General features: G+C 67.2%; 54 protein-coding genes, 2 tRNA genes and 2 pseudogenes. 30 read left to right on the top strand and 28 right to left on the bottom strand.

Annotated elements, in window-relative coordinates; genetic code table 11:
* The coding region (locus Q0326_RS05710) for a DEAD/DEAH box helicase (protein WP_298688041.1) at positions 1 to 1,658 on the bottom strand (1,658 nt) is incomplete at its 3' end.
* A gap of 114 nt (positions 1,659 to 1,772) precedes the next feature.
* Between Q0326_RS05710 and Q0326_RS05705 the strand changes: the two genes are divergently transcribed.
* The gene (locus tag Q0326_RS05705; RefSeq protein ID WP_298688039.1) at positions 1,773 to 2,420 is read left to right on the top strand and encodes a glutathione S-transferase N-terminal domain-containing protein; all 648 of its coding nucleotides are present in this window, start codon (positions 1,773 to 1,775) and stop codon (positions 2,418 to 2,420) included.
* A gap of 125 nt (positions 2,421 to 2,545) precedes the next feature.
* Here the strand turns inward: Q0326_RS05705 and Q0326_RS05700 are convergent, their stop codons facing one another.
* Positions 2,546 to 4,462 carry a potassium transporter Kup gene (locus Q0326_RS05700; protein WP_298688037.1) on the bottom strand — a complete coding sequence of 639 codons (1,917 nt, stop codon included), beginning with the start codon at positions 4,460 to 4,462 and terminating at the stop codon, positions 2,546 to 2,548.
* A 203-nt stretch (positions 4,463 to 4,665) separates the two neighbouring features.
* Here Q0326_RS05700 and Q0326_RS05695 point away from each other — a divergent pair, with 203 nt between their 5' ends.
* From Q0326_RS05695 to Q0326_RS05685, 3 genes are read left to right on the top strand one after another with little or no spacing between them, the layout of a single operon-like run.
* Positions 4,666 to 6,168 carry an ATP-binding protein gene (locus tag Q0326_RS05695; protein WP_298688036.1) on the top strand — a complete coding sequence of 501 codons (1,503 nt, stop codon included), beginning with the start codon at positions 4,666 to 4,668 and terminating at the stop codon, positions 6,166 to 6,168.
* Between the two features lie 4 nt (positions 6,169 to 6,172).
* Complete coding sequence (locus tag Q0326_RS05690) at positions 6,173 to 6,622, top strand: response regulator (RefSeq protein WP_298688034.1); 450 nt, start codon at positions 6,173 to 6,175, stop codon at positions 6,620 to 6,622.
* On the top strand, positions 6,622 to 7,653 hold the full coding sequence (locus tag Q0326_RS05685; protein ID WP_298688031.1) for a response regulator: 1,032 nt from the start codon (positions 6,622 to 6,624) through the stop codon (positions 7,651 to 7,653). Before Q0326_RS05690 ends, Q0326_RS05685 begins: the two co-directional genes overlap by 1 nt.
* 112 nt (positions 7,654 to 7,765) lie before the next feature.
* Here the strand turns inward: Q0326_RS05685 and Q0326_RS05680 are convergent.
* The 3 genes and pseudogenes from Q0326_RS05680 to Q0326_RS05670 form a co-directional block, all read right to left on the bottom strand.
* Positions 7,766 to 9,429 (bottom strand): annotated as a pseudogene (locus Q0326_RS05680) (peptidase S10).
* Between the two features lie 100 nt (positions 9,430 to 9,529).
* The gene (locus Q0326_RS05675; protein ID WP_298688029.1) at positions 9,530 to 9,940 is read right to left on the bottom strand and encodes a thioesterase family protein; all 411 of its coding nucleotides are present in this window, start codon (positions 9,938 to 9,940) and stop codon (positions 9,530 to 9,532) included.
* 73 nt (positions 9,941 to 10,013) lie between these two features.
* Positions 10,014 to 12,080 (bottom strand): S9 family peptidase, encoded by a 2,067-nt coding sequence (locus Q0326_RS05670; RefSeq protein ID WP_298688027.1) that lies wholly within the window; start codon positions 12,078 to 12,080, stop codon positions 10,014 to 10,016.
* 110 nt (positions 12,081 to 12,190) lie between these two features.
* On the opposite strand from Q0326_RS05670, the gene Q0326_RS05665 reads away from it, so the two are divergent.
* Positions 12,191 to 12,472, top strand: a complete 282-nt coding sequence (locus Q0326_RS05665) for a hypothetical protein (RefSeq protein WP_298688025.1) — start codon at positions 12,191 to 12,193, stop codon at positions 12,470 to 12,472.
* 38 nt (positions 12,473 to 12,510) lie between these two features.
* Entirely contained in the window at positions 12,511 to 14,307 is a 1,797-nt protein-coding gene (locus tag Q0326_RS05660; protein ID WP_298688024.1) for an aminopeptidase P family protein, read from the top strand.
* A 17-nt stretch (positions 14,308 to 14,324) separates the two neighbouring features.
* Here the strand turns inward: Q0326_RS05660 and Q0326_RS05655 are convergent, their stop codons facing one another.
* Positions 14,325 to 14,453: a hypothetical protein gene (locus tag Q0326_RS05655; protein WP_298688022.1), complete on the bottom strand. Its 129-nt coding sequence runs from the start codon at positions 14,451 to 14,453 to the stop codon at positions 14,325 to 14,327.
* Between the two features lie 110 nt (positions 14,454 to 14,563).
* On the opposite strand from Q0326_RS05655, the gene Q0326_RS05650 reads away from it, so the two are divergent.
* The 3 genes from Q0326_RS05650 (at position 14,564) to Q0326_RS05640 (ending at position 15,752) form a co-directional block, all read left to right on the top strand.
* Positions 14,564 to 14,638: transfer RNA gene (locus tag Q0326_RS05650), tRNA-Thr, on the top strand.
* A gap of 414 nt (positions 14,639 to 15,052) precedes the next feature.
* Positions 15,053 to 15,129, top strand: a tRNA-Arg gene (locus Q0326_RS05645).
* Between the two features lie 347 nt (positions 15,130 to 15,476).
* Complete coding sequence (locus Q0326_RS05640; protein ID WP_298688020.1) at positions 15,477 to 15,752, top strand: hypothetical protein; 276 nt, start codon at positions 15,477 to 15,479, stop codon at positions 15,750 to 15,752.
* 107 nt (positions 15,753 to 15,859) lie between these two features.
* On the opposite strand, the gene Q0326_RS05635 is transcribed toward Q0326_RS05640, so the two are convergent.
* On the bottom strand, positions 15,860 to 16,027 hold the full coding sequence (locus Q0326_RS05635) for a hypothetical protein (protein ID WP_298688018.1): 168 nt from the start codon (positions 16,025 to 16,027) through the stop codon (positions 15,860 to 15,862).
* 678 nt (positions 16,028 to 16,705) lie between these two features.
* Here Q0326_RS05635 and Q0326_RS05630 point away from each other — a divergent pair.
* The 3 genes from Q0326_RS05630 to Q0326_RS05620 all read left to right on the top strand — a co-directional run bounded on the left by Q0326_RS05630 (position 16,706) and on the right by Q0326_RS05620 (position 18,197).
* The gene (locus tag Q0326_RS05630; protein ID WP_298688016.1) at positions 16,706 to 17,047 is read left to right on the top strand and encodes a hypothetical protein; all 342 of its coding nucleotides are present in this window, start codon (positions 16,706 to 16,708) and stop codon (positions 17,045 to 17,047) included.
* 99 nt (positions 17,048 to 17,146) lie between these two features.
* Positions 17,147 to 17,722, top strand: a complete 576-nt coding sequence (locus Q0326_RS05625) for a DUF2076 domain-containing protein (protein ID WP_298688014.1) — start codon at positions 17,147 to 17,149, stop codon at positions 17,720 to 17,722.
* Between the two features lie 157 nt (positions 17,723 to 17,879).
* Positions 17,880 to 18,197 (top strand): hypothetical protein, encoded by a 318-nt coding sequence (locus Q0326_RS05620; RefSeq protein WP_298688012.1) that lies wholly within the window; start codon positions 17,880 to 17,882, stop codon positions 18,195 to 18,197.
* 292 nt (positions 18,198 to 18,489) lie between these two features.
* Here Q0326_RS05620 and Q0326_RS05615 read toward each other — a convergent pair whose 3' ends face one another.
* Both Q0326_RS05615 and Q0326_RS05610 read right to left on the bottom strand, forming a co-directional pair.
* A complete protein-coding gene (locus Q0326_RS05615; RefSeq protein WP_298688010.1) occupies positions 18,490 to 20,886 on the bottom strand; it encodes a TonB-dependent receptor in 2,397 nt (798 codons plus the stop codon).
* A gap of 192 nt (positions 20,887 to 21,078) precedes the next feature.
* Complete coding sequence (locus Q0326_RS05610; RefSeq protein ID WP_298688008.1) at positions 21,079 to 22,917, bottom strand: molybdopterin-dependent oxidoreductase; 1,839 nt, start codon at positions 22,915 to 22,917, stop codon at positions 21,079 to 21,081.
* An 80-nt stretch (positions 22,918 to 22,997) separates the two neighbouring features.
* On the opposite strand from Q0326_RS05610, the pseudogene Q0326_RS05605 reads away from it, so the two are divergent.
* Positions 22,998 to 23,111: pseudogene (locus Q0326_RS05605) on the top strand (helix-turn-helix domain-containing protein); the annotation flags it as partial.
* A 75-nt stretch (positions 23,112 to 23,186) separates the two neighbouring features.
* Entirely contained in the window at positions 23,187 to 23,501 is a 315-nt protein-coding gene (locus tag Q0326_RS05600) for a hypothetical protein (RefSeq protein ID WP_363303748.1), read from the top strand.
* Between the two features lie 16 nt (positions 23,502 to 23,517).
* Here Q0326_RS05600 and Q0326_RS05595 read toward each other — a convergent pair whose 3' ends face one another.
* Positions 23,518 to 24,810, bottom strand: coding sequence for an Hsp70 family protein (locus Q0326_RS05595; protein WP_298688006.1), 1,293 nt, complete (start codon positions 24,808 to 24,810; stop codon positions 23,518 to 23,520).
* 144 nt (positions 24,811 to 24,954) lie between these two features.
* The gene (locus Q0326_RS05590) at positions 24,955 to 25,839 is read right to left on the bottom strand and encodes a LysR substrate-binding domain-containing protein (RefSeq protein ID WP_298688004.1); all 885 of its coding nucleotides are present in this window, start codon (positions 25,837 to 25,839) and stop codon (positions 24,955 to 24,957) included.
* A gap of 168 nt (positions 25,840 to 26,007) precedes the next feature.
* Between Q0326_RS05590 and Q0326_RS05585 the strand changes: the two genes are divergently transcribed.
* The 3 genes from Q0326_RS05585 (at position 26,008) to Q0326_RS05575 (ending at position 28,330) form a co-directional block, all read left to right on the top strand.
* Positions 26,008 to 26,568 (top strand): hypothetical protein, encoded by a 561-nt coding sequence (locus Q0326_RS05585; RefSeq protein ID WP_298688002.1) that lies wholly within the window; start codon positions 26,008 to 26,010, stop codon positions 26,566 to 26,568.
* Positions 26,565 to 27,731, top strand: coding sequence for a hypothetical protein (locus Q0326_RS05580; protein ID WP_298688000.1), 1,167 nt, complete (start codon positions 26,565 to 26,567; stop codon positions 27,729 to 27,731). The genes Q0326_RS05585 and Q0326_RS05580 overlap by 4 nt, the downstream gene beginning before the upstream one ends.
* Positions 27,732 to 27,814: 83 nt before the next feature.
* A complete protein-coding gene (locus Q0326_RS05575; protein WP_298687998.1) occupies positions 27,815 to 28,330 on the top strand; it encodes a nitroreductase/quinone reductase family protein in 516 nt (171 codons plus the stop codon).
* A gap of 14 nt (positions 28,331 to 28,344) precedes the next feature.
* On the opposite strand, the gene Q0326_RS05570 is transcribed toward Q0326_RS05575, so the two are convergent.
* Positions 28,345 to 28,575, bottom strand: a complete 231-nt coding sequence (locus tag Q0326_RS05570) for a hypothetical protein (protein WP_298687996.1) — start codon at positions 28,573 to 28,575, stop codon at positions 28,345 to 28,347.
* A gap of 208 nt (positions 28,576 to 28,783) precedes the next feature.
* Here Q0326_RS05570 and Q0326_RS05565 point away from each other — a divergent pair, with 208 nt between their 5' ends.
* A complete protein-coding gene (locus tag Q0326_RS05565; protein ID WP_298687994.1) occupies positions 28,784 to 29,206 on the top strand; it encodes a DUF3597 domain-containing protein in 423 nt (140 codons plus the stop codon).
* Between the two features lie 85 nt (positions 29,207 to 29,291).
* Here the strand turns inward: Q0326_RS05565 and Q0326_RS05560 are convergent, their stop codons facing one another.
* Positions 29,292 to 30,416 (bottom strand): NADH oxidase, encoded by a 1,125-nt coding sequence (locus Q0326_RS05560; protein ID WP_298687992.1) that lies wholly within the window; start codon positions 30,414 to 30,416, stop codon positions 29,292 to 29,294.
* A gap of 107 nt (positions 30,417 to 30,523) precedes the next feature.
* Between Q0326_RS05560 and Q0326_RS05555 the strand changes: the two genes are divergently transcribed.
* Positions 30,524 to 31,288, top strand: a complete 765-nt coding sequence (locus Q0326_RS05555; protein ID WP_298687989.1) for a 3'-5' exonuclease — start codon at positions 30,524 to 30,526, stop codon at positions 31,286 to 31,288.
* Positions 31,289 to 31,340: 52 nt separating this feature from the next.
* Here Q0326_RS05555 and tcuC read toward each other — a convergent pair whose 3' ends face one another.
* Complete coding sequence (tcuC, locus tag Q0326_RS05550; protein ID WP_298687987.1) at positions 31,341 to 32,618, bottom strand: tricarballylate/proton symporter TcuC; 1,278 nt, start codon at positions 32,616 to 32,618, stop codon at positions 31,341 to 31,343.
* A 352-nt stretch (positions 32,619 to 32,970) separates the two neighbouring features.
* On the opposite strand from tcuC, the gene wrbA reads away from it, so the two are divergent.
* The 5 genes from wrbA (at position 32,971) to Q0326_RS05525 (ending at position 37,409) form a co-directional block, all read left to right on the top strand.
* On the top strand, positions 32,971 to 33,570 hold the full coding sequence (gene wrbA, locus Q0326_RS05545) for an NAD(P)H:quinone oxidoreductase (protein WP_298687984.1): 600 nt from the start codon (positions 32,971 to 32,973) through the stop codon (positions 33,568 to 33,570).
* 58 nt (positions 33,571 to 33,628) lie between these two features.
* Positions 33,629 to 34,240, top strand: a complete 612-nt coding sequence (gene folE / locus Q0326_RS05540; RefSeq protein ID WP_298687982.1) for a GTP cyclohydrolase I FolE — start codon at positions 33,629 to 33,631, stop codon at positions 34,238 to 34,240.
* Between the two features lie 91 nt (positions 34,241 to 34,331).
* Entirely contained in the window at positions 34,332 to 35,549 is a 1,218-nt protein-coding gene (locus Q0326_RS05535; RefSeq protein WP_298687980.1) for an NAD(P)-binding domain-containing protein, read from the top strand.
* Between the two features lie 560 nt (positions 35,550 to 36,109).
* Positions 36,110 to 36,358: a hypothetical protein gene (locus tag Q0326_RS05530; RefSeq protein ID WP_298687978.1), complete on the top strand. Its 249-nt coding sequence runs from the start codon at positions 36,110 to 36,112 to the stop codon at positions 36,356 to 36,358.
* A gap of 25 nt (positions 36,359 to 36,383) precedes the next feature.
* Entirely contained in the window at positions 36,384 to 37,409 is a 1,026-nt protein-coding gene (locus Q0326_RS05525; RefSeq protein ID WP_298687976.1) for a radical SAM protein, read from the top strand.
* Between the two features lie 154 nt (positions 37,410 to 37,563).
* On the opposite strand, the gene rplI is transcribed toward Q0326_RS05525, so the two are convergent.
* The 4 genes from rplI to Q0326_RS05505 all read right to left on the bottom strand — a co-directional run bounded on the left by rplI (position 37,564) and on the right by Q0326_RS05505 (position 39,864).
* A complete protein-coding gene (gene rplI / locus Q0326_RS05520) occupies positions 37,564 to 38,166 on the bottom strand; it encodes a 50S ribosomal protein L9 (protein WP_298687974.1) in 603 nt (200 codons plus the stop codon).
* Positions 38,167 to 38,178: 12 nt separating this feature from the next.
* Positions 38,179 to 38,403 carry a 30S ribosomal protein S18 gene (gene rpsR / locus Q0326_RS05515; RefSeq protein ID WP_019833151.1) on the bottom strand — a complete coding sequence of 75 codons (225 nt, stop codon included), beginning with the start codon at positions 38,401 to 38,403 and terminating at the stop codon, positions 38,179 to 38,181.
* Between the two features lie 28 nt (positions 38,404 to 38,431).
* Complete coding sequence (rpsF, locus tag Q0326_RS05510) at positions 38,432 to 38,872, bottom strand: 30S ribosomal protein S6 (protein ID WP_298687967.1); 441 nt, start codon at positions 38,870 to 38,872, stop codon at positions 38,432 to 38,434.
* 182 nt (positions 38,873 to 39,054) lie between these two features.
* On the bottom strand, positions 39,055 to 39,864 hold the full coding sequence (locus Q0326_RS05505) for a phosphatase PAP2 family protein (RefSeq protein WP_298687965.1): 810 nt from the start codon (positions 39,862 to 39,864) through the stop codon (positions 39,055 to 39,057).
* A gap of 55 nt (positions 39,865 to 39,919) precedes the next feature.
* Here Q0326_RS05505 and fabD point away from each other — a divergent pair, with 55 nt between their 5' ends.
* The 5 genes from fabD (at position 39,920) to mltG (ending at position 44,515) form a co-directional block, all read left to right on the top strand.
* Positions 39,920 to 40,849, top strand: coding sequence for an ACP S-malonyltransferase (gene fabD / locus Q0326_RS05500; RefSeq protein ID WP_298687963.1), 930 nt, complete (start codon positions 39,920 to 39,922; stop codon positions 40,847 to 40,849).
* Positions 40,850 to 40,991: 142 nt separating this feature from the next.
* A complete protein-coding gene (gene fabG / locus Q0326_RS05495; protein ID WP_298687961.1) occupies positions 40,992 to 41,732 on the top strand; it encodes a 3-oxoacyl-[acyl-carrier-protein] reductase in 741 nt (246 codons plus the stop codon).
* A gap of 104 nt (positions 41,733 to 41,836) precedes the next feature.
* A complete protein-coding gene (locus Q0326_RS05490; RefSeq protein WP_298687959.1) occupies positions 41,837 to 42,073 on the top strand; it encodes an acyl carrier protein in 237 nt (78 codons plus the stop codon).
* A gap of 126 nt (positions 42,074 to 42,199) precedes the next feature.
* The gene (gene fabF / locus Q0326_RS05485) at positions 42,200 to 43,459 is read left to right on the top strand and encodes a beta-ketoacyl-ACP synthase II (protein WP_298687957.1); all 1,260 of its coding nucleotides are present in this window, start codon (positions 42,200 to 42,202) and stop codon (positions 43,457 to 43,459) included.
* 96 nt (positions 43,460 to 43,555) lie between these two features.
* Positions 43,556 to 44,515: an endolytic transglycosylase MltG gene (gene mltG / locus Q0326_RS05480; protein WP_298687956.1), complete on the top strand. Its 960-nt coding sequence runs from the start codon at positions 43,556 to 43,558 to the stop codon at positions 44,513 to 44,515.
* A gap of 132 nt (positions 44,516 to 44,647) precedes the next feature.
* On the opposite strand, the gene Q0326_RS05475 is transcribed toward mltG, so the two are convergent.
* The 10 genes from Q0326_RS05475 to serS form a co-directional block, all read right to left on the bottom strand.
* Complete coding sequence (locus Q0326_RS05475; protein ID WP_298687954.1) at positions 44,648 to 45,253, bottom strand: TIGR02466 family protein; 606 nt, start codon at positions 45,251 to 45,253, stop codon at positions 44,648 to 44,650.
* Positions 45,250 to 46,191, bottom strand: a complete 942-nt coding sequence (gene argC / locus Q0326_RS05470) for an N-acetyl-gamma-glutamyl-phosphate reductase (protein WP_298687952.1) — start codon at positions 46,189 to 46,191, stop codon at positions 45,250 to 45,252. The genes Q0326_RS05475 and argC overlap by 4 nt, the downstream gene beginning before the upstream one ends.
* The gene (locus Q0326_RS05465) at positions 46,188 to 46,988 is read right to left on the bottom strand and encodes an NlpC/P60 family protein (protein WP_298688043.1); all 801 of its coding nucleotides are present in this window, start codon (positions 46,986 to 46,988) and stop codon (positions 46,188 to 46,190) included. The genes argC and Q0326_RS05465 overlap by 4 nt, the downstream gene beginning before the upstream one ends.
* Positions 46,989 to 47,040: 52 nt before the next feature.
* Positions 47,041 to 47,373: a MarR family winged helix-turn-helix transcriptional regulator gene (locus tag Q0326_RS05460; protein ID WP_298687949.1), complete on the bottom strand. Its 333-nt coding sequence runs from the start codon at positions 47,371 to 47,373 to the stop codon at positions 47,041 to 47,043.
* Positions 47,374 to 47,511: 138 nt separating this feature from the next.
* Complete coding sequence (locus Q0326_RS05455) at positions 47,512 to 48,909, bottom strand: leucyl aminopeptidase family protein (RefSeq protein WP_298687947.1); 1,398 nt, start codon at positions 48,907 to 48,909, stop codon at positions 47,512 to 47,514.
* 189 nt (positions 48,910 to 49,098) lie between these two features.
* A complete protein-coding gene (rimO, locus tag Q0326_RS05450) occupies positions 49,099 to 50,427 on the bottom strand; it encodes a 30S ribosomal protein S12 methylthiotransferase RimO (protein WP_298687945.1) in 1,329 nt (442 codons plus the stop codon).
* Between the two features lie 58 nt (positions 50,428 to 50,485).
* A complete protein-coding gene (locus Q0326_RS05445) occupies positions 50,486 to 51,655 on the bottom strand; it encodes a GGDEF domain-containing protein (RefSeq protein WP_298687943.1) in 1,170 nt (389 codons plus the stop codon).
* 11 nt (positions 51,656 to 51,666) lie between these two features.
* A complete protein-coding gene (locus Q0326_RS05440) occupies positions 51,667 to 52,767 on the bottom strand; it encodes a LysM peptidoglycan-binding domain-containing M23 family metallopeptidase (protein WP_298687940.1) in 1,101 nt (366 codons plus the stop codon).
* 91 nt (positions 52,768 to 52,858) lie between these two features.
* Positions 52,859 to 53,617, bottom strand: coding sequence for a 5'/3'-nucleotidase SurE (surE, locus tag Q0326_RS05435; protein ID WP_298687938.1), 759 nt, complete (start codon positions 53,615 to 53,617; stop codon positions 52,859 to 52,861).
* A gap of 103 nt (positions 53,618 to 53,720) precedes the next feature.
* On the bottom strand, positions 53,721 to 55,016 hold the full coding sequence (serS, locus tag Q0326_RS05430; protein ID WP_298687936.1) for a serine--tRNA ligase: 1,296 nt from the start codon (positions 55,014 to 55,016) through the stop codon (positions 53,721 to 53,723).
* A gap of 90 nt (positions 55,017 to 55,106) precedes the next feature.
* On the opposite strand from serS, the gene Q0326_RS05425 reads away from it, so the two are divergent.
* A complete protein-coding gene (locus Q0326_RS05425) occupies positions 55,107 to 55,547 on the top strand; it encodes a host attachment family protein (protein ID WP_298687934.1) in 441 nt (146 codons plus the stop codon).
* Positions 55,548 to 55,769 lie beyond the last annotated feature (222 nt).

Here is a 55,769-nt window from a genome sequence, read left to right as displayed (position 1 = left end):
GCGCCCGCCTGCGGCGGACCACGGCGCTGGGGAGCCGGTCCGCGCGCGGGCGGGCCGCCGGCCGGTACGATGCTCACGTCGCCATTCTCGTCCTGGCCCGCAGACTTCCGGATCGCGACGGAGAAGCGCTGCGCGGCATTGGGATCGATCTCGAACAGGGTCTCGTCCTGCGCGATGCGGATCGCGCCAATCTCCTGCTTGGTGATATGGCCGCGGCGGCAGATCAGCGGTAGCAGCCAGCGCGGATCGGCATTCTGTGCGCGACCGATGTCCATGCGGAACCAGACGCCGCCGTCGCCCTCGCGCGCGCCGCCCTGGCGGTCGTCGCGCCGCGGCGGGCCGTCATTGCTCTGCTCGACCATCGATTCGGGCGCGGGCAGGCGGGCGCGGTGCGCGTGGACGAGTGCCGCCGCGATATCCTCGGGGGTGCGCTCGGCGATCAGCCGCGCCGCGAGCACGCGATCCTCGTCCTCGACCTCGATCGGCATCAGCAGCGTCTCGAGCAGGCGCTCGCGATCCGCCTTCATCACGTCGTCGACGGTCGGCGCGTTCATCCACTTGGCATCGATCTTGGCGCCTTTGAGCATCATGTCGACGCGGCGGCGGCGCTGATAGGGGACGATCAGCGCGGCGATGCCCTTGCGACCCGCGCGGCCGGTGCGGCCGGAGCGGTGCTGGAGGGCCTCGGCGTCGCGGGGCAACTCGACATGCACGACGAGGCTGAGCGAGGGGAGGTCGAGGCCGCGCGCGGCGACGTCGGTCGCGACGCAGACCCGCGCACGCTTGTCGCGCAGCGCCTGCAGCGCGTTGTTGCGTTCGGACTGGCTGTGCTCGCCCGACAGCGCCACCGCGGAGAAGCCGCGATCGACGAGGTTGGCGTGCAGGTGCCGCACCGCGTCGCGGGTCGCACAGAACAGGATCGCCGTGTCGGGCTCGTGCAGGCGGAGCAGATTGACCACCGCATTCTCGATGTCGGAGGGGGCAACGGTCACCGCCTGATAGCTGATGTCGCCATGGCCGCGATCCTCGCCCACGGTCGAGATGCGCAACGCGTCCTTCTGGTAGCGCTTGGCGAGCGCCACGATCGGGCGCGGCATCGTCGCGGAGAACAGCATCGTGCGGCGGGCAGCCGGCGAGGCGTCGAGGATCTGCTCGAGATCGTCGCGGAAGCCCATGTCGAGCATCTCGTCGGCCTCGTCGAGCACCGCGACTTTGAGACCCGACAGGTCGAGCGCGCCACGCTCGAGATGATCGCGCAGGCGGCCGGGCGTGCCGACGACGATATGCGCACCATGCGACAGCGCGCGCCGCTCCTTCGAGGCGTCCATGCCGCCGACGCAGGTCGCGACCCAGGCGCGCGCATCCTTGTAGAGCCAGATCAATTCGCGGCTGACCTGAAGCGCGAGCTCGCGCGTCGGCGCGATGATCAGCGCACCCGGCTTTCCGGACGGGCCGGCGTGGCCGTCGGCGTCGAGCAGCTGCTCGGCCATGGCGATACCGAAGGCGACCGTCTTGCCGGAACCGGTCTGTGCGGAGACGATCAGATCGCGTCCCTGCGCGTCGGGCTCGATCACGGCGGCCTGCACGGCGGTGGGTGCGGCGTATCCGCGCGCGACTAGAGCCTCGGCGAGCGAGGCGGGGAGTGTGGAAAAGGGCATCGCGGGCAGATGGCGATTTCTAGGGCAAGTGCAAGCGAAATCGTGATCGCTCCGGCGCTGGAGATCGCTGCGCAGCGGGTCTAGGATAGCGGGAAACCGGTCGAGGACAACGACATGCTGGTGCTGCACACCTGGACGACGCCCAACGGAAAGAAAGTGCCGATCCTGATGGAGGAGCTCGGCCTCGCCTACGAACTCCACTTCGTCGACATCGCCAAGGGCGAGCAGTTCGACCCGAGCTTCCTCGCAATCTCGCCGAACAACAAGATCCCCGCGCTGGTCGATCATGGCGCCGAGGGCGGCCCGCTGTCGATCTTCGAGAGTGGCGCGATCCTCGAATATCTCGCCGACAAGCATGGCGGAGCGTTTTTGGCACCGTCAGGCCATGCACGTTGGAAGACGCTGGAATGGCTATATTGGCAGGTCGGGTCGCTTGGGCCGATGCTGGGCCAACTCGGCTTTTTTGCGGTGCGCTCGACCGACAAGGCGCCGCTCGCGATCGAACGCTTCACCGAGGAGGCGGGCCGGCTGCTCGGCGTGCTCGATCGGCGGCTATGCGAGACACGCTATCTGGCGGGCGACGATTATACGATCGCCGATATCGCCTGCTATCCGTGGATGGTGGGCGCGACGACCCTGATGAAGGACGTGCTTGCCGAGGCGCTGGCTGGCAAAGACGGGATCGTGCGCTGGATGGCCGACCTCGCTGCGCGGCCGGCGGTGCAGCGCGGGATGGCGATCAAGCCGCCCGCGATCGGCTGAACGAAGAACCCGGATCCGTCTTCGCAGGCGAAGCCCAGGGCATCTAGCTAAGGCGCTTCCGAGTCTCGATCGTTCCGTGTCCATGAGGCTCTTGCCGACGCGGACCGGGACGACGGAGATTCGCGTCAAATCTCGAGCTGGCTGCCAAGCTCGACCACGCGGTTGGGCGGGAGCTTGAAGAATTCCATCGCGCTTTCCGCGTTGCGCATCATCCAGGCGAACACCTTTTCCCGCCATAGCGCCATGCCGGGCCGCTCGGAGGCGATCAGCGTCTGGCGGCCGAGGAAGAAGCTCGTCTCCATCAGCTTGAACGGCGGCCCGCATTTATGTGCGGTCGCGAGCGCTGCCGGGATATCGATCTCCTGCATGAATCCATAGCGCAGCACGATGCGGAAGAAGTCGTGGGCGAGCTCGGTGACCTCGACGCAATCCGACTGATCGACGATCGGGCGGCCCATGATCTTGACGGTCAGGATCACGATCCGCTCGTGCAGCACCTTGTTGTGCTTGAGGTTGTGGAGCAGCGCGGGCGGTGCGCCTTCCGGCGAGGCGGATAGGAACACCGCGGTGCCCGACACGCGCTTGACCGACTTCATTGCGGACTGGATGAACAGCTCGAGCGGCATCGCATTCTCGAACAGCCGCTCGCGCATCAGCCGGCGCCCGGTCGACCAGGTCGTCAGCATCGTGAACGCGCAGGCGCCGACCAGCAGCGGGAACCAGCCGCCATCGGGGATTTTGGTGATGTTGGAGGCGAAATAGGCGCCATCGACGATCAGGAACGACCCGATCATCAGGCCCGCCGCCCAGCGGTTCCAGTTCCAGATCGTGAACAACAGCACCGCGAGCATGCACGAGGTGATGAACATCGTGCCGGTGACCGCAATGCCATAGGCCGATGCCAAATTGCCCGAGGAGCGGAAGCCCAGCACCAGCAGCAGCACGAAGCCCAGCAGCAGCCAGTTGACGAGCGGCACATAAATCTGTCCCGCCGCCTTGGCGCTCGTGTGCGTGATCCGGAGACGCGGCAGGAAGCCGAGCTGGATCGCCTGTTGCGTCACCGAGAAGGCGCCCGAAATCACCGCCTGCGAGGCGATCACCGTCGCCATTGTCGCAAGCGCCACGAGCGGAAGCCGCGCCCAGTCTGGCGCCATGCGGAAGAAGGGATTGTCGATCGCCGACGGGTCGTCGAGCAGCAGCGCCGACTGGCCGAGATAGTTGAGCAGCAGGCAGGGAAAGGCGACGTACAGCCAGGCGATGCTGATCGACTTGCGCCCGAAATGGCCCATATCGGCATAAAGCGCTTCGGCGCCGGTCACCGCCAATACCACCGAGCCCAGTGCGAGGAAGGCGAGCATCGGGTCGAGCAGGAAGAAGTTCAGCGCCCAATAGGGATTGACCGCGCCGAGGATCCGCGGATCGCGGATGATACCGAACACGCCCATCACGCCGATCACGACGAAATAGAACAGCATGATCGGCCCGAATACGAGCCCAACCTTGGCAGTACCGCGCGACTGGATCAGGAACAGGCCGATCAGGATCAGCAAGGAGGCGGGGACGATATACGGCGCGAAGCTGGGGCTCACCGTCTCGATGCCCTCGACTGCGGACAACACCGAAATTGCGGGCGTGATGATCGCGTCGCCGTAGAACAAGGCGGTGGCTAGCACGCCGAGCAGCACGATGCCGCGCGTCCACTTCACCTTGTCGCGGTGGCGCACGATCAACGCGAGCAGCGCGAGGCTGCCGCCTTCGCCGTCATTGTCGGCGCGCATGGTGACGAACACATATTTGATCGTGACGACCAGCGTCATCGTCCAGAAGATCAGGCTGAGCACGCCGAAGATGTGCGGCCGGTCGATCAGCAGCGGGTGAGGACCCGCGAAACTCTCTTTCAGCGAATAGAGCGGCGAGGTGCCGATGTCGCCGAATACGACGCCAATCGCGCCGACCGCGAGCGGCAGCAGCTTGCCATGCGTTTCATGCCCGTCCGCATCTGCGGCCGCGGTTCCGGATATCGTCTGGCTCGGGTCCGACATACGATCGTGCATTCTCATGCGCTGGCCGCGAGGCGCGGGCAAGGCGGCGCGCTATGGCGTGTCGCAGCCTTGAAATCCAGCACCAAAACAGCGCCGACCGATGCGGCGTGCCGCAGCGCGTCAACGGCGTCGGCGTCGCATGGACGAAGGATTACCGACGCGCGCCGTTGCTTTTGGCGCGGCGCCTGATAACGCCTGCCGCGGTGCGCACGCATTGGACCATCCCTCTGCTCCGATCGGAGCGCCAGTTCAGCCGCTTCGTGCTGGCCTGCGTGTCGCTTGGATTCCTCGCGCTGATCGGCTCGGCGGCGGCTGCGGGCTGGACCGTCGTGCGGGCACAGGATCATGCACGCTGGGTCGAGCACACCTATGAGGTCGAGCAGCGTGTGTCGACGCTGCGCGTGCTGGTCGAGCGGCTGGAGGCGACGCGGCGCGGCTATCTGCTGTCGCATAGGGCTCTGGCCAAACGGACGTTTCTCGATACAGTAAGGGCGGAGCCGCTGCTGATCGAAAAGATCCGCAGGCTCACCACCGACAATCCGGTGCAGCAGGCGAACCTCACACTGGTCGAGCGACTGGTTGCAGAGCAGTTCCGTCTTCAGTCCGCGTCGATCGTCCTCGCCGATCACGACCCTGCTGCAGCGATCGCCGCCTTCAACCATGATTCGGCACTTGGCCTTACCCGCCAGCTGCGTTGGACGACCGACGCGATGCGAGCCGAGGAGAATCGTCTGCTCGTGCTGCGGATCGCCGCGCAGCGTCAGACGGTGCGTGTGCTATTCGCGATCCTGACGGCGTTCGGTGTGCTTGCGATCGTGGTCGCGCTGCTGTCGATCGCCATCCTGCGACGCTACACGCGCAGCCTCGTCGAGGCCCGTGACGCCGAGCGGGCGCTGGCGGAGGAGTTGGAGGATCGGGTCCGGGCGCGAACCTACGAACTGACCCGCGCCAACGACGAGATCCAGCGTTTCGCCTATATCGTCAGCCATGATCTGCGCTCGCCGCTGGTCAATGTGATGGGCTTCACCGGCGAGCTCGAGGCGGCGACGCGGCCGTTGGCGGCGCTGGTCGATCGCGTCGCGCTCGAAGCGCCGCATCTGAGCGATCCCGATGCGACGACCGCGGCGCGCGAGGATCTGCCGGAGTCGATCCGCTTCATCCGGACCTCGACGCAGAAGATGGACCGGCTGATCAACGCCATCTTGCGGCTCTCGCGTGAGGGGCGCCGGACCTTGCTGCCCGAGGCCGTCGATCTCGCGATGCTGTCCGAGACGATCGTCGCCACGCTGCAGCACCGCCTCGACGCGCTTGGCACGATGGTGACGATCGAGCGGCCGATGCCGGCGCTGGTCGCCGATCGGCTTGCGGTCGAACAGATCCTGTCCAATCTGATCGAAAACGCGGTCAAATACCTTCAGCCGGGGCGGCCGGGCCGGATCATCGTCTCGGCCCGGACCGACCGCGACCGCGTCGTCATCGATATCGCCGACAATGGCCGTGGTATCGATCCGCGCGATCACGATCGTATCTTCGACCTGTTCCGTCGATCGGGCCAGCAGGACCAACCTGGCGAAGGGATCGGTCTCGCGCACGTCCGCGCACTGGCCTATCGGCTGGGCGGCCTGATTGACTGCCGCTCTGCTTTGGGCGAGGGGGCCACCTTCACCCTGTCGATTCCTGCGCAACCCGTTGTTAACCAAGGATGACCCTGTGAACACGCATCAGCCCGTCAACATCGTCATGATCGAGGACGACGAGGGCCATGCCCGCCTGATCGAGAAGAACATCCGGCGCGCCGGCATCTCGAACGACATCCGGCATTTCACCGACGGCACATCGGCGCTCGACTATCTCTACAATTCGCCCGAAGGCCCGGCGCTGAACGGTCCGGCACTGATCCTGCTCGATCTCAACCTTCCCGATATGAGCGGCACCGACATCCTCATCCGGATCAAGGCCGAGGCCAGTCCGTTGCGGCGTACGCCGGTGATCGTGCTGACCACGACCGACGACAAGATCGAGATCCAGCGCTGCTACGATCTCGGCGCGAACGTCTACATCACCAAGCCGGTGGACTATGAGAATTTCGCCACCGCGATCCGTCAGCTTGGGCTGTTCCTGTCGGTGATCCAGGTCCCGGTGATCGAGCCCGACGCCTGATGGCGACCGCGCGCGTCCTATACATCGACGACGATGCCGGTCTGTGCCGGCTGGCGACGCGTGCGCTTCAAAGATTGGGCTATATCGTCGAGACCGCGATGAGTGGGCCGGAAGGTGTCGACAAGGCGACCGCCGCGACGTTCGACCTGATCGCGGTCGATCATTTCATGCCGGGACAGGACGGGCTCGCGACGCTTGCCGAGCTGCGTGCTCTGCCGAACGCGCCACCGGTGGTCTATGTGACGGGTTCGGAGGAGAGCCGGATCGCGGTCGCCGCGCTCAAGGCGGGTGCGGTCGACTATGTCGTGAAATCGATCGGCGAGGATTTCTTCTCGCTGCTCGACAGCGCCTTCACCCAGGCGCTCGCGACGCGCAAACTTGCCGAGGACAAGGCCGCGCTCGACGAGGATCTGCGCCAATCCAATGCGCGGCTCGAGACGCTGCTCAAGGAGGTCAACCACCGCGTCGCCAACTCGCTGCAGCTGGTTTCCGCGTTCGTCCACATGCAGTCGGCGGCCTTGCCCGATCCGATCGCCAAGGCGGCCCTCCAGGACACGCAACGGCGGATCCAGGCAGTGGCGCAGGTTCACCGGCGGCTCTACACCGGTGACGGCGTCGATGCGGTCGCGATGGACGACTATCTGTCGGCGCTGATCGATGAACTGCAGGAAACCTGGTCGACCCCGACCGCGCCGCGCCGGCTGACGCTCGCGAGCGAGCCGATCCGGATGAAGACCGACCGTGCGGTGTCGCTCGGCGTCATCGTCAACGAGCTCGTCTCGAATGCGTGCAAATATGCCTATGCGCCAACCGCTGCGGGCGAGGTCCGCATCGCGTTGGTCCGCGACGGCGAGGATCGCTTCGTCCTGCATGTCGAGGACGATGGCTGCGGGATTGAGGCGGGGGCCCGGCCCAAGGGCACCGGGCTCGGCACCAAGGTCATCCGCGCGATGGCGCAGAGCCTTCAGGCGGAGCTTGTCTACGACCCCGCACACAGCGGCGTGCGAGCGGTGCTCAGCGCAGCGTGCTGAAGGGAAACGCCCTCTTCCCGTTGGCCAAAGGGTCGGGGTAGGGGGAGCGACGCTTCAGCGTCGCATCCCGCCCCGAGGTTGTAGACTCTCCTGAGGGAGAGGGTTTGGCCTATCAGCTCGGCCCACCCGCGCCGCCGCCGCTGAGCATTGGCTTGCCGTGCGGCCGTCCCGTCTCCGCGCTGCGCACCGTCTCGTCGTAGAAAGCGGCAAGGTCGCGGTGGAGCATGTGGAGCGCGTCGGGGTTGAGATAGGCCATGTGGCCAGACGGATAATAGCGGAACTCGACATTCTTCGACTGCGCCGGATCAAGCCCCATATGCTTGAGGTCATATTCGGTGCCGAAGAAGGGCGTCGCCATGTCATAATAGCCGTTGAGCGACAGCAGATGCAGATAGGGGTTGGTGCGCATCGCCGCCGAGATGTCGATCGCGACGTCAGGCGTGGTCTGCGATCCGCGCCCGCCGCTGTTGCCCGGCGCCTTGTGCTGGAAATCCCATTTGAAGCGTCGAGCCCATAGGCCGAGACGCGGTAGGGCATGTCGGTCTTGTAGTGGAGATCGCGCTGCATGTAGTCCTGGAAGCTGGCGATGAACGCGCCGCTGATCGCGGTGTCGGACGCGTCATATTCGGGGCGCTCGCCTGCCGCGTCGGCGTCGATGCCGGTGTAGCGGCTGTCGTAGCGGCCGGTGGTCAGCCGCTGGTCGCGCAGCAACTCCTTCTCGAAGCGGCCGAGATCGACGCGCAGGTTGGCGGCGAGCAGATAGCTGACCGACAATCCGGTGAAGCCGGAAAGCTGCTGCGCGATCCGGTCGCGCGTCGCCGGATCCAGGGCGGAGCCCTGCGCGAGCGCGGCGGAATAGGGGCCCGCGGCGAATTCGCGCGCCTGTTGCACGAAGGTGGCGACGTCGGCGGGCGGGTTGGGCACCTTGTGGTGATACCAGGCGGTCGCCGCATAGCTCGGCAGATAGCTCACATAGACATTGTCGAAGCCCGGCTGGCGGACGCCGTAGTTGAGGATCGACGACAGGATGATCACGCCGTTCAAGGCCATGCCGCGCTCCTGCAGCATGTTGGAGAGCACCCCCGAGCGCGTCGTGCCGTAGCTCTCGCCGAAGATGAACTTGGGGGACTGCCAGCGGGCGTTGCGCGTGACGTAGCGCATGATCGCACGGGCAAAACCGTCGGCATCCTGGTCGACGCCCCAGAAATCCTTGTCCTTCTTGTCGCCGAGCGCGCGCGAATAGCCGGTGCCGATCGCGTCGACGAAGACGAGGTCGGACTTGTCGAGCAGCGTGTCGTGGTTGGCGCCGAACGCATAGGGGGCGGGGCGGATATATTCGGGGTTGGCGGTCTGCACGCGGTCGGGCGCGAAGCTGCCCATGTGGAGCCACAAGGTCGAGGAGCCGGGGCCGCCATTGTAGAAGAAGGTGACCGGGCGGTGGGCATAGTCCTTCACGCCGTCGGCGGTGTAGGCGACGTAGAAGACCGAGGCGATCGGCTTGGCGTCGTCGTCGCGGATCGTGAGCGTGCCGGCGGTCGCGGTATATTTGATCGCACCCGCCTGGGTCTGCGCGACATGGTGCGTCGCGACCGCCTGCTCGTCGACGGGCGGCTTGATCCAGCCGGCCTCGGCTGCGTCCTCCTTTTCCTGCTGGTGCGCCTTGGCGATGTCGGGCTTGTCGCCCTTGGCATCGGTGGGCTTTGGCGAGGCGGCAAGCGCCGGGAAGCTCAGCGTGGCGGCGAGCGCGAGGAGGGGCAAGCGGAAGCGATAGCGCATCGAGGATCCTGTCTGTCGGAGCATGCGTGGACCGCGCCCCCCGGCGCCCGCTCCACCCCGGCAATACAGCGACCAGAGATCGGGAAGGCAAGCGCTTTGTTCAGGCCGCCGACAGGAACGGCGCGGCCACCTCGCTCGGGATACGTACCGGTCGGCCGGTCGCGCGATCCAGGATTGCCCAGGTCGTGCGCGCGCGGACATAGGGCTTGGCGGCGTCGTCGCCGACGAACTCGACGATCCGGTCGAATCGCGCGCCGACCGGGCTGCCCTCGACCCAGGTGCGTGCGGTGACCCTGCCGCCCGGGCCCAGCCCGCGGCGATAGTCGATCTCGTGGCGCATCACGACCCACACATAGGTGGCGACATGCGCGGGGTGTGCGCCGGCATACCAATGCGCGACCGCCGCCTCCTGGATCCACCGCACCCAGACGGCATTGTTGACATGGCCAAGTTCGTCGATGTCGCCAGGCGTCGCCTCGAAGCTGGTTTCGAAGACGGGGCGGGAGATCATGCTCTGAACCTATCGGCATCCCAAAACCCGTTCGCACTCAGGACGAACGGGGTTGGAAGTATGGGCGGGTGGCTCACGTCCCGAGCGCCTCGATCATGAACGCATAGGCCTCGGCTTTCTCGGTGATCGCCTCGTAGCGACCCGACTTGCCGCCGTGCCCGGCCCCCATATTGATCTTGAGCAGCAACGGGTTGGCGTCGGTCTTGACGCTGCGCAGCCGCGCCGCCCATTTCGCAGGCTCCCAATAGGTGACGCGCGGATCGTTGAGGCCGCCCGTGATCAGCATCGGCGGATAATTTTGCGCCGCGACATTATCATAGGGCGAATAGCTGGCGATGAGGTCGAAGGCGGCCGGGTCGGTGATCGGATTGCCCCATTCGGGCCATTCGCCGGGGGTGAGCGGCAGGCTCTCGTCCTGCATCGTGTTGAGCACGTCGACGAACGGCACGTCGGCGACGATCGCGCCCCACAGCTCGGGATCGGTATTGGCGACGACGCCCATCAGCTCGCCGCCCGCCGAGCCGCCCTGGATCGCGATCCGTCCGGGAGAGGCGAAGCCCGCCTCGACGAGCCCCTTCGCGGCATCCGAAAAGTCGTGGAAGGTGTTCCAGCGCGCCTCGGCCTTGCCGTCGAGATACCAGCCGTAACCGAGATCGTCGCCGCCGCGGATATGCGCGATCGCGCACGCCCAGCCGCGATCGAGCAGGCTGAGGCGATCGGCGGAAAAGCCCGGCGGGAAGGCGAAGCCATAGGCGCCATAGGCATAGAGATAGAGTGGGGCGCGAGCGGTCTTCTCGAACCCTTTGCGATACACGATCGAGACCGGCACGTTCTTGCCGTCGCGCGTGGGGATCATCAGCCGTTCGGTCGCGTAGAGCGCGGCGTCGTAGCCCGAGGGCACCTCGCGCACCTTGCGGACGGCCAGCGTCTTTGCGTCGGGATCATAATCGTAGACGGTGCCCGGGGTGACCATCGAAGCATAGCCGATGCGATAGTCGGGCGTGTCGAATTCCGGATTGGTGCCGAGCCCCGCTGTATAGCTCGCCTCGGGGAAGGCGACGCGATGCCCGTCGCCATCATAGGTCCGCAGCCGGACCTGATCGAGCCCGTCGACGCGCTCCTCGACGACGAGATGCCGCGCGAAGCTGGTGACGCCGCGCAGATAGACGCTGTCGGATCCCGCGATCACCGTCGTCCAGTCCCCGGGCGCCGCCGGATCTGCCGAGGCAAGGCGGAAATTGACGTGGTCGTCGTTGGTCAGGATCCACAATTTTTCGTGCGCGGAATCGATGCTGTATTGGCGCTTCGCCTGGCGGGGCGAGACCAGCAGCGGCTCGGCGGTGAGATCGTCGGCGGGCAGCAGGCGCAGCTCGCTGGTCTCATGATCGTTGGTGCCGACGATGATCCACCGGCGGTCGTGGGTGCGGCCGAGATGGACGTTGAAGCCGATGTCGGCGGTCTCTTCGTACAGCGTCGGATCGCCCGCCGCATCGCTGCCGAGCGTGTGTGCCCGCGCGCGGAACGTCCGCCAATTGTCGTTGACTTCGGTATAGGCGACGATGTCCGAACCCGTGCCCCACACCACGCCGCCGTTGACGATTTCGCTCACCGTCTCGATGTCGCCGGCCGTCGCCAGGTCGCGGATGCGTAGCGTGAAACGCTCGGCGCCGCTGGCGTCCGCGGTCCACGCCAGCAGCCGGCCGTCAGGGCTGACCGACAGCGCCCCGAGCCGGAAATAGTCGTGGCCTTCGGCCTCGCTGACCTCGTCCAGCAGCACTTCGTCTCCGCCCGATCCGTCGGCGCGGCGGCGCCACCAGCAGCGGTATTGCGCCCCGGTCTGGAACGCCCACCAATAGAGCCATTCGCCGTCCTTGCGCGGCACGGAGGAATCGTCCTCCTTCATCCGCCCCTTCATCTCGGCGAACAGCGTGTCAACCAAGGGCCGGACCGGCGCCATCGCCGCCTCGAAATAGGCGTTCTCCTCCTTGAGGTAGGAGAGCACGGCCTCGTCGGTGACCTGAGGGTAGCCGGCGTCCTTGAGCCACGCATAGTCGTCGGTGACGGTGCGGCCGTGGCGCTCGTAGCTGTGGGAGATTTGGTTCGCCCGCGGCGGCGCGGGAAGTCGGGCAGGATCGATCATGCGGCGTCTTGTGGGGTCGCCCCGCCGCATGTGCAAGCGGCCATCCGACGACCTGAGGGACCCTGCGCGACCTATGATCGTTCGGCGGCGACAGACTGGAGAATAAGCAGATGGCGGATGACGAGCAGAAGCAGCCGGATCTCGAGACGCGCATCCTGCCGATCGAGGAGGCGGTGACCGAGGGGCGGCTCGCAGTGAACCTGATCCTCAAGCTCATCGCCCAGCTCCATGCCATCGGCAAGCTCGACGACGACGAGTTTCTCAAGACCGCCACGACGATCGTCGTCGAGCTGCAGTCGGACCAGGACCGCTTCCGCGCCTGGACCTTCCTCGAACAGGTCGTGCCGAACTTCGAGCGGCCGGACGGCGAGGGCAAGCGTCAAGCCGAGTGAGGCTTTGCCGTTAAGCGGAAGGCGCGTATCGTAGCCGCATGTCGACCTATCAAGACCGCCTCGCCGCGCTTCGCGACGAACTCGCCCGCCGCCGTCTCGACGGCTTCGTCGTCCCGCTCACCGACGAGCATATGAGCGAATATGTCGGTGCCTATGCGCAGCGGCTCGCTTGGCTGACCGGATTCGAGGGCTCGGCCGGTGCCGCCGTGGTCCTGTCCGAGGCGGCCGCGATTTTCGTCGATGGCCGCTATACGCTGCAGGTCCGCGAACAGGTGTCGGCTGACGCGTGGAGCTACCAGTCGGTCCCCGACACGTCGATCGCGGACTGGCTCAAGGCACATGCGCCGCGCGGCGGTCGGATCGGCTACGACCCCTGGCTGCATACCAAGCGCTGGGTGACCGCCGCGGCCAAGGCGCTGGCGACGCGCGGAGCTGAATTGGTCGCGGTCGAGACCAACCCGATCGATGCGGTCTGGCCCGATCAACCCGCGCCGTCCGACGCGCGGCTGATCGTCCAGCCGGACACGCTCGCCGGGGTCTCGGCGGCGACCAAACGCCAGGAAATCGCCGATATGCTGACCCGCGACGGCGTCGACGTCGTGGTCCTGTCGGCGCTCGATTCGATCGCATGGGCCTTCAACGTCCGCGGGCAGGACGTCAGCCGCACGCCCGTCGCGCTCGCTTATGCGCTGGTTCGCGCCGACGCGACCGCCGATCTGTTCGTCGATCCGGGCAAGATCGACGAGGCCGTGGCCGCGCATCTCGGCAATGCGGTGCGGGTCCAGCCGCGCGAGGCCTTTGCCGGCGCGCTCGCCGGGCTCGGCGGCCAGACGGTGACGGTCGATCCCGATCGTGCGGTGGCGGCGATCTTCGAGCAGCTCGCCGAAGGGGGGGCCCATATCGTCGAGGCGCGCGACCCGGTCGTGCTGCCCAAGGCGATCAAGAATCACGCCGAGATCGCAGGCACGACAGCCGCGCACGTCCGGGACGGCGCCGCGGCCACACGCTTCCTACATTGGGTCGACACCGTCGCCGCTAGCGGCGGGCAGGATGAACTCACCGCGGCCGCGCGGCTCGAGGCGTTCCGCGCCGAAACGGGTGCGCTCAGGGATCTGTCGTTCGACACGATCTCCGGGGCGGGGCCCAACGGTGCGGTCGTTCATTACCGCGTTTCGGAGGCGACCGTGCGGCCGATCGAGCCCGGCACGCTCTATCTCGTCGATTCGGGCGGCCAATATGCCGACGGTACGACCGATATCACGCGGACCCTCCCGATCGGAGAACCGACCGCCGAGATGAAGGACCGCTTCACGCGCGTGCTCAAGGGCCATATCGCCCTGGCCCGCGCGGTGTTCCCGGTGGGTACGCGCGGTGGCCAGCTGGACACGCTGGCGCGGCAATATCTTTGGGCGGTCGGGCTCGATTACGCACATGGCACCGGCCACGGCGTCGGCTCCTATCTCGGCGTGCATGAGGGGCCGCAGCGCATCGCCTCGCCGTCGGGTGGGCAATCGGGCGGCGACGAGCCGTTGGCCGCGGGCATGATCTTGTCCAACGAACCTGGCTACTACAAGACCGGCGCCTATGGCATCCGGATCGAGAATCTGGTGCTGGTCGTGCCGCGCGAGGTCCAGGGTGCCGAGAAGCCGCTGCTGGGCTTCCACACGCTGACCTTGGCGCCGATCGATCGCCGGCTCGTCGACCTGTCGCTGATCAGCGCTGACGAACGCGATTGGCTCGACGCCTACCACGCGCGTGTCGCCGCGGAGATCGGGCCGCTGGTCCCCGCCGACGTCCGTGACTGGTTGGCCTCGGCGACGGCACCACTCGGCTGACGCGGCGCAGTCCGGCGCTAGGCGGGCTCGTCCGTTGCCGCGGCCGCGGCCGGCGCGACGGGGTCTCGCGCCTGCGCCTTGCGGCGGCGCAGGTTCTCACGAAGGGCTTCGACAAGCCGTTTTGCGCGATCGGTTTTGGCATCCATCCGCGAAGCCTAGGCAAATGCAGCATGGCTCCGCAAGCTGCCTTGACGGCACCGCCTGCATTCTCCATAGGCGCCACTCGCTTCCGCCAGCCGGACGCGACGCGGGCCGTGCTGCCGTAGCTCAGTGGTAGAGCGCATCCTTGGTAAGGCTGAGGTCGGGAGTTCAATCCTCCCCGGCAGCACCACCGGCCCGCAGAAGAAACGGTGTCCATGCCGGCGGTCATTGGCCGGCAGGGTCCCGAACAGACAGCGACCGCTGCGATTCACTTGACCCATCCGACGTCGGCGATCCTCGATGCGAGACTTCGCCTGTGTGCCGGACGTCGATACCTCCCGCGATCCGGCGGAGGGCGGTTGCGCTTCCGCGACGGGCGAAAGATTTACCGGCGCGCGCTGGGGTGCAGGGAGCATATCAAGGCGCGCCGGGAGCTTTCGCTCGCGGGGTTGACGGCAAAGTCGGCCAAGACTTTACCAACATAAGCGTTGTGCAGGCCGCTGCTGAGCCGGCGCGCGAGTCATAGCCCTTGCGCGGCTGCCGATCGGGTCGGATGCGATCCGCGTTGACGGGCAAGCCGCGGAAAACTAGGCCATCGCCGATTGGCTCCATAGCTCAGCTGGACAGAGCAGCGGTTTCCTAAACCGAAGGTCGCAGGTTCGAGTCCTGCTGGGGCCACCATCCACGCACGTCGAGGTCCTGTTCAAGCGTCGACGCCATAGCCTCGTCCTCGCTCGCTTCTGCCTCGATCGGCGCTCGCCGCTTCCCGGATCACCCATGCATGACGGTCCCGCCATGGCATGCGGTACCGGCGCGACATGTGCGTCCAAGCGGCGATCGGATCGCGGTCGCGGCGCGTGCCGCCGCGTGTCGTCGCGCGAGGGATGCCTCATGCCCCTCAGCCTAGGTTCATTGATGAACGGGCAACGCGTCGTGCGAACAGCATAGGAGAATGAGGATGCGTAAGGTGCTTTTGGCAATCGCTCTCACCGCCACCGGGCTGAGCCTTAGCGGATGCTGGCACGGCCATGACCGAAGCTGGGGCGACCACAATCCTGGTCGCGGTGGCGATCATGGTCACGGCAACGATCACAATCAAAGCGGCGCGCATTGCCAAGGCAGCAGCCCGCGATCGCAGGTTTGGGCTGCTGCACTTTGCGGAATACTGCGTGTTCGGGCGCCGCACCTGTGCCGATTGCAGCCGCCTGCGTATCCGCGGCGGTCCATCGCTACATTTCGATCGTCGGCAGACCAAGGCGCAAGGTGGCGCGCTGCTCGGCAGCGCCTATCACCGACGGCGCTAGGAGTGGAAAGGGCGGGCACTCCGGGCCGTTGGCCGCGCGTTGCACCGTTGGTGGGACCGCGCCAACTTCGTGGCTAGCCGGCGGCGCCCGGCGAACCCGCCATCAGCTCAAACGTGCGCAAGCGCTAGCTCGGCCAGCCCGGCTACGGCAACCCACAGTCCTAGATTAGCCGTGGCGATCGCCGCGATCGACGTGCGGTAGCTCAGCTTTTTCATATCGTGCAAAGCAGCCTCTCCATTTTCCAGCATAGTGGTCGGATAGTTAATGTCACGCAAGCGTAATCAAACGCCCCATTCGGTCGTGCGAATGTTGCATTGCAACATGCAGGATGCGGTTTAGCTGCTGTTTGAGCTAGATACCGGGGCCGACATCGAAGTTTAGCGCGCGAAACCTGCTGGGTTGACGGCGCTGTCATCCCAGCACGCCGGAACTGGCGCATTCACCTTCGTCGTTCGCGCTGCGTTGCAAAAACGGATGGCGATTTAATTACTAATGATCGAGTGGCGTGATCGGCCCAACCGGCGTCGGGAGGACCTTGAGACGATGAAAAAGGTCGTGGCGCGCCGAAACCGGCTAGAAGTGCCGCATAGCTGTTTGGCAACGCCGCAGTCGCCAAAGTGACCATTTGGCCTGCCGAGCGGACATGTGAGTGTCGGGCCAACGCTGAGCTGATAGCGGAACAGGCCCGCTTTTCGTGCAATCCGTTCGACCGCGTTCACCCGCATGATCTGCAATGTTGGCACTACGGCGGGTGCGAGTTGGCGCACCCGATCTCGGCGCAGCTTGGCCATGGCCGGCGCGGCGGCTAGTAGCTTGGGGATGAACCGCCCCCATCGACGCTGCATATGTCGGCCGATCTTTCTCTCTGACCGCGAATCGTCCGATTGGCGCGCCGGCGGGCGATCGCCGCGCCGTCCGGCGATTGCGAATGCGGGCGCCGGGATCGTGATGTCGTGATCATGCTGCTGATCGCGCAACTTGCCGCGGCGAATGCCTCGACCTCGTCCGCGCAGAGCGATCAGGATCGGGTAACGGCGAGCGAAGTGTTCGACTACGCCGAATGGCGGACATGCACACTCAAGGAGACGCACAGGAAGGCGCATGCATCGGCGGACCATGAGAAGGTCGCGGATCTGGCGATGGCAGCCTGCGAAGCGCGCGAGTCCGCCTATCGCGGCTCGCTGACCACGCTAGCCCAGCTCTACAAGGTGGCCGATCCCGCCGATTTCACACGGCGTAACGGCGACCAGGCACGCGCCGCGCTCCGGGCGATGATGCTCAAGGAACTCAAATAGGATACCGGCATCCGTCGGTTAAATTATCGCCATCTGTCGGAACGTGCTTGATCGTCGGCGTATCGTCCGCATCTTTCGCCGCTTTGGATGGAGGTACGCATGACGCCGGACGAACGTGACCTGCTTTCCCGCTTCCTCAGCGATCTCAATGCCGCGCGGGGTATCGCCAAAGACGCCGAGGCCGACGAACGGATCCGGCAGACGATCGCTGCGAATCCCGATGCGGCCTATGCTCTGGTCCAGCACGCGATCGTTGCCGACCAATCGCTTCATGCCGCCCAGGCGCGCATCGCCGAACTCGAGGCGCAGCTACGGCCATCCGCGCCGCAAGCGCCGAGTTTCCTGCCGGCATCGCGCGATCCGAGTCCGTGGGGCCAGCGTCAGGCGCCTGCCTATTCGCCAATCCCCGAAAATTACGAGCCGATGCCCGCGCAGCAACGGCCGGGACTGTTCTCGGCGGATAGCGGGCTCGGCAGCTTCCTGCGCAACGCCGGCACGACCGCCGCGGGTGTCGCCGGTGGCGAGATGCTGTTCAACGGGCTGTCCGACATGTTCGGCCATCATGGCGGGATGTTCGGCGGCGGCCAGGGCTTTGCGAGCCAGCCGGACGAGGTGATCGTCAACAATTATGGCGACGGCGAAGGCTTCGACGATGCGGGTCGCGACAGCTGGTAAGTCTCGACGGGCGCGGGCGCTGCGTCGCCGGCGCCTGTAACCAAATGTCCAACCGCCGGTAATCCCGGAGCGGGTAGAGCGGGCAGCGACTATGCGCAGCCGGGCCAATCTGGCCACGTTGCACGCGCATGGAAGAGGCCGACTCCAGGAGAAGCGAATGATACGCGCAGCCGTGCTGGCCATCGTCCTCGTTGCACCGGCCTATGCGTCGCCGGGGAGCCGGGACGTCCGATTGCTGAGCGCGGATCAGATCGGCTCGTGCACCGCGGTCGGTACGATCACGGAGAGCCGCGCAAGCGGCCGAAACCCCGACGACGCGGCGCAGAAGGCGCTGTCGACCGCGATGGACAAGGCGGCGAAGTCCGGTGCCAACGTCGCCGTGATCGCCGACGGCAACAGTCCGCCCAAGCAGCAGATTGTGGTGCTCAAGACCTATCACTGCGCGGACGGAGTCGGGTTCAATCCCGTCAACTAGACGACCAACTCCGTGCGGCTGGCGAGCGTGGGTCTAGACGATGGTCGCACTATGCGGCGACGCGGGGCGGCCAGGAAGATTTGATTAACCGGCAGCCGCCATCGTCGTCAGTGCCAGATGTCGTTGTCCCTCTGGCACTCCTCCCTTGACTGGGCCGGCCGCGTCACAGACCGGCCGGCCGCTTCTTTGGGCGAGGACATTCTCCAACACTTCAGCGCGCGACCGCTGCCTGTCCGCGAAGCCCGGTACGCGTCTGTCTCCGCGCGCCACGTCGACGCGCGGAGACACTGTCTTAGCGGAACGACCCGCTGAGCATGACGCCGACCACGCGCGGATCATTATAGATGCCCGCGCGATAGTTGTTGGTGTCGATCACGTCGATCAGGTTCTTGGTGTTGGTGATGTTGCGGGCGAACACCGCGATCTCATATTTGCGGAAGGCGTAGCCGGCCTTGGCGCCCAATTCGTAATTGCCGTTCGAGCGATATTCGACGGACTTGTAGAGCGTGTAATAGGTCTCGCCCTGCATGTTGAAGTCGCCCGACACGAACAGCTTGCTGTCGCCGCCGCCGATCGGGAGATCGTAGCGGGCGTCGATGTTGACGTTGTATTTCGGCGCGTTCGGGAACGGGTTGCCGTTGACGTTCGCGAAGCGGAGGTTGGCGTTGCCGCCGGTGCCGGCCGTGACCGGATTGAGCACCGTCTCCGCCAGCACGACATTGGGGGCCGCGGCCGTCCCGAGGTTGACCGCACCGACCTGCGCGAAGACGTTGCCGTCGATCTTGGTGTGCAGCCAGCTGAAGCCCACGTTGAAGCGGAAATTCTGGACCGGCCGCGCCTCCATCTCGGCCTCGAGGCCGTAGCCCGTTCCTTTGTTGGCATTGAACAGCACACCATTGCCGTTGCTGTCGTTGCCGTTGAGCTGGATGTGGTCGACGTTATAGTAGAAGCCGGCCGCGTTGAAATGCACCGTGCCGTTCAGCGCCGAGGTCTTGATACCGGCCTCGTAGCTGGTGTTGGTTTCCGAATTGGCGGTGGTGTAGGCGGTGCCGAACACCGCCGAGCGACCCTGGATCGTCGGGCCGCGGAAGCCGCGGGCAACGCGCGCATAGACGCTGACGCTCGGATCGATCTTGTAGAGCAGGCTCGCATCGAAGCTCGGCTTGGTGTCGGCGAGATGGCAATAGGTCGAGGTGCCGCAGCTGAACGACGAAGCGGGCGCCGTCCCGGGAACGCTCAGCGCCGCGATATTGGGGTGGAGGACCAGATCGGTGCTCTTGCTGTCGCGGGTCACGCGCACGCCGCCGGTCAGCGTCAGCCGGCTGGTGAGATCGTAGCTCGCCTGGCCGAAGCCAGCATAGCTGGTGTTGATGTCGTGAAGCAGCACGAAATTCTTCGGATTGGGCGCGTTCGCGGCGCCGCCGAAGACGTTGCTGGTCAGGAAGAAGGTGCGCTGGTCGAACTCGGTATTGTCGCGCTGGTCGAAATAGATGCCGCCGATCTGCCATTTGAACGGACCCGTGCCCGAGCTGGCGAGGCGAACCTCCTGAGTCCATTGATTGAGCCCGCGGACGCGGCCCTGCGACTCGCCGAAGCCGAACGGTGCGCCCCCGGCGGTAAGCGGGAAATTGACGCCGACGCCGCCGTCGGTGTCGCCGCGGCTGTAGCCCGACAGATGCTCCCACGCGGTGATCGAGGTCAGCGTCGCAGCGTCGAAATCATAGTCCGCCTTCAGCGACACGCCGTGGGTCTTATAGGCCTGCGGGTTATTCTGCGCCTCGTCATAGGCGACGACCTTGCGATCGAACGAGTCCGGCACCTGATCCGTGCCCTTCACGATCGAGCCGCGATAGAAGATCGACGCCGAGCCGTCATAGTCGCGGTAATGGCCGGACAGGCGGATGCTCAGCCGGTCGGACGGCTTGGCGAGAATCTGCAGGCGGACGTCGCGCTCGTCGAAGCCGTCGAGCACATTGTGGCCGGGCTTGGTGCCGTCGTCGGATGGGCCGGCATAGGTGTTGCTGATCCAATTGTCGCGATGCTGGTACAGGCCCGACAGACGGAAGCTCAGCGTGCCGTCCTTGTTGAGCGGGCCGCCGATGCCGAGATCGGCGTTGACGCTGTTGAAGGTCCCGTAGCTCACCGAGCCTTGGCCCTGCCAGGTGGCGGTCGGCTGCGCGGTGTCGAACTTGATGATGCCGGCGGTCGTGTTGCGACCGAACAGCGAGCCCTGCGGCCCCGTGAGCACTTCGACCTGCGCGATATCGAACGCCGGGTTCGATTTCATCACGACATGCTCTTCGACGACATCGTCCATGACGATCTCGACCGGCTGCGAGGCGCCGAGATAGAAATCGATATTGCCGAGCCCGCGGATGTAGAAGCGCGGGAAGATGCGGCCCGTCGAAGTTTCGGCATAAAGGCTGGGCACCTTGCCCGACAGCGACAACAGCGTGTCGCCACCGGCCGCGGCATAGTCATTGAGCTTGTCGGCGTTTAGCACCGAGACCGAGATCGGCACGCTCATCGTATTCTCGGAGCGGCGCTGCGCGGTGACAATGATCGCGCCGCCGTCCTTGGCGGCATCCGGCGTCGGCGGCGTGTCGACCGCTTGCGCCTGCGCAGCAGACACCGTGACGAACGTGGCGATACCGGCGAGCAGCAGCGTCGCCGTCTTCGAGATAGTCATGTGTAACCCCCAAAAGAACCGTCCGCGCCCTCATGTGTCCGGGGCGGCGTGATGCGGGGCTCCTAATGGCGAGCGGTCGTGACAGCTACGTTGCATCGCAACCTGAATCGCAAATTGCGTAACATTGTTGCTGCAACGCAACATTATCGGTGGCGAGGCTGGTCCGTCGGTGCTCGACCGGCGGCCGGCTAGTTACGCCGCGACCGGCGCGATCCGGATCGGAACGCCGGTATAGCGCACCATACCGGTCATGCGATCGACATGGTCAACGCTGGTCAGCAGATTGACGTTGGCGGTTTCATGCCCATGCGGGATCGACGCGACACCGCGCCGGATCGTGTCGCTGACATTGGCGGTGAGGACGATCTCGCCACTGGACGTCCACACGCGGACACGCTGGCCATCCTCGACACCATAAGTGCGTGCATCGTCCGGGTGGAGGATGACGTCCGCGGGGCTGCCGAGAAAGCTGAGCGACGCGTTGAGCTTGCGGCGTTGGCGGCGCGAGATGAAACGCAGCGGAACCGGATCGAGCATCGCCGCCTCGTCGGCGGCGCGGATCTCGTGCCAGAATGCGACCAGCGGGGCAGGGGCCAGCCGCCAGCCGCCGATCCTTTCGATATAGGCATCGACCCAAGCGCCCGGAAATTCGAGTGGCAGCGTCACCTGGCCCTTGTCGCGCAGATCGTCGAAGCCGCAACGCGCATAGGTCATCAGCCGCGCGAGCATGGCGTCGTCGGCGCCCGGGATGCGATCGTCGTGCGGGACGTCGTCAGGGACGGGAAGCCCCATTCGCCGCATCAGCTGCGAGAGGATCCACCATGCCGATCGTCGCTCGCCCATCGGCTCGACCACGGGCGGCGAGTAGAGCATCGACAGGCTGCCCGAGAGCGTATCCCAGACCGAGATGTCGGGGCGCTCGACCTGGTCCTTGGTCGGCAGGACGTGGGTCGACAGCGCGGTGGTCTCATTGTGGACGACCTCGAGCGACACCAGCACGTCGAGCGTGCCGAGCGCGGGCACCAGCCTGTTGGCGTCGGGGAAGGAGCGGACCATGCTGCCGCCGAGATTGACGAAGGCGCGGATGTTCCCCGCCGTGATCTCGCCGGGCAGCGCGGCGCACGGCCAGTCGCCGATAATGCCCGATACGTCCGGCATCGTCGGCGGGCCGGGCGAGAACGGATCGTCCATCACCGGCAGTTCGAAACTGTCGTAGCAGGTGAGAAAGCCGGGGTGGTACCAGATCCCGCCCTTGCGGTTCATCTTGCCGGTCAAGATCGTCAGGACGGTCGCGAACCATTGGGTGACATTGGCGGTCGACGCCATCGTCAGCCCGGTACCGGTTTCGACGACGACCCCGCCCTTGCGACGGATCGCGGCGAGCAGATCGTCGAGCTCCTGCTCCTCGACTCCGGCAATCCGCGCGGCGGTCGCGCGGTCGAAGCCGTCGAGCGCGGCGCGCAGATCGTCCAGTCCTTGGACGGGCTGAGCGAGCGTGACCGGGCCGCCGTCGATCACCTCGCGCACCAGCCAGGCGAGGATCGCATAATCCTTGCCCGGATAGGGTGCGATATGGCGGCTGGAGAATTTCGCGGTCTCGGTGCGCAGCGGATCGATCGTCCAGATTTCGCCGCCGCGCTTGACCATCGCGCGGATCGGGCCGGCGGGATTGAACATGCCGGTATTGTGGCCGTGGCTGACCATCGGGTTGACGCCGACATAGAGCAGCATCGTCGCATCGTCATAGTCGGTCTTGCCGCTCAGCCCCGGAAAGCCGCCGACCATCGTGGTGACGAGCAGCTTGGCGGTGCCGTCGATCGTCAGCGGCGAAAATTTGGGCGGTGCACCGAGCGCGGTGTAGAAGGCCTCGCCCATCTTGAAGCCCGCCGCATCCATGCCGAGCCCGCTGCCAAAATAGACGCCGATCGCATTGGGACCGTGCGTGTCGATCACCGTCTTCAGCCGGCCGGCGAGATCGTCGAGGCATTCGTCCCAGCTGACCGGGACAAGCTTGCCGCCGCGGCGCATCATCGGCTGCGTGATCGCGCTCGGATGGTGATGCAGCTTCCCGATCGCGCGACCCTTCGGGCAGGTATAGCCTTGACTCAGCGCAGCGCAGTTTCTCGCGGTCCGGCTATGGGCGCACCGGGCTTCGCGAGATCGCCGCCGACGCCGGCGTGACCTCGGCCTTGCTGGTGCGCTATTTCGGCAGCAAGGCCGGGCTGTTCGAGGCGGCGCTGATCCGTACCATCGCCGAGCACAGCGTCTTCACGCGCGACAAGGATCGGTTCGGCGAGGTGATGAGCCGGCTGTCGACCGAGCGGGGCTCGATGGACATCACCGTGATGCTGGTCCTCGCGCTCGCCGATCCCGAGGCGCGGACGGTCGCGACGCGGGTCGCGCAGCAACACATGATCGCCCCGCTCGCGCAGTGGCTCGGCCCGCCGCATGCCGAGGAACGCGCGGAGACGATGTTCGCGCTGCTGACCGGATGGGCGATCCAGAGCCAGGGCATCGGCGGCGTCGCGGCGCCGCAGTCGATCGCCTGGCTGGCGGCGACGCTGCAGGCGATCGTCGACGAAGGCGAGGACCGCGGCGATGTGCCACCCGAGTGATGCGCCAAGTTGGCGATCAAGCGGTCCACGCCTCGAGGTCATCCTCTGCGCCGATCAGCGCAAGACCGTGCGCGATCGAGGTCAGCTCGCCGCCGCCGTCGATCACCGCGTCCCCGAACCGGTCGGCGAAGATCCGGCGGATGCGCGGGATCAGCGAGGTGCCCCCGGTCAGGAACACGCGATCGATCTCGGCCGGCGTCACCGCGGCGATGTCGAGCGCGCGGTCGACCGTCGCCTCCAGTTTGGCGACGTCCGCGGCGATCCACGCCTCGAAAGCGCGGCGGTCGAGCGCTGCCGTGATGTCGAGCCCGCCGCCGGTGAAGGCGAAGATCGTCTCGTCCGCGGTGGACAGCGCACGCTTAGCCCGGCCCACCGCCTCATAGAGGGGATAGCCCTGCTCGCGTTCGATCACCGCGATCATCCGGCCGATCGCCTCGCCGTCGATCGCGCTGCGGCGCAGGCGATCGAGTTCTGCGAGGATCTTGGGCGTCCGCATCAGGGCGAGCCGCGACCAGTCGGCGAAGTCGTGATACCAGCTGCGCGGGATCTCCAGGATCTTGTCGAACGAGCGATACTGGCTGCCCTTGCCGAGCAGCGGCAGCACCAGCCGGTCGAGAATGTGGAAATCGAATCGGTCGCCTGCAATGCCGATGCCGGCATGGCCAAGCGGGATGCAGCGCTTGGACGATCCCGCGGCGGCGACGCGCACCACCGAGAAGTCGCTGGTGCCGCCGCCGAAGTCGGCGACGAGGATCGTCGCGGGCTCGGTCAGTCGCGACGCATAGCTGTAGGCGGCGCCGAGCGGCTCGTAGACATAGTGGACCTCGCCGCCGAAGCCCGTGAACATCGCGTCGTAGCGGGTGCGCGCGAGCGCCGGATCGGGCCGGCCGCCGGCATATTCGACCGGTCGCCCGACGATGACGCGCGCTGGCGACGTGTCGAGCGTGCGACCGGCGTGCGCCTTGAGCCGGTCAAGGAAGATGTGGCCAAGCTCATCGAAACGGTAGCGTCTGTGGAAGATCGAGGCGGTCTCGAAGCTGGCGCTTGCGGCGACGGTCTTGAACGACTGGATGAACCGGCTTTCTTCCGGATATTCGAGATATTCCGAGATCGCCCAGGGGCCGGCATCCGACGCGAGACCGCCGCGCACCGCATCGTCCTGCCAGAAACACAGCGCTGAGCGGAACGCGGTGTCGCGCATATGCGGCCCTTCGAAGGCGACCATCTCGGCGCCGCCGTCCCGCGCGAGCGCGACGACGGTGTTGGTCGTGCCGAAGTCGAGCCCCACGACCGGGCCGGCGCCCGTCATCGCCGCCGCTCCGCGTCGGCGCGTGGCGCAGGATGGGGGGCGGGCAGGCGGCGCATCTCGGCGATCCTCATCAGCTGGCAGCGCCAAGCGGGCGGACCCTTTGCCGGGGCACGCCGCGATCCGCAAGCATCGCTCTGATACGGGTCAGGCGGGCGGGTGGGCGCGTATCGCAATATGCTGGCGGAGCGCCTTCTTGAACGCGCGGGCCAGCGGCGACAGGGATCGCCGCGCGAGCGTATACATCACCACCCGGACCTCGTGCCGATGCGGCTGCGGCAGTTCGCACAGCCGGCCGTCGGCCAATTCCTGCGCGGCGGCGTAGGCGGACGAGAACCAGATCGCATCGGTCGCGGCGGTGAGTTCGGCGAGCGTGCCGAAATCCTCGACGACATTGGGCGCACCCTGGACATGATCGCGGATCGCCGGGGGCAGCGGCAGGCCCGCCCAGCTCGAGCGCAGGATCGGGAAGCGGCGATCGCTGTCCGGCGCGTCGAGCAGCGGATGCCCGGCGCGCACGATCAGGCTGAGCGGGAAGTGGCCGAGCAGATCGACGCGCGCCTGCGAGACGTCGTGGAGCAAGCCGTCCTGGCTGACGAAGAACTCGATCTCGCCGGCGAGCAGCAGCTGCCACAGCGCCTCGACATCGCGGACAATGACCTCGTTGGCGACCTCGGGCGCCGCCGCGATCCGTTGCGACAAAACCGCAGAGAGCAACGCGCGCGCCGGCATCGGCGCCATGCCGAAGCGGATGCGGCCGGCGTCGCCCGCGGCGCTCAGCTGCGACTGGCGTTCGAGATCATCGGCGTCGGCGAGCAGGAAGCTTGCGCGCTCCGCGAACAGCCGGCCCTGCGGCGTCAGGCTGACGCCGCCGCGGTCACGATCGAACAATTGCAGACCGAGCTGTCGTTCGAGCGCTTGGATCGAGCGGCTGAGCGTCGGCTGGGTCAGCCCCAATTCTTCGGCGGCGCGGGCATAGTTGAGCCGCCGCGCCAGCACGGTCAAGTTTCGCAGGTGACGGAGTTCGAGCATGATGCGCCAGACGTATCATTTGACCTCGTCAAATGCATTGGACGCGCCGCCATGCCTCTGCAAGCCTGCACTGCATAAGACGGCGGCGATCAGCCGCTACGGAGTGGATGACCGGCGACCATCGCTCCCGGACCGACAAGGTCGCCACGGCAGACCAGGAGACGAACGATGGCCTCGATAAAGATCCTCGACCCCACCGCCAAGCGTATGGACGACAATGCCAGCCCCGGACCCGATGCGGGCGAACTCGCGGGCAAGCGGGTCGGCTTCCGCCTCGACCAGATCTGGCGCTGCTGGGATCTGATCAGCGAGAATTGGGCGCAGAAGTTCGAGACGGCCGGCGCGACCGTGACCTATTGGCGCTCGACCAACCGCTCCGGCGAGGAGGGCGAGGACCAGGCGCGGTCGCTCGAAGCCTGGCTCAAGACCGTCGACATCGTCGTCTCGGGTCTGGCCAATTGCGGCTCGTGCACGGGCTGGACGATCCGCGACGCGATCGCGGCCGCGAATAGCGGCGTTCCGACGGTGGCGGTGGCGACCAAGAATTTCGAGGAGTTCGCGCATGAGCTGGCGGCACGGGGCGGGCGATCGGGGCTGCGTGTCCACGTCCTGCCCTATCCGCTCAACGAACTGTCGCGCGAGGAAGTCGAGCCCGTTGCCGAAGCCTATTTCGACGGCCTGCTCGGCGTCATGGGCGCGAGCCTGACTGCGCGGGAGCAGGCGGCGTGACGATCCATAGGATCACGCCGTCGCATCGCGGCGTCTCGACTCCCAAGCTGCTCGTCAGCCGCGATTGCGGTCCGGCGGGCTGCGAGGTCGACTGGCTGACCAGCCGGCGGTTCGATGCGGAGGACGATATCGAGGCGTTCACGACATTCTCGCTCGAGCAGGGCTGGGGCGACGGGCTGCCGCTGATCCCGCCGACCGACGCGCGCGTTCGCACGTTCCTGTCGGCGAACGATCGCTATCCCGACGAGCTGATCGCGCGGATGCCCGACAGCTCGGAATGCACCGTCGAGAAGATCGTGATCAACGCGGTGATGGCAGGCGCGCCCGCCGCCTCGCTCGAGCTGATCATCGCGGCGATCGCGGCGATCAGCGAGCCCGATTTCGAATTGTACGGCGTCAATGCGACGACCGCATCGGTCTATCCCGGCTTCATCGTCAACGGCCCGGTGCGCGACGCGCTCGACATCCCCTATGGCTATGGCTGCGCCGGCGGCGTCGCGACCCGGGCCAATGCGATCGGACGCGCGATCCGGCTGATCTTGCGCAACGTCGCCGGCCAGGTCGCCGGCGTCAGCTCGCAGACAACCTTTGGCTCGCCCGGACGCACCGCCGGGCTGCTGATGGGCGAGTGGGAGGAGAAGTCGCCCTGGGCGCCGCTCGCCGAACGCCGTGCCGGGATCGCGGGCAACGCGGTCACCGCGTTCAGCACGATGGGGACGATGAACATCCTCGACACGACCTCGACGGGTGCGATGGCGTTCCTCGAGATGATCGGAAAGTCGGTCTCCTATGCAGGTGCCAACTGCTATTCGCCGGCGATGGAGTTTTCGGAGATGACGATCGGGATCAATCCGATCTGCGCCGACCTCGTCGCGCGCGAAGTGCCCAGGCTCGAGGACGTGCAGGAGATCATCTGGAAGCACGCACGCGTGTCGGCGGACTGGCTTCAGGGGTTGCACCGCGGCCAGCTCGAGGATCAGGGCCGGGTCCGCGGCGACGGCTACGTCTATGCGACTCCCGAGCCCAAGGATCTGGTGCTGTTCGTCTGCGGCGGGCTCGGCGGATTGCACGCGCTCGGCCTGCACAGCTTCGGCAGCGCACTGGCGCAGACCAAGAGTATCGCGACGGCGGTGCCTGCAGCCGGGGCGGTAGCGGCGGCATAGCGAATCTGGCAGACCCGGCGGGCCAGGCTGACGAAGAGCAGCCGGCCCGTTTGCGTGGGAAGCAGGTCAGGAAGGCACATGCCATGAGCGACGAATCCGCCGCCGCGATCACCGCAGTCCGCCGCGACTGGGTCACCGAGCATCGCGAACTGTATCTTCGCTCTGGCGGCACCCAAGGCCATATCATGGACATCACGCCCGTCGGCGGGCGGGCGTTCGCGACTCACTGCCTGATCAAATATGTCGGGCGCAAGAGCGGCAAAGTGTTCATCACCCCGCTTTGCTATGCCGACATTGGCGGCGAGGTCGTGATCTGCGCGTCGAAGGGCGGTGCCGACGCGCATCCCGCCTGGTACCTCAATCTCGAAAGCGCCGACGAGATCGCCTTCCAGATCGCCAGCCAGGCGTTTCGCGCGACGTGGCGCGAGCCGGCGGGTGACGAGCGCGACAAGATCTGGGCATTCCTCATCGACTGCCACCCTTTCTATGCCAATTATCAGGCCTCGACGGCGCGGATCCTGCCGCTGGTGATGATGACACCGATCGCGCCGATCGCGACGTTTACGGAGGCCGATGCGACCGGCATCCGGCAGAGCTGACGCGCTTCCGGTGCCTATTCGGCGGCTACCTTCGCGCGGCGCCGCCAGCCTAGCGCGACACCGCCCAGCGCGGTCAGGGCGACGATCGCCGGCGCCGACACGGCCTTGGCCTTGCCGACGCGGCGGGCATGCCGTTCGGCGCGTGCATCGCGCGCGACCGCCTCTTTGGCAGCCTCGTCTCGCGCGTGCGACCTGATCCGCGCAACGTCCGACTTGAACTGCGCTTCCGCCAATCTGTGTGCCATCGACACCTCCTCTACGCTCCGCCCCAACGATCGACGCGGCGTTTGGTGTCGATGGATCTGGCGAGCATGTCGGCGGGATTCGGGCGCTTCAGCCGATCGCCGCCATCACTCGTCGCCAATCGCGCGCTTCCGCAAGGACGTGCCGCGGCGGGGCGGAACAACGCGATGCCGCGATCGCTCCGGGAGCTTCCCAGCACAAGGACGCGAGATGAGCATCTTCGGCACGATCATGACCAAGATCTTTCACCACGGCCAGCCGGCGGCGCCTGTTGCCGCTCCGGCGCCGGCTGCCGCACCGGCTCCGGCAGCTCAGCCCACCGCACCCACCGCCGCGCCGACTGCACCCGCGACGCCCGCCGCCGCACCGGCGCAGCCGGTCGACGTCGAAGCGGTGCTGACGCAGATGGCAGCGTCGAAGGGCAAAAGCCTCGACTGGCAGCGCTCGATCGTCGACCTGCTCAAGCTGCTCGACATGGATTCGAGCCTGCAAGCACGCAAGGACCTCGCCGGCGAGCTTGCCGTCCATGTCGGTGCCGACGGGACCGCCGAGGAAAATATCGCGCTCCATAAGGCGGTGATGCAGAAGCTCGCCGACAATGGCGGCAAGGTGCCCGACAGCCTCAAGGGCTAACAGGCGCCGCGTGTGTCCGCGGCGAGCCCATCGCCAGCCGTCCCAAGCGACGGCGGCGATGGGCCCAACACCAACGGGGCCGCGTTCAGCCGCGCGTGGGATCGATCAGATATTTCTCCCCCGTCGCCTTACGCTCATAGCCGCGCACCACCTCGGGCTCGAGCGCCTCGGCCAGACCGATCACGCGGCTGTAATGGCTCGCGAAGGTGGAGGTGAGCTCGTCCGACACGCGCTTGCGCATCCGCTCGGCTGTCTCGCGCGAGGCCGTGCGCAGGAAAGGAAAGAGTAGCCAGCCCGACACGCTCCACTGGAAACCGAAGGCGAGCCGGTTGAGCGTCGTCGGCGCTATGTCGAGCGCGCCGTAGATATAGAGCTGCTTGAACGTATCCGAGCCGTAGCGGCTATATTCGGTCATCCGGCGTACCGCGGCGCGCTCCATGGCCTGGACGATGTCGCTGCCGACCGTGCCGCCGCCGATCGCGTCGAACGCCACCGTCGCCCCGGTCTCGACGATCGCCTCGGTCAATGCGGCGGCGAAGCCGTCGGCGGTGCTGTCGAGCACATGGGTCGCGCCGATGCCGCGCAGGATCTCCGCCTGCGCGGGTGAACGGACGATGTTGATCAGCGGGATGCCGTCGGCGAGGCAGATCTTCTGCAGCATCTGGCCGAGATTGGACGCGGCCGCGGTGTGGATGATCGCGGCGTGGCCGTCGCGCCGCGCGGTCTCGACGAAGCCGAGCGCGGTGAGCGGATTGACGAACATCGAGGCGCCGTCGGCGGCGGTGGCGCCCGCGGGCAGTGGCACGACCTCGCGGGCGCGGATGCGGCGATAGTCGGCATACATGCCGCCGCCGACCATGCCGACCAGCCGGCCCTCGAGCGCCTTCGCATTCTTGCCCGCCGCGACGACGGTGCCGGCGCCTTCGTTGCCGGTCGGCAACGACTGCCCGATCCGCGCCTTGACGCCGCCGAGCCGGCCGCGTGGTACCGTCATCGTCACGCCGGCGCGGTCGCCTGGGGTCGCGGAGAGCGTCGATATGTCGGCTGGCCCGATCAACAGCCCGATGTCGCTGGGATTGATCGGCGCCGCCTCGATCCGGACGACGATCTCGTCGTCACCGGGATCGTTGATCTCGACCGTCTCCAGCGACAGGCGGAGGTTGCCGTCCTCGTCGATCGTCGATCGCAGTTCGCGTGCCGTGAAGGTCATCATCCGCTCCATTTTTTATGTATCGGGCGCGATGCTAGGCCGCCTGCACGGCGCGGGAAAGGGGCCGCGGCGCTTGGATATGCGACGGTACCGCCCATATCCGACCGATGAGCGTCACCCGCGTCCGAGTCGTCGATCTGGAGACTACCGGTTCCCGCCCGCCCGCGCACGACGTGTGCGAGATCGGTTGGCAGGATGTCGTGCTCGGTGCCGACGGGCGCTGGGCGGTCGATGACGAACGCGGTGCGATCCTGGTCAATCCGGGACGGCCAATCCCGCCGGTGACGATGGCGGTCCACCATATCATCGATGCCGACGTTGCCGACGCCGGCTATTGGCGCGACGTTGCACCGGGGGTGCTTAAGCCCGAAGGCGGGGCGGTCGCGCTGGCGGCGCACCGGGCAAGCTTCGAGCAGCGTTTCTGCACCCCGGCGCTGTCGGGCGGGGCGCGCTGGATCTGCACCTGGAAATGCGCGCTGCGGCTGTGGCCGGGCTCGCCCAGTTTCTCCAACCAGGTGTTGCGCTACTGGCGGATGCCCGAGGGGCTCGATCGCGCGATCGGACTGCCCGTCCACCGCGCGATGCCCGACGCCTATGTGACCGCGCATCATCTGCGCGACATGCTGAGTGAGGCCTCACTCGAGCAGCTGCTGGCGTGGAGCGACGAGCCCGGGCTGCTGCCGCGCGTGCCCGCCGGCCCCGAGCGCGGGCGCTATTGGCGCGAACTTCCGACCGAGACGGTGCAGGGGTTCGCGCGCGACCGCGACGAGGATGTTCGCTTTTCCGCGCAGACCGAGTTGGCGCGGCGCGAGACGGGGGAGGTGTCGGCGCTGCCGGACGTGCCGCGTCCGATTCAGGGGCGCCTGTTGTGAAGCGATTGTGCCGGGATCCATGGGTGCGCCGCGCGATCATCACGCGCAGAGTCTAAGGAGTCCCGCCTTCGTGGGAGTGACGGGTGGCGAAAATCGCCCACAGGCTGAGCAGCGCCGCTACGCTGAGCCAGACGCCGGGGATGGCGCGGTTTCCGGTGACGCCGATCAGCCAGGTCACGACGAACGGCGTGAAGCCGCCGACCGCGGTCGCGAGGCTGTAGGCGAGGCTGAACCCCGAGGCGCGCACCGCCGCCGGCACGATCTCGGTCAAATAGACCACCATCGCCGAATTGTAGCTGGCATAGAGCGCCGACAGCCACAGTTCGACCGCGATCAGACGGGCGACGCTCGGCGCCGCGGTCAGCCACGCCATGGCGGGATAGGCGGTCAGCAGCATCAGCAGCGTGCAGGCGATCAGGATCGGCTTGCGTCCGATCCGGTCGGACAGCGCGCCCATCGTCGGCAGCCACAGCAGATTGGACGCGCCGACGCCCGCGGTGACCCACAAATTGGCCTGCTCGGGCAGATGGAGCAGCTTGCCGAAGGTCGGGGTGTAGGCGGTGATCATGTAGAAGCTGACCGTGGTCATCAGCACCAGCCCCAATCCCGCCAGTACGATTGCGCGCGCCTGCCACAGCTGGCGGGCAATGGCGGCGAGATCGGCGGGCGGCGGCCGCTGTGCGAACGCGTCGCTTTCCCGCAGATGGCGGCGCAGCACGAACAGCAGGGGGACGAGCAGGCAGCCGAGCGCCAGCGGGACGCGCCAGCCCCAGGCCGCCAGCTGTGCCGGCCCCAGCACGCCCGCCAGCGCGACGCCGACGAGCGCTGCGACCACCACCGCGACCTGCTGCGAGGCCGATTGCCACGAGACATAGAAGCCGGTCCGGCCGGGCGGGGCGATCTCGGCGAGATAGACCGAGACGTTGCCGAGCTCCGCACCCGCGGAAAATCCCTGGATCAGCCGGCCGCCGAGCACCAGGATCGGGGCGAGCACGCCGATCGTCGCATAGCTGGGCGTCACCGTCAGCGTGACGATGCCGACGCTCATCAGCGCCAGCGTCAGCAACAGCCCGGCGCGGCGGCCGTGGCGATCGGTGAACGCGCCCAGCACCAGCGCACCGAGCGGCCGCATCAGGAAGCCCGCGCCGAAGGTGGCGAGCGATTTGAGCAGCGCGCTGGCGGCGTCGCCGGTCGGGAAGAAGGCGGCACCGATCGCGGCGGCGAAATAGCCGAACACCATGAAGTCGTACATTTCGAGGAAATTGCCGCTCGCAATCCGCACGACGTCGCCGGCGGTGACGGGGGACCTGGGGGATGTGATCGACGCCATCGACGGGTGTTCCTCGGTTCGCGACGGGGCCGCGGGTCTGGGATGCGGATGCGCAAGCGGGCGCGGCGTGACAAGGACTTTTGAAGACGCGGTGGTGGGCTTTCCTTCCCCGCCATCTTCGTCATTCCGGGTCCTTCGACACGCTCAGGACGGCTGATCCGGGATCCATAGACGCAGCGTCACAACGTCAGACGCGAGCGCCAAGCGCTGCCTGTGTGGGAATGGCGGGCGTACCGGCGCCGGCCTCGCCACTATTCGACAATCTCGAACGATCAAATCGGCATTATGCGTCTCGATCCCGACTTCGTCGACGCGCATAGCCTGCCGGTCAGGTTTTTCGAGGAGCAAGTCGATGGCGAAGGTTCTGGTTCTCTATTATTCGTCCTACGGTCATGTCGAGCAGATGGCCGAGGCGATGGCGGAAGGCGCGCGCAGCGCCGGCGCCGAGGTCGCAATCCGCCGCGTGCCCGAAACCGTTCCCGAAGAGGTCGCCAAGGCCAATCATTTCAAGCTCGATCAGAAGGCGCAGGTCGCGACGATCGCCGAGCTCGCCGACTATGACGCGATCATCGTCGGCACCGGCACGCGTTTCGGTCGGATGTCGTCGCAGCTAGCGGCGTTTCTCGACCAGGCCGGCGGGTTGTGGGCGTCGGGAGCGCTCAACGGCAAGGTCGGCGCGGCGTTCGTCTCGACCGGCAGCCAGCATGGCGGGCAGGAAACGACGCTGTTCTCGATCATCACCAACCTGCTGCATTTCGGCCTGACCATCGTCGGCCTGCCGTACAGCTTCCAGGCGCAGATGGGCGTCGACAAGGTCCGCGGCGGTGCGCCCTATGGCGCGACGACGATCGCGGGCGGCGACGGCGCGCGGCAGCCCGAGGCGGAAGAGCTCGATGGCGCACGCTTCCAGGGCAAGCTCGTCGCCGAGACCGCGGCCAAGCTGTTCGCCTGAGCGGTTTCGCGCCGCCCGGCTCTTGCCAGGCGGGCGGCGCGACCCGATAGCAGGGGGCATGACCCAGGACCCCGAAGATGGCGATCTCGTCGCCGAGAGCCCCAAGATTCCCGTGCCCGACGAGGTCGCCGACGCGATCCGCACGCTGATCCGCTGGTCGGGCGACGATCCCGAGCGCGAGGGCCTGCTCGACACGCCCAAGCGCGTCGCGCGCGCCTGGAAGGAATATTGCAGCGGCTATGGCGAGGATCCCGCGCGTCATCTCTACCGCACCTTCGAGGAGGTCGGCGGCTACGACAATGTCGTGCTGCTCAAGGACATTCCGTTCCAGTCGCACTGCGAACATCATATGGCGCCGATCATCGGCAAGGCGTCGATCGCCTATCTGCCGAGCGACCGCGTTGTCGGCATCTCCAAGCTTGCCCGCGTCCTCCAGGGGTTCGCCCGCCGGCTCCAGGTCCAGGAGCGGCTGACCGCACAGGTCGCCGACTGTATCTGGGAGCATCTCAAACCCCAGGGCGTCGCCGTCGTGATCGAGGCGAGCCACGCCTGCATGACCGCGCGCGGCGTGCGCACCCCCGGCGTCGGAATGACCACCAGCCGCGTGCTCGGCTGCTTCCGCGACGACCAGCGCAGCCGCCGCGAGGTGATGGGCCTGATGGGCTATTGAGTGGGCGCGACACCCCTGCGGGGTGACCGGCGCCGACGCGATCCAGATCGGATGAGCTCGTAAGGGGCCGCCGCGACACCGGGAGATGGACATGACCGACGCCGTATCGCAGCAGCTGAGGCCCGGCGTCGTCGGGCTCGGTATGATCGGCCGAGGGGTCGCACTCCAGCTCGCCGCGGCGGGCCACGACCCCATCCTGTTCGACGTCCGGGCCGATGCCGCGGACGGACTCGACGGCGTCACCGTCTGCGCCGCGCCGGCCGAGGTCGCGCGGCGCGCCGACGTCGTGATGATCGCCGTGATCGACGCGAAGCAGGTGCGCGACGTGCTGCTTGGCGACCAAGGGCTGCTGTCGATCGCCAAGCCCGGGCTGGTCGTCGTCATCCTCTCGACGCTCGATCTGGCAGCGATCCACGAGTTCGCCGCGATCTGCGCGCAGCATGGCGCGACGCTGGTCGATGCGGGCGTGACCCAGGCGGGGCAGGGCCGTCTGGTGACGATGGTCGGCGGCGAGCCCGCGACGATCGAGCGCATCCGACCCGTGCTCGAGGCCTTTTCCAAGACCGTCGTCCATTGCGGCGGGCTCGGTACGGGGATGATCGTCAAGCTCGCACGCAACCACGTCACCTATGCGAGCTGGGCGGTGATCCACGAGGCGGTGGAGCTCGCGACGGCGGGCGGCGCCGATCCCGCGATGCTGCTCGCGGTGCTCAAGTCCGCGACCGAGGGGGGCACCGCGCCGCATTCGCGGCTCGAGGCGCAGCTGACGGGCACGCGCTGGTCAGACGAGCAGGTCGCCGCGGTCGATCGGCTGGTCCAGAAGGATCTGGCCGCGGTCCAGCAGTTTGCGGGCGCCGCCGGGATCGAGACGCCGATCGCCGACGTCGTCCGCCCGAAGATGCGCGCGACGCTCGCCGGCGAGGCCGCGCCGCCGCGCGCGGACGATCCGTGGGCGCGCGGGATCGCATCGATGGCGCGGGTCTATGCGCCGGCGGTCGCGGACCGGCTCGACGCCGCACCGCGGACGCCGGGGCTGACCGACACGGTCGAACATCTGTTCGGCGAGATATGGGCGCGGGGCCATCTCACGATGCGCGACCGGCGCCTGCTCGCGCTCGGCGTGACAACGATGTTGGGCCGCGCCGACCTGCTCGAGGTCCAGCTCGACGGCGCGCGCCACCAGGCCGAGTTCACCGTTGATCAACTCCGCGAGATGGCGCTGTTCCTCGGCTATTATGCCGGCATCGGCAACGGCATGACATTTGCGCGCCAGGCCGAGGCGGCGATTGCGGTGATGACGGCGGAATAGCGGAGCCCCGCCAGCGCGCGTCCTCGTTCGCCCGCGATTGCCGGGGCCCGGGTCCGGGACCGGTCGCGAGCACCGCGCAATTTTAGAGATGTGAGGCCCTACCTCCCCCCCGCGGAGCTATGGCGCATGCAAAATGTGCGGACGCGCGTCGTCCGCCTTTTGTCGTACGACCAAGCGAGCGAAACGGTCGGCGCCCTGGCGTGTCTCATGCATGCGGGAAAGTGCGGGGCCGCGGATCCCGCGGGGGCCGTCGTCTGCGCCGGCGGCCGACGCCTTGCGTCCTAGGAGACCGGGGCGTTGGAGCGCGGACGCGATGCGATCCCGGTCGGAGCGGACCCCCGATTAGATGCGAGTCTTCGTTTGGCACGACAGGCGTCGAGCGGGCGCGAGCGATCTCGATGCCATTAGAGCCAATATGCGCCCATCAACAGTTAAGCGCCTCAATTGTCAACAATAAACAACGTCAGACTGGCGCGGATCGCCGCTTGCGAGTCGACTGTCAGATGTTATCAATATTAGCGCTATAGAGAATCGCTCAAATACGATGATCGATGCAATCTATGGCGAACGAATATACCATGTCTATTATGGAGATATCCATGTCCGATTCAAATGTTGAAGACATCAAGAATATATTGTCGACGATCGATCCGGGGCATGTGTCGGTGACGGCGGACGGCCGGGTCCATATTGAGGATCAGCAGGTGGCTGAGGCACTGCGTGCGCTCCCCTCCGCCGAGGCCTTCGAGGACGCGTCGACCAATTCGCAGTCCCTGTGCGTCAATATCAAGAGTTGCGCCGACGAATGAGACGATCGATCGAAGGAACGTCTTTATGAGCCATCTTGCCGCCGCCTTCCTCAACAAACGTCTCGGGCTGATCATAATGCCAACCGAGAAATGCAATTACCGGTGCGTCTATTGTTACGAGGATTTTGAGCAGGGGCGGATGGCGGATAGCGTTTCCGACGGCATCGTCCGGCTGGTCGCCAGCCGTGCGCCGCTGCTCGATCAACTCACCATTTCCTGGTTCGGCGGCGAACCGTTGCTCGCCATGGCGGTGATCGAGAAGATCATGCAGGCGGCAAATGACAGCGCCGCCGAACACGCGATCCGGCTGCATTCGGGCGCGACGACCAACGGCCATCTCCTGACCCTGCCACGATTGCGACGGCTCTGCGCGCTTGGGGTCTCCCAATATCAGATCACGATCGACGGCCCGGCAGACGTCCACAATGCCCGCCGACGTCAAGCCAAGGGTGCGGGCGACCTCGCGACCATCCTCGCCAACCTTCACGCCGCCTGTGCCTCTGATCTCCTCTTCGCGATCACCCTGCGGATCCACCTCGACGAGATCAGCGTTCCACGGTTCGACGACCTGCTCGCCGAACTCGGTACGATCGTGCAGGATCCCCGGGTGTCGTTCGCCTTCGAAATGCTGGGCAATTATGGCCGCGCGCTGCCCGACACGATCCGCCCGATGTCCCGCGGTCGCTTCCAGGACGCCGCCCGGATGCTCGAGGATCGCCTGGCCGGTCTCGGCAAGGCGGCATCGGGCGCGGATGCCGACGAGGAGCATGTCTGCTATGCTGCAACGCCCAACAGCTTCGTCATCCGCGCCGATGGCGCCGTACAGATGTGCACGGTAGCGTTGAACGCTGCGCACAATGCGGTCGGGCGCATCGGCTCGGACGGCGTGATCAGATTGAACGAGCGTTACGCGCAATGGCTTTCGGGCTGGCACATGGACGATCGGGCGGCGCTGCAATGTCCCGCCAAGGCGATCGTCGCGATGCAGGCCGCTGCGAAGCAGCCGCGAGCAACCGCACTGCCACATGCCATCGAACGCATAGTAGCGTGACCGTCGACCCGGTCGGTCGACAGTCGGTGAACCGTGGCTCCGGCACCGCGCGCCGCACATCTTCGGCCCACCGATAGGGCCAAACAAAAAAGGCCGCCCCCTTCCAGGAGCGGCCTCTTCTGTCCCGGTCACCCGAGTCTCAAGCGATAGAAGATCAGGCCTCGGCCTGCTCCTCTTCGCGGTCCTCGCGCGGGGCGTCGGCGGTGGCGCCGGGCTCTGCGTTGGGGTCATAGTCTTCGGTGAAGCCGGCTTCGTCACGCTCGAACATCTCGGCCATGACATCGACGCCCTTCGCCTGCAGATCCGCCTCTTCGGGCGAACGCGCGACGTTGACCTTGATCGACACCGAGACCTCGGCGTGGAGCACGACGCGGACCGTGTGCACGCCGATCGACTTGATCGGCTTGTCGAGCACGACCTGGCTCCGGGTGATGTGCGCGCCGTCGGCGGCGAGAAGCTCCGCGAGATCGCGCGCCGAGACCGAGCCGTAGAGCTGGCCGACGTTCGACGCCTGGCGGATCAGCGTCAGCGTCTTGCCGTCGATGTCCTTCGACTCGGTGACGGCCACGTCGCGGCGCTTGGCGTTATCGGCCTCGATCGTGGCGCGATTGGCCTCGAACACCTTGCGGTTGGCGGCGTTGGAGCGCAGCGCCTTCTTGTTCGGCAGCAGGAAGTTACGGGCATAGCCGTTCTTCACGGTGACGATGTCGCCGATGGCGCCGAGCTTCTCGACGCGCTCGAGCAGGATCACTTCCATGGTCTGTGCTCCTTACTTGACGACATAGGGGAGCAGGCCGAGATGGCGCGCGCGCTTGATCTCGCGGGCCAGCTCACGCTGCTTCTTGGCGGATACCGCCGTGATACGGCTGGGGACGATCTTGCCGCGCTCGGACACGAAGCCCTGCAGCAACCGGACGTCCTTATAGTCGATCCGGGGGGCATCCTTGGCGGAAAAGGGGCAGCTCTTGCGGCGGCGGAAAAATGGACGGGCCATCGTTGGTTCCTAAATCTCGTGTTCGGGCTCAGGCGGCGTCGCGCTCGGGGCGCTCGCCACGGTCGTCGCGACGGGGGCCGCGGTCGCCGCGGTCGCCACGATCACCGCGGTCGCCACGACCACCGCGATCGCCGCGTTCGCTGCGCTCGTTGCGGCGCATCATCGCCGACGGGCCTTCCTCGTGAGTCTCGGTCCGCACCGTCATGTAGCGGATGATGTCCTCGTTGATCGCGATCTGGCGCTCGAGCTCGTTGATCGCAGCCGCGGGGCCGTCGATCTCGAGCATCACATAATGCGCCTTGCGGTTCTTGGCGATCCGATAGGCGAGCGTGCGCAGGCCCCAGGTCTCGGACTTGACGATGCGTCCGCCGAACTCTTCGATGATCTTGGTGGCGGTTTCGGTCAGCGCGTCGACCTGCGCCTGGGCGAGGTCCTGACGCGCGAGAAACACATGCTCGTACAGAGCCATGTGGTCGTCCTTCCATGTTGGCCGATCGTTGGCGTCCCGCGACCGTCGCGGTGCCCCTCCGGCTGTCTTGCAGTAGCTCCGGGGCGCTGAGCGCGTCCGGAAGCGCGGGCCTATGGCGGAAGACGCGGGGAAAAGCAAGCGGGGGTAGCGCATCCTCCCCGCGCGTGCTCGGGGGGATGTTGCTACAGCACCCGCTGCGCGACCAGCTTGGCTTCCGCGTCGCATCCGGTCGGCCGCGGGACCAGCGGGTCGGCCGCCAGCGCCCGCAGCTCGGCGCGCGCGCCAGCCGCGTCGGCCTGATAGGGCGCGGTCGTCCGCACCACGGCCATCGTCGAGCCAGCGGACAGCTTGCTGCCCTCGACCGCGCTTTCATTGTGCGCGCCGCAGATGAAGCGACTGTCGCCATAGGCGCGGCCGCGCGCAAGGATCTGTGTGGCGCGATCGGGAAGCAGATCGGAGAGGATCAGTGCCCAGGTCCACCCCAGCGTGGTGTGGCCGGAAGGGTAGTCATAGCTCTTCGCCAGCTCTTGCTTGGGTTCGCAAATGTCGCCCTTGTCGATCAGAAAGGGACGTTTGCGCTTGTAGAAATTCTTGGCACGCACCGTCTGGCCTTCGGTATCGAGCAGCGCGCGATCGACCAGCGCCTTGGTGCGCGGCGCATCCTGCGGCGTGAGTGCCACGCCGACCGCGCAGGAGAAATCGGCCATCAGCGCGGGCTGCTCGTAGACCGCGTCCGCGGTCGCGAGCGCGTAGCGCGGGGTGCCGATCATCGCGCGCGTCTGCTTGAAGATCGTGCGGTCCGCCCTGTAGCGTGCGTCGCCCTTGACCGGGGCGGGCGGCAGCACCTGGAGAATATCGAACGCGCCGTCGGCAAGGTAGCCATGCGGTTTTTCGGCGCCGAGGCCGGTGGCGAGCAGGGCCGCGCCGAGCGCGAGGGCGATGAGCGGACGGGCCGCGGGTAGGCGGGGGATCATGGCAACGTTGGGTGCCACGGCTTGCGCTCGGCCGTCCAGCTTTCTATCGCGACCGGCTTATAAGGAGAGGATCATGCGCGCGTTCATCTTTCCCGGTCAGGGCAGCCAGGCCGTCGGCATGGGCCAGGCGCTTGCCGCTGCCAGCGTGGCGGCCCGCGAACTGTTCCAGGAGGTCGATGAGGCGCTGGGACAGAATCTCTTCCGGTTGATGGTCGAAGGACCGCCCGAGGATTTGCTGCTGACCGAGAATGCCCAGCCCGCGATCATGGCTAATGCGCTGGCGACGCTGCGCGTGCTCGAGGGCGGCATCCGGCTCGCCGACAAGGCGGAGTATGTCGCGGGCCACAGCCTCGGCGAATATAGTGCGCTCTGCGCGGCCGAAGCGCTCGGGCTTGCGGCGACCGCCAAACTGTTGCGCGTGCGGGGGCAGGCGATGCAGGCGGCGGTGCCGGTCGGCGAGGGCGCGATGGCGGCATTGCTCGGCCTCGACTTTGCCGCCGCGCAGGCGATCGCTGCCGATGCCGCCGAGAACCAGGTGTGCGAGGCCGCCAACGACAATGCGCCGGGACAGGTGGTGATCTCGGGCTCGAAGGCCGCGGTCGAGCGCGCGGTCGAACTTGCCAAGGTGCGCGGCGGCAAGCGCGCGATGATCCTGCCGGTCTCGGCGCCGTTCCACTGCTCGCTGATGGAGCCGGCCGCGCGCGTGATGGAGCAGGCGCTGGCCAAGGCCGATCTGCGCGCGCCGCTGGTGCCGCTCTACGCCAACGTCACCGCCGCGCCGGTCGCTGATCCCGCGGCGATCCGCACGCTGCTGGTCGATCAGGTTACCGGCACGGTGCGCTGGCGCGAGAGCGTGCTGGCGATGGCGGCGGCGGGGGTGACCGAGTTCGTCGAGTTCGGCGGCAAGGTGCTGGGGCCGATGGTCAAGCGCATCGCGCCCGACGCCACGGCGACGAGCGTGGTGACGATGAGCGACATCGAGGCGTTCGCGAAGACCTTGTGACGCCGTCGGTGACGACGCGCATTTTAGGAAGGCCGTCGTTCCCGCGAAGGCGGGAATCCATACCCGCAGCGCTTCCTTGGGCGAGGCCGCGTTTATGGATCCCGGATCAAGTCGGGGATGACGAACAAGAAGGAAGCAAGTGATGTTCGACCTTACAGGCATGACCGCGTTGGTTACGGGGGCTTCTGGTGGGCTGGGCTCGGCAACCGCCATGGCGCTGGCTGCACAGGGTGCGCGCGTCGCGCTCTCCGGCACGCGCGAGCCGGTGCTCGCGGAGGTGGCGTCGGGCTTGCCCAATGATCCCGTGACGCTGACCTGCAACCTGTCCGACGCCGCCGAGGTCGACGGGCTCGTGCCGCGCGCGGTCGAGGCACTGGGCGGGCGGCTCGATATCCTCGTTAACAATGCCGGAATCACCCGCGACAATCTAATTATGCGGATGAAGGACGAGGAATGGGCGCAGGTGCTCTCGGTCAATCTCGAGGCGGCGTTCCGACTGATCCGCGCGGCGGCGCGACCGATGATGAAGCAGCGCTTCGGGCGGATCGTGTCGATCACCTCGGTGGTCGGCGTCACCGGCAATCCGGGACAGGCCAATTATGCCGCGTCCAAGGCCGGGCTGATCGGCATGTCGAAGAGCCTCGCGCAGGAGCTCGCCAGCCGCAGCATCACCGTCAACTGCGTCGCGCCGGGGTTCATTCGCTCGGCGATGACCGATGCGCTCAGCGACGCGCAGAAGGCGGCGATCCTCACCAAAATCCCCGCCGGCGATCTCGGGGCCCGCGCCGACATCGGCGCCGCGGTCGCATATCTCGCTAGCCGCGAGGCCGGCTACGTCACCGGCCAGACGTTGCACGTCAACGGCGGCATGGCGATGATCTGAGATGATAATGGCGTGCGCGGCGGCGCGGCGGCCTCTTGCCAGCCTCCGCCGCCGCGTCTAGGCAAGCCCGCAACAAAACCCCTTATGAAACGGGAAGGCAGCACATGAGCGAGACCGCCGAGCGCGTGAAGAAGATCGTCGTCGAGCATCTCGGCGTCGAGGCCGACAAGGTCACCGAGGACGCGAGCTTCATCGACGATCTCGGCGCCGACAGCCTCGACATCGTCGAGCTGGTGATGGCGTTCGAGGAAGAGTTCGGTGTCGAGATCCCCGACGACGCCGCCGAGAAGATCACGACCGTCAAGGACGCGATCAGCTACATCGACAGCCACAAGAGCTGAGCCCACGCCGTTCGCCCCTGCGCTCGCCGAAGGGGTTGCCCTTCTCGCCGGGCGACAAGGGCGGAACGGGGCTTCGACAGGCTCAGCCCGACCGGGCTGGGCCTGTTTTGTTTTTGGGAGAGGAATATGCGCCGCGTCGTCGTCACTGGTCTGGGTCTCGTCACGCCGCTTGGCGGCGATGTCGAGACGAGCTGGGCCAATCTGCTCGCCGGCAAGTCCGGTGCGGCCAAGATCACGCATTTCGATGCGAGTGACCAGAAGTGCCACATCGCCTGCGAGGTGAAGGGTCCGGACCATGAATATGGCTTCGATCCCGCCAAGCGCGTCGATCACAAGGTCCAGCGCCAGGTCGATCCCTTCATCGTCTTCGGCATCGACGCTGCAGGCCAGGCGCTCGAAGATGCCGGGCTGACCGAGATGACGCTCGAAGAATCGTGGCGCGCGGGCGTGTCGATCGGATCGGGCATTGGCGGCCTGCCGGGAATCGAGCGCGAATCGATCGTGCTCCACGACAAGGGCCCTGGTCGCGTCTCACCGCATTTCGTCCACGGCCGCCTGATCAACCTGATTTCGGGTCAGGTTTCGATCAAATATGGCCTGCGAGGCCCCAATCATGCGGTCGTCACCGCCTGCTCGACCGGCGCGCATGCGATCGGCGACGCCGCGCGGATGATCGCGATGGACGATGCCGACGTCATGCTCGCGGGCGGCGCGGAAGCCACGATCTGTCCGCTCGGCGTCGCCGGCTTCGCGCAGGCGCGCGCGCTGTCGACCGGGTTCAACGATACGCCTGAAAAGGCCAGCCGCCCCTATGACAAGGATCGCGACGGCTTCGTGATGGGCGAGGGTGCGGGCGTGATCGTGCTCGAGGAATATGAGCACGCCAAGGCGCGCGGCGCAAAGATCTATGCCGAAGTGATCGGCTACGGCCTGTCGGGCGACGCCTATCATGTCACCGCGCCGCATCCCGAGGGCGACGGCGCATTCCGCTCGATGCAGATGGCGATGAAGAAGTCGGGGCTCAAGCCCGAGGATATCGACTATATCAACGCGCACGGCACCTCGACCCCGCTCGGCGACGAGCTCGAACTCGGTGCGGTCCGCAAGCTGTTCGGCGACGCGCTCGACACCGTGTCGATGTCGTCGACCAAGTCGGCGATCGGGCATCTGCTCGGCGGCGCGGGTGCGGTCGAATCGATCTTCTGCATCCTCGCGATCCGCGATCAGATCGTCCCGCCGACGCTCAACCTCGACAATCCGAGCGATAGCTGCCTTGGTGTCGACCTCGTTCCGCACGTCGCCAAGAAGCGCAAGGTGACCGCGGTGCTCAACAATTCGTTCGGGTTCGGTGGCACCAACGCCAGCCTGGTGATGCGCGCGATCTGATATTCTTCTGTTCCCCGGCGAGGGCCGGGGGCCAGTCGTAAGCGTTGAGCCTGGACCCCGGCCTTCGCCGGGGAACGACGGAGTGGGACACCCGCGATGAAGCGTCTGCTGATCCTCCTCCTCGCGCTCGCGGCGCTGGCGATCGGCGTGCCGATGTTCATGTGGCGCGGCCCGGGGCCGCTCGCGCAGCCGACGACGGTGCGGATTCCCGAAGGCGCCACGATCGGCTCCGCCTCGCATATCCTGGCGCAAGCGCACGCGATCCGCAGCGCGACCTGGTTCCGGGGGCTCGCCGGCCGGCTGGGATCGCATGATCCGATCCGCGCGGGCGAGTTCGCGGTCCCTGCGCACGCCAGCGCCGCCGCGATCCTCGATACGCTCCAGCATGGCCGCCCAACGCTGCGGCTGGTGACGATCCCCGAGGGCATGCCGTCAGCGATCGTCCACGATCGGCTGATCGCGACCACCGCGCTCTCCGGTACGGTCGCGGTGCCGCCGGAAGGATCGGTGCTGCCGGATTCCTATGCCTATCTGCCCGGCGAGACGCGGCTGGCGCTCGTCCAGCGGATGCAGAAGGCGATGGACCGCGCGCTCGCCGCCGAATGGGTGGCGCGGGGCACCGGGCTCGCGGTGTCGACCCCGAAACAGGCGTTGATCCTCGCCTCGATCGTCGAGAAGGAAACCGGGATTGCGTCCGAGCGCACGATGGTGGCGGGCGTCTACGGCAATCGCGTCAAGCTCGGCATGCCGCTCCAGGCCGATCCGACCGTGATCTATCCAATCACCAAGGGGCGTCCGCTCGGCCGCCGCATCCTCGAGTCCGAGCTGCACGCCAGGAACGGCTACAATACCTATGCCGAGGTCGGGCTGCCGCTTGGCCCGATCTGCAATCCGGGGCGCGCCTCGATCCATGCGGTGCTGCATCCGGCGATGACCAAGGCGCTCTACTTCGTCGCCAACGGCCAGGGCGGTCATGTTTTCGCCGATACGCTCGCCGAGCATAATGCCAATGTGCAAAAATGGTTCGCGATCCGGCGGGCGAGGGGCGAGATGTAGGGGCACTCTCCTTCTCCCCAGAAGGGGGGTGAGGGGGAGCAACGAAGCCGGCGCGTGGTCGGCGTGTGGCATTATCCGACGTCGGAGACGCTCACCCAACCGTCTCCCAGAAGGAGAGGGCTTGGCGCGCCCTCACCGATAGTTGAAGCTGATGCTGATCCGTTCGCTCTTGGCACGACCCGCGGGCACTTCGTGCCGCAGCCAGCTCTCCCACAGGAAGACGCTGCCGACCTTGGGCGTCGCATAGACGAAGCTGCGCGCATCCTCCGGGGCGTCGTCGCGGCGCAGCGGAGCGGCCATCATCATCGGCAGCCGCGGATCCTCGAGCTTGAGGCCCGCCGCCCCCTCGGGCACGCGGACATAGACCGTGCCCGACACGGCGCTGTGCGGATGAATATGCCCCGAATGGCCGCCGGCATTGCCCTTGAGAACATTGACCCACAGGCTGTCGAGCTTGAGCCGGCGCCCGCCGAGATCGAGAAACGCCTCGTCGGCGAAGCGGCGCACATGCTTGTCGAGCACGCGGCGCAGATCGTCGAACACCGGGCTGCGCACCGGCAGATCGTTCAGCGATGCATAGGAGGTATAGCCCGGATAGGCGTGCGCCTTGCACCAGCCGCGTCCCGCGCGATCCTGTGCAGCGAGGTCGAGTGCAGCGGCGTCGAGTTCGGCGATCAGCGCGTCGTCCGCGATCACGCCGTCGTAGAAGCGCGTCGCGAATAGCGTGCGTGTGGTCAAAGCTGCAGCCCGCGTGTCTCGTCCAGCCCCGCCATCAGGTTGAGGTTCTGCACCGCCGCCCCGCTCGCGCCCTTGCCAAGATTGTCGAGCGTCGCAGCGAGCCGGAGATGGCCAGTCCGCGCGTTGGCGAAGACATAGAGGTTAAGCCGATCGGTGCCGGCGACGTCCTCGATCGTCAGCGCGGTGCGCGCGGCGCTGTCGGCGAGCGAGGCGACCGTCACCAGCGCGGATCCGGCATAGGCGTCGGCAAGCACGGCATGGACCTGGTCTACCGAGGTGCTCGCGGTGAGCTGCGACATATGCAGCGGCACCTCGACGAGCATGCCGCGATAGCTGTTCGCGACCGCCGGCGCGAAGATCGGCGGAATCGATAGGCCGGCGTGGCGCTGCATCTCGGGCACATGCTTGTGCTCGAGCGACAGGCCGTAGCTGCGGAAGGCGGTCGGGGCCGGACCCCGTTCGAATTCCGCGACCATCGCCTTGCCGCCGCCCGAATAGCCCGAGGTCGCGTTGGTGGCGAGCGGCGTAGCGGCGGGCAGCAGCCCCGCGCGCACCAGCGGACGGACCAGCGCCAGGAAACCGGTGGGGTAGCAGCCCGGATTGGTGACGAAGCGCGCGCCTGTGATCGCGTCCCGGCGACCGGGCTCGAGTTCGGCGAACCCATAGGTCCAGGCGGGATCGGTACGGTGCGCGGTCGACGCATCGATAAAACGGATCGCGAGGTCGCCGGCGAGCGCGACCGCCTCGCGTGCGGCGTCGTCGGGCAGGCACAGGATCGCGATGTCCGACGCGGCCAACGCCTCGGCCCGCGCGCTGGCGTCCTTGCGATGCTCGTCGGCGAGCAGGTGCAACGTCACATCGTCGCGCCCCGTTAGCCGCTCGACGATCTCGATCCCGGTGGTGCCGGCGCCGCCGTCGACGAACACGCGCACCGTCATAGCATTCTCCTGGTCGCGGTGATGCCGCCGTCCTTGGGTTGGCGCGCCAACACGTCAGCGAGAGGCTCGGTGACAACGCGCATCCAATGCGCATTGGCGTGGAGCAGCGCGGTATCGCTCGCCATGATGCCGACATGGCCGGGCAAAAAGACGAGATCGCCACGCTGGCGCGGTGCGCCGTCGTCGAGTGCGCTGCCGAGTGCCGCCTGCTGGTCGCTGTCGCGCGGCGCCGAGATCCCGGCAAAGCCGAGCGCGAGCTGGACCAGCCCCGAACAATCGATGCCGTCGCCCGATCGTCCGCCCCAGCGATAGGGCGTGCCGGTCAGTTGCGCCGCGACGGCGACGAAATCCTCGGCCGGTATGTCGATGGGCGCGACATGGCGGACATGCACGAAGCCGCCCTCCGCGATGGCGACGAACGCGCCGTCCTCGTGGGCGGCCATCCGGGCGCCCATCGGCAGCCGCCCGAGCAGCGGCGCCTTGATGTCCGGCGCGGCGAAGATCAGGGCGGCGGGTGTCGCGACGACATGGCTCGCGCCGCAGGTCTCGCCGAGCGCGGACAGTTCGACATAGCCGACATAGCCGTCGTGTCGAGTATAGCCCCAGGCCCAGTCGCCGCTGGCGTCGACCACCGCGAAACACTCGCCGCGCAGAACTTCGGAAACGGCAACCGCGTCGCGCGAGGGGGCCGCCCGCAACGGTGCCGTTGCGGTCAGGCAGCCGTGGTCCAGCGGGCAGGCATAATGGGGGGCGAACACGCGATCAGCGAGCGCCACGTCCGCCACGTCGCCGCGGATCGCGTGGATGCGACGGTCGAGGTTCGCGGACGGCCCCGCCAGACTGAATCGGTCAGGCGAGCGCCGGCTGGCCGAGTGCGGGAGCGCGACGGCGTTCCTTGCCGGCGATGAGGCCCTTGAAGCCTTCAAGAAATTCCGCTCCCCGGCTGGTGCGCGTAACGAAGATGTTGCGACGATCGCGTTCGTCGCGTTCGCGCCGCAGATAGCCGAGCCGACCCAAAGTGTTCAAGGCGCGCGTGACCACGGGTTTCGATACCCCCAGCACCGCCGCGAGCCCGCGTACCGTGTGCGGTCCGGTGGTCCGGTAAACGACGAGCAGCAGCGCCATCTGCCGGTTGGTGAGATCGGCCTCGCCCGAGCGCACATAGGCGACCAGCGTATCCATCCATTGACTGAGCATATCGGTTTTCACGCGCTCGATGTCCCATGATCCAAGCGGCGGTAGCCGCTCGACTTACAGGGAAAAACACGCGAGCAGGCCGATCGTTTCCATTCCGTAAAAAACAGCGTGCGATCAATGGCGTCATGCAGCCAGGTAGCGCGCGCTGAGCATCGCCCACGCGGCGCGCAGCCCGAGCGCCTCGCCGCCCTTGGGCCGGCCGGGCTTGGCCGACGGCATCCAGGCGAAGGTGTCGAGATGCGCCCAAGGCTGGTCGGCAGGCACGAATTTTTCGAGGAACAGCGCGGCGGTAATCGTACCGGCAAAGCCACCGTCGGGCGCGTTGTTGAGATCGGCGACGTCGGACTTCATCATCTCGCGATAGGGCGCCCACAAGGGCAGCCGCCACAGCGGATCGGCAACCGCCTCGCCGGCGGCGAGCAGCGCATCGGCGAGCGAGTCATCATTGGCGAGCAGCGCCGGCAGGTCGGGGCCGAGCGCGACGCGTGCCGCGCCGGTCAACGTCGCGAAGTCGAGAATGAGTTCGGGCTTCACGCCGGCCTCGCCCTCGGCCGCCTTGGTCAGTGCGTCGCCCAGAATGAGGCGGCCTTCGGCGTCGGTATTGGTGATCTCGACGCTCAGGCCCTTGCGCGACGCCAGAATGTCGCCGGGCCGCATTGCGTCGCCCGCGATCGCATTCTCGACCGCGGGGATCAGCAGGTGCAGCCGCACCGGCAGCCGCCGGCGCATGATCAGGTCGGCGAGCGCCAGCGCGTGCGCGGCGCCGCCCATGTCCTTCTTCATCATCCGCATGCCCGACGACGGCTTGATGTCGAGCCCGCCGGTATCGAAGCAGACGCCCTTGCCGACGATCGCGATGCGCGGATGCGCGAGGTCGCCCCAGTCGAGCTCGATCAGGCGCGGCGCACGCGCGGCAACGGCGGCGCGCCCGACCGCGGCGATCATCGGATAGTCGCTCTCCAGCGTCGCCCCGCGAATGGTGCGGGTGCTGGCGCCATGCGCGTTGGCGAGGTCCTCGACCGCACCCTGCAGCTCCGCGGGCCCCATGTCATTGGCAGGCGTGTCGACCAGGTCACGGACCATTGCGACCGCGGCGGCCAGCGCGACCGTCTCGTCGATCCGCGCGGGGTCGCCGGTGAGCAGCACGCGCTGGGGTACCGGCTCGCCTTGCTTGTAGCGATCGAACCGGTGGTGCGCGAGCAGCCAGCCGAGCGCGGCGGCGCCGGGCGTCGGGTCGGAGAGGCGATAGTGGCCCTCGGGCAGCTTGGCGACGGCGGGCGCCAGATCCCACGGCCCGGGGGTGTCGGGCATGCCGAGCGCTGCGGACCATTCGTCGGCCTTGTTGCCGGGGATCAGTGCGAAGGTGCCGGGTTTGGCGGTGAAGCGCGCCGCCGCCGCCGCGGCGCGGACACGCTCGGTCTGTGCGGTCAGCCACGCATCGAAGCCGTCGGCGCGGACGAGGTGGACGACATGGCCGGGCTGGCCGCGATCGGGGATAAGAAGCGAGGAGAAATCGGTCATAGGCTATCGTTAACGCGCGAAGCGGGCGGCGTCATCCATCCTCCCCAACGCAGATGGGGAGGCGGACCGCTCGCGCAGCGAGGGGTGGAGGGGCGGCCGCTCCAAGCGCAGCGCGTGGACGCTTCCCCTCCACCACCGGCTGCGCCGGCGGTCCCCCTCCCCATGCTTCGCATGGGGAGGATCAGGAGATTACACCGCCACCCCGAACAGATCGTGCTCGTCGGCGTCCTCGATCAGCACGCGAACGATGTCGCCCTGCGCGAGATGCCCCGCGTCGCGGAGATGCACTTCGCCATCGATCTCGGGTGCATCGGCCTTGGAGCGGCCGGTGGCGCCGTCCCCATCGGCCGCGTCGATCAGCACGTCGAGCGTGCGGCCGATCTTGGCCTGCAGCTTGGCTGCCGAGATTGCGGCGGTCTTCTCCATGATCCGGGCGTAGCGCTCTTCCTTGACCGCCTCGGGCACTTGGTCGGGCAGGACATTGGCCGCGGCGCCTTCGACGGGCTCGAAGCGGAACGCGCCGACGCGGTCGAGCTGCGCTTCGTCGAGCCAGTCTAGCAGATACTGGAAATCCGCTTCCGTCTCGCCGGGGAAGCCGACAACGAAGGTCGAGCGGATCGTGATGTCGGGCGCGATCGCACGCCAGCTGCGCAGCCGTTCGAGCACCTTGGCGTCGTTGGCCGGGCGCTTCATGCGCTTGAGCACCGCGGGCGCGGCATGCTGGAAGGGAATGTCGAGATAGGGGAGGATCAGCCCCTCGGCCATCAGCGGAATGACCTGGTCGACATGCGGATAGGGGTAGACATAGTGCAGCCGCACCCAGGCGCCGAGCTTGCCGAGTTCGCGCGACAGGTCGGTCATGTGCGCGCGCACCTCGCCGCCGCCCTTGAGCGGCCAGCTGGCATGGCGCAGGTCGAGCCCGTAGGCCGAGGTGTCCTGGCTGATCACCAGCAGTTCCCGCGTGCCGGCGGCGACCAGACGCTCGGCCTCGCGCAGGATCGCGTCGGGGCGTCGGCTGACCAGATCGCCGCGCAGTGAGGGAATGATGCAGAAGGCGCAGCGATGGTTGCAGCCCTCCGAAATCTTGAGATAGGAGTAGTGGCGCGGGGTCAGCTTGAGGTCGCGCTCGGGCACGAGATTGAGAAACGCGCTCGGCGGCATCGGCGCCGCTTCGTGGACTGCGCCGACGACCTGTTCATATTCATGCGCGCCGGTGACCGCGAGCACATTGGGGAAGCGCGCGCGGATCGTCTCGGCTTCCTTGCCCATGCAGCCGGTAACGATGACCCGGCCATTCTCGGCGATCGCCTCGCCGATCGCCTCGAGGCTCTCTTCCTTGGCGGAATCGAGAAAGCCGCAGGTGTTGACCAGCACGATGTCGGCGCCGGCATAGTCGGGCGACATGGCATAGCCGTCGGCGCGCAGCTTGGTCAGAATCCGCTCGCTGTCGACGAGGTTCTTCGGACAGCCGAGCGAGACCATGCCGACTTTCGGCGGGGAGGGGAGGATGGTTGCCATGGGAGGGCGCGCACATAGGGCAGCGCCGCCGATTTTGCTAGGGTCGCGCGTCTAGCGCTCAGGCGAGCGCCGCGAGCGTGGTGCGGTTGCGGCCGCCGAGCTTCGAACGGTACAGCGCCCGGTCCGCCTCGTCGAAGGCCTCCGCCATCGCGGTCTCCGCATTGCCGGTGCCGATCAGTACCGAGGCGACGCCGAAACTGATCGTCACCGGCACCGGGGCGCCGTCCTCGGCGAAACCGGCTGCGACCTCGATCCGGATCCGCTCCATCGCCTGTGCGGCCTGCTCGGCGGTCGAATTGACCAGCAGCAGCGCGAACTCCTCGCCGCCGACGCGCCCGACCAGATCCTCGACCCGCAGGCCGCTCGAAAGCCGCGTACAGATATAGTGGAGCGTGCGATCGCCCATGGTGTGGCCGAACCGGTCGTTGATCGCCTTGAAATGGTCGATGTCCGCGATCGCGACGGCAATCGCCTGGCGCTGGCGCCGGCCATTGGCGACCGCGCGCAGCGCCGCCTCGTGGAACCCGCGGCGGTTGAGGATGCCGGTCAGCGGATCGTGCGAGGCCTGCGCCCGCAACCGGACCGCCAGATCCGACGCGAGCAGCAGCACGCCGGCAATGCCGTTTGCGACGAAAACCGGCACCAGACCGATCAAATAGATGTTGGTATAGGCCGCACGCAGCCCGGCATTCTCGGGATGAAGGCAACTTGCCAGCCGGACGGCGATGAACGCGATCTCGTACAGCGAGAAGGCCGCGAGCGTGCCGATCAGCGCCCATTCGGCGGCATCGGGGCGGCGTCCGCGCGGGCGGATCGCGGCAATCACGATCTGCAGCATGACCAGCGTGAACAGGCTCGAGGCGAGCGACGTGAAGGGCAGCGCCGCCGGGATCAGCCGGACCAGCAGCGTCGCGCCGAACATCACGCCGATCATCGCCGCAAACCGTCGTCGCCAGTCGGGCAGGCCCGCACGCTGGCGCGCTCCGACGGCAAGCAAGGCCGCAGCGATCAGGATCGCGAGCAGCGCCAGCGACCACAGCACCGACCGCCCCGGCTCGGCGACCGACGATATCGTCGCCATCAGCACCAGTTCAAGTCCGTAGAGCGCATAGGCGATCGACCAGCTCAGCGCGTGGCGGGGCCGCCCGAAGCTCGCCCAGGCGATCGCCATCGCACCCGCCATGATCAGGGTGACGATCAGCATCGTCGCGTAAGTGAACGCGGCCATCGTCATCCGGATTAGCGCTGCGACGTCGGCAGATAGCGCAACGGATCGACCGGGGTGCGTTTGTTGCGGATCTCGAAATGAAGCTGCGGGCGGTTGACCGAGCCGGTGGCGCCGGCATGGCCGATCACCTCGCCGCGCTTGACGCTCTGACCGCGCGTGACGAGCAGCTGTTCGGCGTGGCCATAGGCGGTGATCCAGCCGTCGCCATGCTTGATCAGGATGAGTCCGCCATAGACCGCGATCGCCGAGCCTGCATAGGCGACGACGCCATCGGCGGCGGCATGGATGTCTTCGCCGCGATCGGCCGCGATGTTGATTCCGTCGTTGCGACGGCCGTCGCCGGCAGGGCCGAACCTGCCGATGATCTCGCCGGTCAGCGGCCACTGGAACCGCCCGGTGAACGCGGCGGGGGTGGCCACCGCGACGTCGGCGTGGAGGGGCTTCCTCGGCGTCGCGGTCGCGGCCTTGGGCGCCTCATGCGCGGGAATGGCGGGCTCGGAGCCGGTTGCAAGGTCGTCGATGTCGAGGCTGAACGCCTGCGCACGCTGCTCGGGCGTCATCCGGGCGGTCTCGGCCGCGCTCGGCAGCAACAGCCGCTCGCCATTGCGAAGAATGTAGGGCGGCTGGAGATCGTTGAGGTCCGCCACGGTCGACCAGCCGATGCCATAAGCACGCGCGATCGCGACGCCGGTCTGGCCCTGGCGGACGAGATGATAGCGGCCGCCCGGGATCTTGAGCCGCTGGCCGGTGCGTACCGCGAAGGGCGCGGTCAGCGCGTTGGCGCGCGCGATCGCCTCCGAGCCGGCACCGGTGCGGTTGCCGATCGCGCGCAGCGTATCGCCGGGCTTCACGACGTATGTCGTATCGACGATCGTCTGCGCGTCGGGCAGGACCTTCTCGGCGACCCAGGCGGGCGTCGGCTGACCGACGGAACCGGGCAGCGTGGCGGTCCGAACGCCCGGCTCGCGTACGTCACGGTCGTACCGCGGCTGTCCGTGCGATGGCGCAGGGCGTTGGGTGTCGGTGGGAGTGGCGAGACGACCATAGTCTTCGGGCGGCGCATGGTGCGGAATGCAGCCGCTCGTCGCCGCCAGCGCTACCGCCGCGACCACACGTCCCCGCCACCGATGAACGCCACGCGACGTCATCCATAACCCCCGCTATTTCCCCGTGAACGGCCTTACGCTGACGGATGGCCCGCGATCAATAGCGGTCGGCGAGTGACGTCATGACATCGCGGCAGGTTAGATCGAGATGCAACGGAGTCACCGCGACATAGCCGTCGGCGACCGCCTCTAAATCGGTGTCGTGCCCGCTGGTCTGGACGACGCCGTGGAAGGACAGCCAGTAATAGGGGAAGCCGCGCGGATCGCGCTTCTTGACCATGCTCGCGCGTCCATAGTCGCGCACGCCCTGGGCGACGACGCGGATACCCTTGACCGCGTCGGCGGGCACAGCCGGGAAGTTGATGTTGACCAGCGTGCCGGGCGCAAACGGCATGTCGAGCAGCGGCCGGATCGCGCGTTCACCCCACGCTTCGGCGGTGGCGAACGGCACCGCGTCGCCCGCGCCCTCGCGCGCATAGACCTGGCTTAGCGCAATCGAGCGGACGCCCGCGAGCGCACCCTCCATCGCGGCGGCGACGGTTCCCGAATAGGTCACGTCCTCGCCAAGATTGGCGCCTCGATTGACGCCGGAGAGGATGAGGTCGGGCGGGCCGTCGAGCACCTCGAGAAGGCCCATCATCACCGAATCGGTCGGCGTACCGCTGACCGAGAAGCGCCTATCGTCATGGCGGCGCAGGCGTAGCGGGCGGGTGAGGGTGAGCGAATGACCGGCGCCGGACTGCTCCTCCGACGGCGCGACCACCCAGACGTCATCGCTGAACTGCTGCGCGATCGCTTCGGCGACCTTGAGGCCGGTGGCGTGGATGCCGTCGTCATTGGTGACAAGGATGCGCATATTGTCCCTTTTGTTCGTTCCGAGCGAGCCCGCGGCGTGTATCCGCGCGCCCCGCTCGACCGCCATGCCTCGACATCGCCCGGTGCGAACGGGGATATCAGGGTCAGGCAGGCTCGATGAGCGTGATCCCGCCCATGTACGGCAGCAGCACATCCGGCACGCGTACCGCGCCCTCGGCGGTCTGGTAATTCTCGATCACCGCCACGAGCGTGCGACCGACCGCGAGGCCCGAGCCGTTGAGCGTGTGGACGAAGCGCGTCGCTGCCTTCTTGCCTGCGGCATCCGCCGTTGCGGGGCGGAAGCGCGTGTTCATCCGGCGCGCCTGAAAATCGGTGCAGGTCGAGCAGGACGAGATCTCGCGATAGCGCTGCTGACCGGGAAGCCAGACTTCGAGATCGAACGTGCGGGCGGCGGAAAAGCCCATGTCGCCGGTGCACAGCAGCATCCGACGATAAGGAAGGCCGAGCGCCTCGAGCACGCTTTCGGCGGCCAGCGTCATTCGCTCATGCTCGGCGTCGGAGTGTTCCGGGGCGACGATCGAAACCAGCTCGACCTTCTCGAATTGATGCTGGCGGATCATCCCGCGCGTGTCGCGGCCGGCGGCGCCGGCTTCGGCACGGAAGCAGTCGGTGAGCGCGGTGAAGCGCAGCGGCAGCGTCTGCTCGGGCAGGATTTGCTCGCGGACATAGTTGGTAAGGCTGACCTCGGCGGTCGGGATCAGCCAGCGTCCGTCGCCGGTCTGGAACAGGTCGTCGGCGAATTTGGGAAGCTGGCCGGTGCCGAACAGCGCCTCGGTGCGCACCAGCAGCGGCGGTGCCACTTCGGTATAGCCATGCTGCTGGGTCTGGTGATCCAGCATATACTGGCCAAGCGCGCGATTGAGGCGGGCGATCGGCCCCTTGAGATAGACGAAGCGCGCGCCCGAGACGGTGGCGGCGGCGTCGAAATCCATGCCGAGCGCGCGTCCGATATCGTCATGCTCCCTGGCAGCGAAGCCGAGATCGGTCGCCTCGCCCCAATGTTTGACGATGACGTTGCCGTCCTCGTCGGCGCCTTCGGGGACGTCGGCGGCGGCGCGGTTGGGCAGCCCCGCCAGCAGCGCCTCGACCTGCGCCCCGAGATCGGCGTCGCGCGCTTCCTCGGCGGCGATGATGTCCTTGAGGTCGGCAACGCGCGCCTGCAGCGCCTCGCCGCCCGCCCGGTCGCCTTTGGAGAACGCCTGGCCTATCTGCTTGGAGAGCGTGTTGCGCTCGGCCTGCGCGTTTTCGGCGGCGAGTGCGGCGGCGCGGCGCTGCCCGTCGAGATCGGCAAAAGCGGCCGCATCGAAGGCGGTGCCGCGGCGTTGCAGGGCGGTGGCGAAGGCGGCGGGATCGTCGCGGAGCAGGCGGATGTCGTGCATGTTCGTGGCTATGGCGGGCACGTGGCGGCTTCGCAACCCTGGCCGGACGGCGGCGTTGGTCTGCCATTCAACCGGCGACAGGAGAAGCCGATGCGTATTCCCACCGACAGCCTGGTGCTCGTCACCGATGGCCGCAAGCGGCTGTTCTTCCGCAACCAGGGCGGCGCCGACACGCTCAACCTCGTCGTCGTCGGCGCTGCCGAGGACGCCAATCCGGAAACCCGCCGCCACGTTACCGATTCGCAGGGCCGCGCCTCGTCGCCCGTATCGGGTGGCGGCGCGCTGCCCTCAGCCGACGCGCATGAGGTCGAGGCGAGCCGGTTCGCCGCGGAGACCGCGGACGAGCTGCGCCGCGGCGCACTGGCGAACGAATATCAGGACCTGATCCTCGTCGCGCCACCGCAGACCTTGGGTCAGCTGCGCAAGTCGCTGCACCCCGAGGTCGAGAAGCGGATGCGGCGCGAGATCGCCAAGGATGTGACCGGCCACCCGGTGCCCGAGATCGAGAAGATGCTGACCGGGCTCGAGTGACGCCGAGGCGCGCGGACCGGAAACGAAACCGTTTCGGGCGCGATCCGTTGGTTCGGTCGCGGCGCGTCGTCGACGATGCCGCCCGAGATACAGGAAGAAGGGTTCGATTATGACCATGATCCGCAAGAGGCTTCTGCTGGGCGGCGCTCTGCTGCTGCTGCCGGCCGCCGCGCTGGCGCAGGCGCCGACGACGCCGGCCGCGACGCCGAGCCAGGCCGCGAC

It is taken from the genome of uncultured Sphingomonas sp., from assembly GCF_937859915.1.
GTDB lineage: Bacteria > Pseudomonadota > Alphaproteobacteria > Sphingomonadales > Sphingomonadaceae > Solisphingomonas.
Note: the sequence above shows the minus strand (reverse complement) of the source record. Positions and strands in the feature narration are given on the sequence as shown.

Excerpts from the sequence above, each read along its gene's own strand:
- Q0326_RS05490 (WP_298687959.1), top strand. The coding sequence starts at position 41,837 with ATGAGCGAGACCGCCGAGCGCGTGAAGAAGATCGTCGTCGAGCATCTC.
- rimO (WP_298687945.1), bottom strand. The coding sequence starts at position 50,427 with ATGGCAACCATCCTCCCCTCCCCGCCGAAAGTCGGCATGGTCTCGCTC.
- rplI (WP_298687974.1), bottom strand. The coding sequence starts at position 38,166 with ATGGAAGTGATCCTGCTCGAGCGCGTCGAGAAGCTCGGCGCCATCGGC.
- Q0326_RS05610 (WP_298688008.1), bottom strand. The coding sequence starts at position 22,917 with ATGATGCGCCGCGGCGGCAAGCTTGTCCCGGTCAGCTGGGACGAATGC.
- Q0326_RS05655 (WP_298688022.1), bottom strand. The coding sequence starts at position 14,453 with ATGGATGCCAAAACCGATCGCGCAAAACGGCTTGTCGAAGCCCTTCGT.
- rpsR (WP_019833151.1), bottom strand. The coding sequence starts at position 38,403 with ATGGCCCGTCCATTTTTCCGCCGCCGCAAGAGCTGCCCCTTTTCCGCC.
- surE (WP_298687938.1), bottom strand. The coding sequence starts at position 53,617 with ATGCGCATCCTTGTCACCAATGACGACGGCATCCACGCCACCGGCCTC.
- fabG (WP_298687961.1), top strand. The coding sequence starts at position 40,992 with ATGTTCGACCTTACAGGCATGACCGCGTTGGTTACGGGGGCTTCTGGT.
- serS (WP_298687936.1), bottom strand. The coding sequence starts at position 55,016 with ATGCACGACATCCGCCTGCTCCGCGACGATCCCGCCGCCTTCGCCACC.
- Q0326_RS05590 (WP_298688004.1), bottom strand. The coding sequence starts at position 25,839 with ATGCTCGAACTCCGTCACCTGCGAAACTTGACCGTGCTGGCGCGGCGG.
- Q0326_RS05425 (WP_298687934.1), top strand. The coding sequence starts at position 55,107 with ATGCGTATTCCCACCGACAGCCTGGTGCTCGTCACCGATGGCCGCAAG.
- Q0326_RS05600 (WP_363303748.1), top strand. The coding sequence starts at position 23,187 with ATGAGCCGGCTGTCGACCGAGCGGGGCTCGATGGACATCACCGTGATG.
- Q0326_RS05685 (WP_298688031.1), top strand. The coding sequence starts at position 6,622 with ATGGCGACCGCGCGCGTCCTATACATCGACGACGATGCCGGTCTGTGC.
- Q0326_RS05460 (WP_298687949.1), bottom strand. The coding sequence starts at position 47,373 with ATGGATACGCTGGTCGCCTATGTGCGCTCGGGCGAGGCCGATCTCACC.
- Q0326_RS05625 (WP_298688014.1), top strand. The coding sequence starts at position 17,147 with ATGACGCCGGACGAACGTGACCTGCTTTCCCGCTTCCTCAGCGATCTC.
- Q0326_RS05665 (WP_298688025.1), top strand. The coding sequence starts at position 12,191 with ATGGCGGATGACGAGCAGAAGCAGCCGGATCTCGAGACGCGCATCCTG.
- Q0326_RS05670 (WP_298688027.1), bottom strand. The coding sequence starts at position 12,080 with ATGATCGATCCTGCCCGACTTCCCGCGCCGCCGCGGGCGAACCAAATC.
- Q0326_RS05585 (WP_298688002.1), top strand. The coding sequence starts at position 26,008 with ATGGCCTCGATAAAGATCCTCGACCCCACCGCCAAGCGTATGGACGAC.
- Q0326_RS05640 (WP_298688020.1), top strand. The coding sequence starts at position 15,477 with ATGACCGAAGCTGGGGCGACCACAATCCTGGTCGCGGTGGCGATCATG.
- fabD (WP_298687963.1), top strand. The coding sequence starts at position 39,920 with ATGCGCGCGTTCATCTTTCCCGGTCAGGGCAGCCAGGCCGTCGGCATG.
- Q0326_RS05620 (WP_298688012.1), top strand. The coding sequence starts at position 17,880 with ATGATACGCGCAGCCGTGCTGGCCATCGTCCTCGTTGCACCGGCCTAT.
- Q0326_RS05700 (WP_298688037.1), bottom strand. The coding sequence starts at position 4,462 with ATGTCGGACCCGAGCCAGACGATATCCGGAACCGCGGCCGCAGATGCG.
- Q0326_RS05555 (WP_298687989.1), top strand. The coding sequence starts at position 30,524 with ATGAGCGTCACCCGCGTCCGAGTCGTCGATCTGGAGACTACCGGTTCC.
- rpsF (WP_298687967.1), bottom strand. The coding sequence starts at position 38,872 with ATGGCTCTGTACGAGCATGTGTTTCTCGCGCGTCAGGACCTCGCCCAG.
- tcuC (WP_298687987.1), bottom strand. The coding sequence starts at position 32,618 with ATGGCGTCGATCACATCCCCCAGGTCCCCCGTCACCGCCGGCGACGTC.
- fabF (WP_298687957.1), top strand. The coding sequence starts at position 42,200 with ATGCGCCGCGTCGTCGTCACTGGTCTGGGTCTCGTCACGCCGCTTGGC.
- argC (WP_298687952.1), bottom strand. The coding sequence starts at position 46,191 with ATGACGGTGCGCGTGTTCGTCGACGGCGGCGCCGGCACCACCGGGATC.
- wrbA (WP_298687984.1), top strand. The coding sequence starts at position 32,971 with ATGGCGAAGGTTCTGGTTCTCTATTATTCGTCCTACGGTCATGTCGAG.
- folE (WP_298687982.1), top strand. The coding sequence starts at position 33,629 with ATGACCCAGGACCCCGAAGATGGCGATCTCGTCGCCGAGAGCCCCAAG.
- Q0326_RS05675 (WP_298688029.1), bottom strand. The coding sequence starts at position 9,940 with ATGATCTCCCGCCCCGTCTTCGAAACCAGCTTCGAGGCGACGCCTGGC.
- Q0326_RS05530 (WP_298687978.1), top strand. The coding sequence starts at position 36,110 with ATGGCGAACGAATATACCATGTCTATTATGGAGATATCCATGTCCGAT.
- Q0326_RS05445 (WP_298687943.1), bottom strand. The coding sequence starts at position 51,655 with ATGGCCGCGTTCACTTACGCGACGATGCTGATCGTCACCCTGATCATG.
- Q0326_RS05575 (WP_298687998.1), top strand. The coding sequence starts at position 27,815 with ATGAGCGACGAATCCGCCGCCGCGATCACCGCAGTCCGCCGCGACTGG.
- Q0326_RS05525 (WP_298687976.1), top strand. The coding sequence starts at position 36,384 with ATGAGCCATCTTGCCGCCGCCTTCCTCAACAAACGTCTCGGGCTGATC.
- mltG (WP_298687956.1), top strand. The coding sequence starts at position 43,556 with ATGAAGCGTCTGCTGATCCTCCTCCTCGCGCTCGCGGCGCTGGCGATC.
- Q0326_RS05570 (WP_298687996.1), bottom strand. The coding sequence starts at position 28,575 with ATGGCACACAGATTGGCGGAAGCGCAGTTCAAGTCGGACGTTGCGCGG.
- Q0326_RS05615 (WP_298688010.1), bottom strand. The coding sequence starts at position 20,886 with ATGACTATCTCGAAGACGGCGACGCTGCTGCTCGCCGGTATCGCCACG.
- Q0326_RS05560 (WP_298687992.1), bottom strand. The coding sequence starts at position 30,416 with ATGACCTTCACGGCACGCGAACTGCGATCGACGATCGACGAGGACGGC.
- Q0326_RS05455 (WP_298687947.1), bottom strand. The coding sequence starts at position 48,909 with ATGACCGATTTCTCCTCGCTTCTTATCCCCGATCGCGGCCAGCCCGGC.
- Q0326_RS05660 (WP_298688024.1), top strand. The coding sequence starts at position 12,511 with ATGTCGACCTATCAAGACCGCCTCGCCGCGCTTCGCGACGAACTCGCC.
- Q0326_RS05565 (WP_298687994.1), top strand. The coding sequence starts at position 28,784 with ATGAGCATCTTCGGCACGATCATGACCAAGATCTTTCACCACGGCCAG.
- Q0326_RS05535 (WP_298687980.1), top strand. The coding sequence starts at position 34,332 with ATGACCGACGCCGTATCGCAGCAGCTGAGGCCCGGCGTCGTCGGGCTC.
- Q0326_RS05705 (WP_298688039.1), top strand. The coding sequence starts at position 1,773 with ATGCTGGTGCTGCACACCTGGACGACGCCCAACGGAAAGAAAGTGCCG.
- Q0326_RS05595 (WP_298688006.1), bottom strand. The coding sequence starts at position 24,810 with ATGACGGGCGCCGGCCCGGTCGTGGGGCTCGACTTCGGCACGACCAAC.